58 protein-coding genes and 1 pseudogene (1 of these 59 running past the window's edge) are annotated in these 44,449 nt (G+C 41.1%); 21 read left to right on the top strand and 38 right to left on the bottom strand.

Annotated elements, in window-relative coordinates:
* The 35 genes and pseudogenes from PROVALCAL_RS18545 to PROVALCAL_RS18380 all read right to left on the bottom strand — a co-directional run.
* Nucleotides 1-2,400, bottom strand: a 2,400-nt coding sequence (locus PROVALCAL_RS18545) for a phage tail length tape measure family protein (RefSeq protein WP_006660892.1), incomplete at its 3' end; no start/stop codon positions are given.
* A gap of 61 nt (nt 2,401-2,461) precedes the next feature.
* Complete coding sequence (locus PROVALCAL_RS19125; RefSeq protein ID WP_226890355.1) at nt 2,462-3,043, bottom strand: zinc ribbon domain-containing protein; 582 nt, start codon at nt 3,041-3,043, stop codon at nt 2,462-2,464.
* A gap of 84 nt (nt 3,044-3,127) precedes the next feature.
* Nucleotides 3,128-3,412: a DUF1799 domain-containing protein gene (locus PROVALCAL_RS18535; RefSeq protein WP_006660890.1), complete on the bottom strand. Its 285-nt coding sequence runs from the start codon at nt 3,410-3,412 to the stop codon at nt 3,128-3,130.
* A 17-nt stretch (nt 3,413-3,429) separates the two neighbouring features.
* Entirely contained in the window at nt 3,430-3,732 is a 303-nt protein-coding gene (locus tag PROVALCAL_RS18530; RefSeq protein WP_080547049.1) for a phage tail assembly chaperone, read from the bottom strand.
* A 35-nt stretch (nt 3,733-3,767) separates the two neighbouring features.
* Complete coding sequence (locus PROVALCAL_RS18525; protein ID WP_039862430.1) at nt 3,768-4,421, bottom strand: phage tail tube protein; 654 nt, start codon at nt 4,419-4,421, stop codon at nt 3,768-3,770.
* 48 nt (nt 4,422-4,469) lie between these two features.
* A complete protein-coding gene (locus PROVALCAL_RS18520) occupies nt 4,470-4,871 on the bottom strand; it encodes a phage tail terminator-like protein (RefSeq protein ID WP_006660887.1) in 402 nt (133 codons plus the stop codon).
* Nucleotides 4,868-5,433, bottom strand: a pseudogene (locus PROVALCAL_RS18515) (hypothetical protein). Before PROVALCAL_RS18515 ends, PROVALCAL_RS18520 begins: the two are co-directional and overlap by 4 nt.
* 16 nt (nt 5,434-5,449) lie before the next feature.
* Complete coding sequence (locus PROVALCAL_RS18510) at nt 5,450-5,803, bottom strand: hypothetical protein (RefSeq protein WP_006660885.1); 354 nt, start codon at nt 5,801-5,803, stop codon at nt 5,450-5,452.
* A gap of 2 nt (nt 5,804-5,805) precedes the next feature.
* Nucleotides 5,806-6,288, bottom strand: a complete 483-nt coding sequence (locus tag PROVALCAL_RS18505) for a DnaT-like ssDNA-binding protein (protein ID WP_006660884.1) — start codon at nt 6,286-6,288, stop codon at nt 5,806-5,808.
* Between the two features lie 38 nt (nt 6,289-6,326).
* Nucleotides 6,327-7,286 (bottom strand): major capsid protein, encoded by a 960-nt coding sequence (locus PROVALCAL_RS18500; protein ID WP_006660883.1) that lies wholly within the window; start codon nt 7,284-7,286, stop codon nt 6,327-6,329.
* A 12-nt stretch (nt 7,287-7,298) separates the two neighbouring features.
* A complete protein-coding gene (locus PROVALCAL_RS18495; protein WP_006660882.1) occupies nt 7,299-8,075 on the bottom strand; it encodes a hypothetical protein in 777 nt (258 codons plus the stop codon).
* A 115-nt stretch (nt 8,076-8,190) separates the two neighbouring features.
* Nucleotides 8,191-9,312, bottom strand: a complete 1,122-nt coding sequence (locus PROVALCAL_RS18490; protein WP_006660881.1) for a hypothetical protein — start codon at nt 9,310-9,312, stop codon at nt 8,191-8,193.
* On the bottom strand, nt 9,309-10,679 hold the full coding sequence (locus PROVALCAL_RS18485) for a DUF4055 domain-containing protein (RefSeq protein ID WP_006660880.1): 1,371 nt from the start codon (nt 10,677-10,679) through the stop codon (nt 9,309-9,311). The genes PROVALCAL_RS18490 and PROVALCAL_RS18485 overlap by 4 nt, the downstream gene beginning before the upstream one ends.
* Nucleotides 10,679-11,989 (bottom strand): terminase large subunit domain-containing protein, encoded by a 1,311-nt coding sequence (locus PROVALCAL_RS18480; protein ID WP_006660879.1) that lies wholly within the window; start codon nt 11,987-11,989, stop codon nt 10,679-10,681. Before PROVALCAL_RS18480 ends, PROVALCAL_RS18485 begins: the two co-directional genes overlap by 1 nt.
* Nucleotides 11,967-12,953, bottom strand: a complete 987-nt coding sequence (locus PROVALCAL_RS18475) for a terminase small subunit (protein ID WP_006660878.1) — start codon at nt 12,951-12,953, stop codon at nt 11,967-11,969. Before PROVALCAL_RS18475 ends, PROVALCAL_RS18480 begins: the two co-directional genes overlap by 23 nt.
* 61 nt (nt 12,954-13,014) lie before the next feature.
* On the bottom strand, nt 13,015-13,554 hold the full coding sequence (locus tag PROVALCAL_RS18470; RefSeq protein ID WP_006660877.1) for a hypothetical protein: 540 nt from the start codon (nt 13,552-13,554) through the stop codon (nt 13,015-13,017).
* 1 nt (nt 13,555) lies between these two features.
* Nucleotides 13,556-14,038 carry a TIGR02594 family protein gene (locus tag PROVALCAL_RS18465; RefSeq protein ID WP_006660876.1) on the bottom strand — a complete coding sequence of 161 codons (483 nt, stop codon included), beginning with the start codon at nt 14,036-14,038 and terminating at the stop codon, nt 13,556-13,558.
* Complete coding sequence (locus PROVALCAL_RS18460; protein WP_006660875.1) at nt 14,035-14,403, bottom strand: hypothetical protein; 369 nt, start codon at nt 14,401-14,403, stop codon at nt 14,035-14,037. The genes PROVALCAL_RS18465 and PROVALCAL_RS18460 overlap by 4 nt, the downstream gene beginning before the upstream one ends.
* On the bottom strand, nt 14,403-14,816 hold the full coding sequence (locus PROVALCAL_RS18455; RefSeq protein WP_006660874.1) for a putative holin: 414 nt from the start codon (nt 14,814-14,816) through the stop codon (nt 14,403-14,405). The genes PROVALCAL_RS18460 and PROVALCAL_RS18455 overlap by 1 nt, the downstream gene beginning before the upstream one ends.
* 84 nt (nt 14,817-14,900) lie before the next feature.
* Nucleotides 14,901-15,131: a hypothetical protein gene (locus PROVALCAL_RS18450; protein WP_006660873.1), complete on the bottom strand. Its 231-nt coding sequence runs from the start codon at nt 15,129-15,131 to the stop codon at nt 14,901-14,903.
* 191 nt (nt 15,132-15,322) lie between these two features.
* Nucleotides 15,323-15,874 carry a DUF1133 family protein gene (locus tag PROVALCAL_RS18445; protein WP_006660872.1) on the bottom strand — a complete coding sequence of 184 codons (552 nt, stop codon included), beginning with the start codon at nt 15,872-15,874 and terminating at the stop codon, nt 15,323-15,325.
* A gap of 34 nt (nt 15,875-15,908) precedes the next feature.
* Complete coding sequence (locus tag PROVALCAL_RS18440; protein WP_006660871.1) at nt 15,909-16,223, bottom strand: Ref family recombination enhancement nuclease; 315 nt, start codon at nt 16,221-16,223, stop codon at nt 15,909-15,911.
* 11 nt (nt 16,224-16,234) lie between these two features.
* Nucleotides 16,235-17,098, bottom strand: a complete 864-nt coding sequence (locus tag PROVALCAL_RS18435) for a phosphoadenosine phosphosulfate reductase domain-containing protein (RefSeq protein ID WP_006660870.1) — start codon at nt 17,096-17,098, stop codon at nt 16,235-16,237.
* Between the two features lie 14 nt (nt 17,099-17,112).
* Nucleotides 17,113-17,706, bottom strand: a complete 594-nt coding sequence (locus PROVALCAL_RS18430) for a DUF1367 family protein (RefSeq protein WP_006660869.1) — start codon at nt 17,704-17,706, stop codon at nt 17,113-17,115.
* 225 nt (nt 17,707-17,931) lie between these two features.
* Nucleotides 17,932-18,582 carry a hypothetical protein gene (locus PROVALCAL_RS18425; protein ID WP_006660868.1) on the bottom strand — a complete coding sequence of 217 codons (651 nt, stop codon included), beginning with the start codon at nt 18,580-18,582 and terminating at the stop codon, nt 17,932-17,934.
* A gap of 27 nt (nt 18,583-18,609) precedes the next feature.
* The gene (locus PROVALCAL_RS18420) at nt 18,610-18,951 is read right to left on the bottom strand and encodes a hypothetical protein (protein WP_006660867.1); all 342 of its coding nucleotides are present in this window, start codon (nt 18,949-18,951) and stop codon (nt 18,610-18,612) included.
* Between the two features lie 27 nt (nt 18,952-18,978).
* Entirely contained in the window at nt 18,979-19,149 is a 171-nt protein-coding gene (locus PROVALCAL_RS19820) for a hypothetical protein (protein WP_006660866.1), read from the bottom strand.
* A 113-nt stretch (nt 19,150-19,262) separates the two neighbouring features.
* Nucleotides 19,263-19,499, bottom strand: a complete 237-nt coding sequence (locus PROVALCAL_RS20135) for a hypothetical protein (RefSeq protein WP_006660865.1) — start codon at nt 19,497-19,499, stop codon at nt 19,263-19,265.
* 2 nt (nt 19,500-19,501) lie between these two features.
* Nucleotides 19,502-19,675 carry a hypothetical protein gene (locus tag PROVALCAL_RS18410; protein ID WP_039862423.1) on the bottom strand — a complete coding sequence of 58 codons (174 nt, stop codon included), beginning with the start codon at nt 19,673-19,675 and terminating at the stop codon, nt 19,502-19,504.
* 20 nt (nt 19,676-19,695) lie between these two features.
* Nucleotides 19,696-21,066, bottom strand: a complete 1,371-nt coding sequence (locus PROVALCAL_RS18405; protein ID WP_006660864.1) for a replicative DNA helicase — start codon at nt 21,064-21,066, stop codon at nt 19,696-19,698.
* Nucleotides 21,063-21,653, bottom strand: a complete 591-nt coding sequence (locus tag PROVALCAL_RS18400) for an ATP-binding protein (RefSeq protein WP_006660863.1) — start codon at nt 21,651-21,653, stop codon at nt 21,063-21,065. Before PROVALCAL_RS18400 ends, PROVALCAL_RS18405 begins: the two co-directional genes overlap by 4 nt.
* Nucleotides 21,646-22,497, bottom strand: coding sequence for a helix-turn-helix domain-containing protein (locus tag PROVALCAL_RS18395; protein ID WP_006660862.1), 852 nt, complete (start codon nt 22,495-22,497; stop codon nt 21,646-21,648). The genes PROVALCAL_RS18400 and PROVALCAL_RS18395 overlap by 8 nt, the downstream gene beginning before the upstream one ends.
* Before the next feature lies 1 nt (nt 22,498).
* On the bottom strand, nt 22,499-22,723 hold the full coding sequence (locus PROVALCAL_RS18390; protein WP_006660861.1) for a hypothetical protein: 225 nt from the start codon (nt 22,721-22,723) through the stop codon (nt 22,499-22,501).
* A gap of 17 nt (nt 22,724-22,740) precedes the next feature.
* Nucleotides 22,741-23,196, bottom strand: coding sequence for a toxin YdaT family protein (locus tag PROVALCAL_RS18385; protein ID WP_006660860.1), 456 nt, complete (start codon nt 23,194-23,196; stop codon nt 22,741-22,743).
* A 47-nt stretch (nt 23,197-23,243) separates the two neighbouring features.
* Complete coding sequence (locus PROVALCAL_RS18380) at nt 23,244-23,492, bottom strand: helix-turn-helix domain-containing protein (protein ID WP_006660859.1); 249 nt, start codon at nt 23,490-23,492, stop codon at nt 23,244-23,246.
* A 103-nt stretch (nt 23,493-23,595) separates the two neighbouring features.
* On the opposite strand from PROVALCAL_RS18380, the gene PROVALCAL_RS18375 reads away from it, so the two are divergent.
* The 11 genes from PROVALCAL_RS18375 (at nt 23,596) to PROVALCAL_RS18330 (ending at nt 30,703) form a co-directional block, all read left to right on the top strand.
* Entirely contained in the window at nt 23,596-24,348 is a 753-nt protein-coding gene (locus tag PROVALCAL_RS18375; protein WP_039862436.1) for a LexA family transcriptional regulator, read from the top strand.
* Between the two features lie 464 nt (nt 24,349-24,812).
* Nucleotides 24,813-25,145 (top strand): hypothetical protein, encoded by a 333-nt coding sequence (locus PROVALCAL_RS18370; protein ID WP_006660857.1) that lies wholly within the window; start codon nt 24,813-24,815, stop codon nt 25,143-25,145.
* A 12-nt stretch (nt 25,146-25,157) separates the two neighbouring features.
* A complete protein-coding gene (locus tag PROVALCAL_RS18365) occupies nt 25,158-27,164 on the top strand; it encodes a hypothetical protein (protein WP_006660856.1) in 2,007 nt (668 codons plus the stop codon).
* Entirely contained in the window at nt 27,164-27,664 is a 501-nt protein-coding gene (locus PROVALCAL_RS18360) for a siphovirus Gp157 family protein (RefSeq protein ID WP_006660855.1), read from the top strand. The genes PROVALCAL_RS18365 and PROVALCAL_RS18360 overlap by 1 nt, the downstream gene beginning before the upstream one ends.
* 44 nt (nt 27,665-27,708) lie before the next feature.
* On the top strand, nt 27,709-27,888 hold the full coding sequence (locus PROVALCAL_RS18355; RefSeq protein ID WP_006660854.1) for a hypothetical protein: 180 nt from the start codon (nt 27,709-27,711) through the stop codon (nt 27,886-27,888).
* Between the two features lie 25 nt (nt 27,889-27,913).
* Nucleotides 27,914-28,144: a hypothetical protein gene (locus PROVALCAL_RS18350; protein ID WP_006660853.1), complete on the top strand. Its 231-nt coding sequence runs from the start codon at nt 27,914-27,916 to the stop codon at nt 28,142-28,144.
* Entirely contained in the window at nt 28,141-28,734 is a 594-nt protein-coding gene (locus PROVALCAL_RS18345; RefSeq protein ID WP_006660852.1) for an HNH endonuclease signature motif containing protein, read from the top strand. The genes PROVALCAL_RS18350 and PROVALCAL_RS18345 overlap by 4 nt, the downstream gene beginning before the upstream one ends.
* Nucleotides 28,728-28,895 (top strand): hypothetical protein, encoded by a 168-nt coding sequence (locus PROVALCAL_RS19815; protein ID WP_006660851.1) that lies wholly within the window; start codon nt 28,728-28,730, stop codon nt 28,893-28,895. The genes PROVALCAL_RS18345 and PROVALCAL_RS19815 overlap by 7 nt, the downstream gene beginning before the upstream one ends.
* 242 nt (nt 28,896-29,137) lie before the next feature.
* A complete protein-coding gene (locus PROVALCAL_RS18340; protein ID WP_006660849.1) occupies nt 29,138-29,344 on the top strand; it encodes a hypothetical protein in 207 nt (68 codons plus the stop codon).
* A complete protein-coding gene (locus tag PROVALCAL_RS18335) occupies nt 29,344-29,595 on the top strand; it encodes a hypothetical protein (protein ID WP_039862418.1) in 252 nt (83 codons plus the stop codon). Before PROVALCAL_RS18340 ends, PROVALCAL_RS18335 begins: the two co-directional genes overlap by 1 nt.
* On the top strand, nt 29,570-30,703 hold the full coding sequence (locus tag PROVALCAL_RS18330) for a site-specific integrase (protein ID WP_006660847.1): 1,134 nt from the start codon (nt 29,570-29,572) through the stop codon (nt 30,701-30,703). The genes PROVALCAL_RS18335 and PROVALCAL_RS18330 overlap by 26 nt, the downstream gene beginning before the upstream one ends.
* 123 nt (nt 30,704-30,826) lie before the next feature.
* On the opposite strand, the gene icd is transcribed toward PROVALCAL_RS18330, so the two are convergent.
* Nucleotides 30,827-32,080 (bottom strand): NADP-dependent isocitrate dehydrogenase, encoded by a 1,254-nt coding sequence (gene icd / locus PROVALCAL_RS18325; RefSeq protein WP_039862415.1) that lies wholly within the window; start codon nt 32,078-32,080, stop codon nt 30,827-30,829.
* A gap of 647 nt (nt 32,081-32,727) precedes the next feature.
* On the opposite strand from icd, the gene rluE reads away from it, so the two are divergent.
* The 8 genes from rluE to PROVALCAL_RS18285 all read left to right on the top strand — a co-directional run bounded on the left by rluE (nt 32,728) and on the right by PROVALCAL_RS18285 (nt 40,566).
* Entirely contained in the window at nt 32,728-33,369 is a 642-nt protein-coding gene (gene rluE / locus PROVALCAL_RS18320; protein ID WP_050788092.1) for a 23S rRNA pseudouridine(2457) synthase RluE, read from the top strand.
* Nucleotides 33,362-33,811: an NUDIX domain-containing protein gene (locus tag PROVALCAL_RS18315; protein ID WP_006660843.1), complete on the top strand. Its 450-nt coding sequence runs from the start codon at nt 33,362-33,364 to the stop codon at nt 33,809-33,811. The genes rluE and PROVALCAL_RS18315 overlap by 8 nt, the downstream gene beginning before the upstream one ends.
* Before the next feature lie 83 nt (nt 33,812-33,894).
* Nucleotides 33,895-35,016, top strand: coding sequence for a tRNA 2-thiouridine(34) synthase MnmA (gene mnmA, locus PROVALCAL_RS18310; RefSeq protein WP_039862435.1), 1,122 nt, complete (start codon nt 33,895-33,897; stop codon nt 35,014-35,016).
* A gap of 2 nt (nt 35,017-35,018) precedes the next feature.
* Nucleotides 35,019-35,645, top strand: a complete 627-nt coding sequence (gene hflD, locus PROVALCAL_RS18305) for a high frequency lysogenization protein HflD (protein WP_006660841.1) — start codon at nt 35,019-35,021, stop codon at nt 35,643-35,645.
* Between the two features lie 18 nt (nt 35,646-35,663).
* Complete coding sequence (gene purB / locus PROVALCAL_RS18300; protein ID WP_006660840.1) at nt 35,664-37,034, top strand: adenylosuccinate lyase; 1,371 nt, start codon at nt 35,664-35,666, stop codon at nt 37,032-37,034.
* 184 nt (nt 37,035-37,218) lie between these two features.
* On the top strand, nt 37,219-37,893 hold the full coding sequence (gene phoP, locus PROVALCAL_RS18295; protein WP_006660839.1) for a two-component system response regulator PhoP: 675 nt from the start codon (nt 37,219-37,221) through the stop codon (nt 37,891-37,893).
* A 1-nt stretch (nt 37,894) separates the two neighbouring features.
* Entirely contained in the window at nt 37,895-39,352 is a 1,458-nt protein-coding gene (phoQ, locus tag PROVALCAL_RS18290) for a two-component system sensor histidine kinase PhoQ (RefSeq protein ID WP_006660838.1), read from the top strand.
* Between the two features lie 89 nt (nt 39,353-39,441).
* The gene (locus tag PROVALCAL_RS18285; RefSeq protein WP_006660837.1) at nt 39,442-40,566 is read left to right on the top strand and encodes a ribosomal protein uL16 3-hydroxylase; all 1,125 of its coding nucleotides are present in this window, start codon (nt 39,442-39,444) and stop codon (nt 40,564-40,566) included.
* Between the two features lie 105 nt (nt 40,567-40,671).
* Here PROVALCAL_RS18285 and pepT read toward each other — a convergent pair whose 3' ends face one another.
* Nucleotides 40,672-41,916 carry a peptidase T gene (pepT, locus tag PROVALCAL_RS18280; RefSeq protein ID WP_006660836.1) on the bottom strand — a complete coding sequence of 415 codons (1,245 nt, stop codon included), beginning with the start codon at nt 41,914-41,916 and terminating at the stop codon, nt 40,672-40,674.
* Nucleotides 41,917-42,147: 231 nt separating this feature from the next.
* Here pepT and PROVALCAL_RS18275 point away from each other — a divergent pair, with 231 nt between their 5' ends.
* Nucleotides 42,148-42,858: an SDR family oxidoreductase gene (locus tag PROVALCAL_RS18275; RefSeq protein WP_006660835.1), complete on the top strand. Its 711-nt coding sequence runs from the start codon at nt 42,148-42,150 to the stop codon at nt 42,856-42,858.
* A gap of 41 nt (nt 42,859-42,899) precedes the next feature.
* Here PROVALCAL_RS18275 and cobB read toward each other — a convergent pair whose 3' ends face one another.
* Nucleotides 42,900-43,727 (bottom strand): Sir2 family NAD+-dependent deacetylase, encoded by an 828-nt coding sequence (gene cobB, locus PROVALCAL_RS18270; RefSeq protein ID WP_006661451.1) that lies wholly within the window; start codon nt 43,725-43,727, stop codon nt 42,900-42,902.
* 292 nt (nt 43,728-44,019) lie between these two features.
* On the opposite strand from cobB, the gene PROVALCAL_RS18265 reads away from it, so the two are divergent.
* A protein-coding gene (locus PROVALCAL_RS18265; protein ID WP_006660833.1) for a TIGR00645 family protein crosses the window boundary here: on the top strand, nt 44,020-44,449 show its 5' portion. The gene runs 68 nt beyond the window's last position; the window shows 430 of its 498 coding nt (coding positions 1-430); its start codon is at nt 44,020-44,022; its stop codon lies beyond the right edge, outside the window.

The raw sequence follows: 44,449 nt of genomic DNA, 5'->3' as shown, positions 1-44,449 counted from the left end.
AGCTTTACCCGTGATGACAAAATCTGAAAGGCTATTGCTCATGCCTTGAAAGAAAGATTGGCTGATTTGAGAAACGTTACCATATACATCAGTGGCTTGATCTTGGAACTCTGCGAAACCACGCTTAACGCCAAGCTCCCAATTAGCTCTAATTGAGTCTTCTTTAGCGTAGTAATCTTCTAAAGCTTTCTTCTTCTCTTCGGTGTCAGCTTGATTTAAGGCACTTTTTCTTTGCTGCAATCTGCTAGATAACCCAGCACCTTCCTCTAAGGCATTGCCCTTAGCAACTAGATCAGCTATGTATTTATTTTGCTTATCCAACTCATTGTTTTTTTGCTTCTGAAGCTCTACTTCATCACCAACTACCGCTAAAGAGCGCTGAGAGGCTAAGACATATTCTTTTTTAGCCAATAATGCTTGCTCATCATTAGTGAGTTTACGGGTTGCCTTTGCTTCTTCTAGCACAGAGATTTTGGCTTCTATATCCCAAAGCTTTTTACGCTCTGAACTAATTACATCAGCAACTGTTTTATGCTCTTTTAATACCTTAAGTTGAGCTTGTAGAGATACAAGCGCCTCATTGGCTGACTCATCAGCACGAGTCCCATAGTCTGGTCGATATGCTGTTGCTTTTGGGGTTTTGGTTTCATACCGTTTATTAATTGCTGATACAGCCTTCTCTCTTTCAGACTGTGACCATTTGTCCGGAGCCTTTGATATCTCTCTCCATAATTGAGCCAAATCCCTAGCTCGTTTTGTTTCTTTTGATAAACCTTCTTCAATTATTTTGTTTTTATACTCTAGACTTAAAATGCTATCCTGTTCAGCTGCATTTTCAGCCTGCTTCCCGGCAACAATAGCATTGTGTAGACCTAAAATGTTTTCTATGACCGCTTTTTGTGCTAGCGACTTTTTCAACCCCGACTCAAATAGGTCTGAAACACCTGATTTTTCTCTATCCTTATAAATGTTGTCTATAGTTTTATTTATTTGTTCAAGGTCATATGCATACTTCTCATCGAATCCTTTTTCTCTTCCCATTCCAGCTATTGCATCGCCCAAACCAAGGATTAAATCCTTTGTTTCTTTGGCTGCTTGTCCTATCCAATTTAAATGACTAACAACCTCTGAAGCTGATTTTTGCGATGCTTTTCCATATAGTTCCGTCGCCACTCTGGCGGCTTCTTCTTTGTTTCCCTTTCTTTCAAGTGATGAAATGTATTCATATTGAGCAGCAGTCAGATAGTGCATCTGCTTATTTAACTCTTCTGATGCTCTTGTTGGAGATTCCTTTAATTTCTGGAAGTTTTTAATTGTTTCATCAATAGAAACCCCCACTTTTTCCTGCATTTCAACCGCTGTTTTAGCTACAAGCTCTAATTCCCCCCCTCTGAATGATCCTGTAGCTACAACCTGCGATAAAGCCTTCGATGACGAAAATTGAGTAATCCCATTGATAGCCAACTTTTTAGCAAGTATGTCCAGTTGAGAGGCTGTTTTTCCAGCATACCCTCCTGTTAGCACTAACTGCTTATTGTACTCGCTAAACTCTGTAGATCCCTTATAAGCAGCAACAGCCACCGCAGTTAATGCGCCGATAGTTCCAATCATTGCTATTTTTGCTGGGGTAAAGAATGACGCAAGTGCTTTTAGTGAATTTCCAATTCCTCCGAACGAGTCCTTTATCTGTCCACCTTGCTGAACCATAACCATCCATACCGGCATCCCAGATGCAAGTGATGTCACGATATCAGTCATTTGCATTGGTAGTTGTCGCATGGCGTTACGGTACTGACCAATAGTAATTGAGCCATTTAAAAACGCTTTTTCCTGCTCCTTCAGCTTAGCAATCATCGGTGCAGCTTGTTGCGACACTCCCATTTGCGCCGCTTTCAATTCTAAAACTTCGGTTTTCGTTTTACCTAGAATTTCAGTTTGACTTCTCAATGATTGTAAAAACTCATCTGAAGCTAGTTTAGCTCTGTTAGTTGCCGCTTCTTGAGCTAACAACGCTTGCCCTTCAACAGTTAAAGACATATGCATCTTCTGCAACTTGTCTCTGGTTTGTTCCAAAATACTGTTGTAATCGTTGAATTGATCTGTTGACAGCATTCCTTTTTTACTGGCTGATGACAATTTTTCTTGCCATTCATCTAATCGTTCAAACGCTTTATTGGTGGGGTTGAGTTGATTCAATAATTCATGAAGCTCCTTACGCTGTTTCTCCGCAGCTTGAGTAGCTTTTTTCTGGTTATCAACGCCGCGTTTAAATTGTTCATTTAAATCTTCTGCTGAATTATTGACCTTTTCAGCTGTAGCGCCGAACTCTTTAAGCTTCTGTGTTCCTCGCTCCAAATCAGATGTATCAGCTTTTAGCGAAATGGTTGCAATATCAGTCATTGGTTTTCTCCAGGCACAAAAAAACCACCATAAGGTGGTCAGTTTGTTAATAAAAACATGATTAGCTTAAAATCAACTTCTCAACCTTATCTTTAAACTCTTTCTTAATTTCTTTCGGTAAAAACGATTCGATAGTTGATATGTTGAATTTCTGCATTTTTAATAAGGCATCTCCTGTTACTTCAGGATTCTCATTCTTAATCCTATCAATAAGTTCAAGTAATTTATCATCACATATTGATGCCTTACCATCACATATTACAAATAATTCTCTTTGATCGTAGTTAATAGCACTAAACTTATTTTTTGCATTTGCATCTCTAACAGCTTTATTGGCTTTATATTCCGACAAGTCACTTCCGCAATGTTTACACTTGATGGCTTCATTGCTAATAAATTCAGCACAGTATGGGCATTTTACAGAATTAGAATTACTAGACTTTCTGCTACCAAAGATTACCATTAGCAAACCGCAAAGCATGATAAAGCAGCTTATCAATACAAAATTTTGTCTTTGCGCCATCAAGCCAATGTTATTAACACGATTTCCGTAACTTGTAGATACGCTTACATCCATATTAAAAGCAGCAAACGCAGCTATAATGCCAACAACTAGCAATATCCACCCAAAACCTTTCATCATCACCTCACGCACCATTAGTTTTTCTTAATGATAGCCCGAAGGTAACGCAAAACAAAGCAAAAGGCGATTTGAAGCAGGTGGCGATTATTTGCTATTCATTAACTCTAAAGCCTTTAACTCCATAACTCTAATATCACTAAAAACGGTCGCTTTATCTTCAATGTTGAGCAATTTCATAACTTCATTTAGCGATTGATAGTCTAGTCCAGTAGCTCCATTCATGCCAACTCGCCACTGAGTTCCCATTGCCGAAAATACCTGAAATGAATCCCAAACATCTGGAAGTACCTCAACATCATCAATATCTGGAGGAAAACCAAAAGCCCGCTTAAACTCAGTAGCTTCTTTTACTGACATTCCCCCATACATTGCCTCAGCGACCGATATTAGTTTTTTTCGCGATTACCTAACAACTCATTGTAATAAGCAGTAGTAATGGCACCCGCAGCAGAAGGATAGTTGTCGAATAGAAGCTTTAAGTTATCACCATTATAAGGTTGCTCGATCGCCCAGTCGAAAATGATTTGAGTAAAGAATTCATCTACTGACTTCTCTTTTAGTTCTTCCAATTTACTCATTGGCATGTGATTAAACGTAAAAGTAACAACTTCAGGATCACTTTTCCCAGCGACTAGGATTCTTACATCTGCCTTAAACGTTGGATTCGGTTTCAGTGTAAACTTAGCCATCATATCTCCTTAAAAAGCCCCATAAGGGGCTGTAATTATGCGGTGGTGTAAATCTGCATATCAGATTTCAGTGAGAAACGAGCTGAAACATTTTCAACCTCGTTAATAGCGGTATTCGGTACGCGCTGAAATGACACACTTGCGGAGTAATAACGATCTTCGCTTGCCCGTTTATTATGGAAGCGGATAGCAGTTAATTGCTTATTGTCATCCAATTTCATTAGCAATGGTCGGATGGGTAGCGTAGCATCGTGAGCGAACGTATAAACCTGCACGATCCCGGATTTATAAGTATCGACGGTTTCAGCTTGCTCATCTTCTAAAAACTGAATCTCTTGCGTTTGCTGCTCACCGCCTTCTGTGGATAAAGTCATGACTTGAGGCATAACCTCCCATTCTTGGATGGTTTTCAATGTACCTTTACCACCGCCAATAGGAAAACGATCAATATCTGATGTATCAACACTATCCAGTGTAACGCTGGTATCATCAGCCGCTTTTACTTTGAATACACCAGACATGCGTTTCCACCCAGAAACCACCTGAATAACATCACCCGCTTTAATGCCGCTTGATGCATCTACTGTTAATACAGCTTCGGTGGCATTACTAGCTGCAGAGAATTCAATTTCATTGCCGTATTTGCTCGCAACATATACGCGCGAGCCATTAGGAATGTTATAAGCCATATGGACCTCTTTATTTATGCATAAAAAAACCGCCATTTAGGCGGTCGATTATCGAACAGAATCACATCGATAAGATGTGCGTATAGGGATGATGTAGTTAGCATCGTTCGTGATAGGGGGGAATTGGCTTGGTTCTCCGTTGAGATAAAGTGTGTTCGTCAAAGACAATCCATTTTCTAGCTGATCTTTGATGTTGTCAGCAATGAGCGTCAATTGCTCATCACCGGTTCCCACCTTACCGACAATATTAATTTGAATAACACCCTTTAAGATAGGCATATCCAAACTAAGACCTATGTTTTCAGTCTGCGCAGGCATAATGTGCATCTGTAAATAGGGGGAATTAATATCATCAAACGTAATATTAGACCACGCAACCTTTAGTCCTTCTTGCTTAGCAATTTTAGCCACCAACGCACGAATAGACTGATTGATTTCAGATTGCTTCATGATTTTACCTCAGCGATAGACTCCCTGAAAAATTTACCAACATCAGCAGCGGTTACCGCTATCATACCGTTTGGTGCTTGCTTAGAGTGTCCCATTTCTAATGGGTAGGCATAAGGAACGTTATTCGTAAAATAAATAGCATTCATCCCCACCTTAAACTGCTCAAGCACATAGTTACCAACCGCTTTTGTCATGTTACCTGATTTATCGACTCGCCCTGTTTCGCCATCTCCTGGCACATCAAAGGTGACTTGCCAATTACCACGGAATCGCCCTCCTGTATAACCGGGAGGTGCTTTGATCTCCATAGAATCATTAACGCGAGCACGTTTCTTTAATTGGCGCTTCTTCGGCGTGAGATTATTAGGGTCTTTCCTGAGTTCTTCATTGTGTTCAAATACCGCCTGGTTATAGCCCACAGCTGTCTGGTTGATTTCCCATAGTTCAGGATTACCCACCGGTGACATTTGAACAAGTTGAGCCAGAATCTTAAACCCCGTTTTTTTACTACCGCCTCCATATCCGCTTGAGCGTGTTCAACAAAAAGGTTAACCGACTTCATGAAAGCCTGTGACACGTTATGCCCTCAGTTGTGATTGATAGCAAATAACAAGTTCGGCGGGTTTTATGGGGTTGGGCTCATGCACTCGTAACCAAACATCATCAACCAAGACGTGATCGCCTTTATGAATAGCGACCTCTGGTGAAAAAACCATTTTAATATCCGTAGAAAGGATGAGCGTCCCGTCGATATCTCTGGGTTTATACTGCACCTTAACGCCAATAGCTGTAAAACGGTTTTCCGGTTCATGGTGCTCTTTGCCAGTTTCATCATCAACCCAATGTTTGCCATCGCGTTTAACTTGATATGAAGCGCCATACTTTTTCAGCATTCGCAATGCTGTTTGGTAGCCACGCTGATAAATATTCATGGCTACCTCATTGCAAACGTATTAATGGCAAACCCATCAGAAATGTCAATCAAGCCGGATAGCAGACCTTTCAACCATACAAAGTTAGGAGCCCCTGTATTGGTACCTTCTGCATACTTCAAGTCAATTGCACCCTCAATACGCTCAGCGATAACTTCAGCGCCTAATGTTGGCTGTAACTCACTCTCTTGTGATTCAATCGCCAAGCGACATTGAGCCTGTATCAACTGGGGAGGGATGATGTCACTGGCAATAGCAACACCATCATGCAATAAGCCTGTGCGCGGAAAAGATAAGGGTTGCGTGCTATCGGAACGCTTACCCAGCCACTTTTGGGATTCTAAATAATCCATCGCAGTGATGAGTGATGATTCAAGTAGCTCACTATCTGGCAATGTTAATTTTCTGGATTCTGAGTACGCCTTTAAATCATCAATGCTGGCATAACTATTAAAAGTCGGTGAGTCTTTATCAGTATCAATCATAAATACCTCGACAATATAGGGGCTTTCGCCCCTTGTTGTTATTCTCCAGCTGGTGGGGTTGTGACAAGCTTAATCATCACTCCCGCTGTCATTTTGTCGCTAGTGAAGTGCTTCTTCCAGTTACCAGCAGTGCCAAGCTTGGTGAGATCAGGGTTAGTTCCTTTTTTCTCATCCCAGCTATAGCCCAGCACACCCACGTTAACCACACCTTCGCCACGATACCCAATTGCCAAGTTTTCTTGGTCATTAATAGGGTACGAGCGGAATGTCGGCTCTTGAGATTCAGTGATAGTGACTGCCCCCGGCACCAAACCAAAAATAGCATCTACTGGCGCAGTGTCGGTGACTAACACTGGCTTACCGAGTGTCCCCGGCTGACCGCCATAAATGACCACACCGGCTTCTTCATACACTTTGTTATCAATTGCCTGATCCACAATGTCAAAATACGTTGCAGAGTGCATAACAAAGAGCGCTACGCGGTTGAACTTATCACCATAGGTACGTAGACCTTTAGTGAGCGTTTTCTTACCGTCAGTTTCAATATTGGCACTCACCACCATATTGCTGTTATTACCGATGGCTGCACCCAATGCCGCTAACGAGTATTTAATATACCCTTCGAGGGATGCATCTGCCGCGTCTGTACCCACAAGCTCAGAGAACTCTGATACATCACGACCGCGACGCTTAAAGGATTCTTCTGTTGTTTCGAATGGACCATATTTCCACGGCGCTTTTACATCAACAGATTCACCGGCAGCAATTTTTTTGCCTGTTACTGCTGATGTTGAATTCACGTCACGATGCTCAATTGAGCCGCCGATTTGATAAAAGGCGCGTTTACGTAAATCGCCTTCAATAAACAGGTTATCTAATACAATCGCACCATTAGAGGCTTGGTTGAAAACCTCTAGATTATCTTGGCGACGCTCTAAGAACGCGGTTTGTGCCAAGTCGTTATAAATTACTAAATCACTGTTTACAGTTGTAGCCATTGTTTTCGTTCCTTACTCTTTAGGAAGTTTTAAATAAGAATCACGTCCGTATCGGCGAATATAGTCCGCTTTTTCAGACGATGACATTTGAGAGCGTTTGAAATGCACAGAGCCTGACTTACTGTTCCCTGCACCGGTACCGGATGCGGATGGAAATAAGTGTGGCGCGCTTTCTTTGAGTGACTCAATCCACTCAATAGCTGTTAGAGGTGTTTTTCCATCTTTACCCATTACTGGGCTACCATTGGAATCAACAGCGACCGCCTTGCCTTCGTCATCGATTTTGAATACCCCTTTAGCGCGTAGGATTAAGTCATCATGCGCACTGGCTAAAGCTTCCGCCTTACCTGCCGCTGAGCGAATTTCATCACTCAACACGCGGTCACGAAATTTATTGGCAAAAGCTTCAGCTCTTTCAACGCGACTATTCGCTTCTGAAACCTGTTTTTGAGTATCGCCACGTAAACGCTCAGTGCGCTTGTTGAGCACCTCATCGATTTTTCCCTCAGCGATTAACTTGGCTTCTTCGTCATTATCAAAACGCTTGAGAATATCTCTCACTTTATCGGGGTCGATCCCTTCATAACGCTTTAAGTTATCGCCTTGCTCTTTGAGTTTGCCGAGTAACTCATCGCGTTTAGCTTTTAGACCGGATACCTGATCATTCACAGCCTTATCGATGATGGATTGAATTTCTGGGGTGATTTCAGGTGCGCCGCCCGCCCCGCCGCCTTTATCTTCACCACCAGCCTGTGAGTAATATTTGTGTTCGATATTCATAAATAACATGTTGTTCCCCTTGGGATTGAATGCGCCTAGCGCGTTGGGATAATCCAGCTCTTAGCCGAATTTAGGTAATAAAAAAGACCCCGTAAGGAGTCTTTATTTTGTTACGAGATACCGGTTACGAATAACCAGCGTCTATAAATGCTTGCTCATCTAATTGCTTAAGCTGATCCAGTGAAATAAACTCCCCTTTATCAGTATAAAAATCAGTGGGGTTCATCCCACCCTCTTTAATGAGTCTAAACCGCACCTCACCAAATACTTGCCTTTGTCGCCATTCAGGCTGTCGCTGAATCCAGTCAAGAAATGTCGTATTCACCGGAACTTGACCATTCATTGATGCCCGTGTCCCTTCATCCATTTCATTAATATCAATTCCTAGCTCTCGCCAAGATTTAAGTATGAATGTTTCTGTCGAACGGCATCCCCAATGAATTTTTCCGGGTCCTTGTTTGTACGGTATTTTGTGACCAATTGGCTTACCCTCAAGCGAGTATTTCAATCTATCTCTCACAATACAGTCGTTTGAAGTTTTACTATCTAAAGTAGACAGCCATTGCCGGCAATCAATAAGCTCGTCATTGGCTTCTATGAATTGATTTCTCGCGGTAGCCTGTAAGTGGTTGATGGCTGTTTTAGCGATGCTAGTTGCGTTTGCACGGCTAATCTGTAAGGCACCATCTTTATAACCTTGCTTACTGTGCCCGCGAATCTGCCGTCCGATATCTACCGCACTATCACCATTCAAATAACCTGTTCTGACGACATTATTAATGCGAGTCATACGATCTTTTTCTAATCCATCAAACCACTCAGACAATAATTTCCCTTGAAATGGCTTGGCAATAACTGATGCATACAACATTTGTTCAGTAATGCCTATAAGCGGATATTTACGCAAGACCGCATCAGGAAGTAAGGCTTCAAACAGTGATGGGTAATAGCCTAACTCATAGACTGCATAGGATTTCAATTCATCCAATAAAAGAAGCTGCGCACTTTCTACAGCCTTTTTGTTGATGCTGCGAACGCTAGAAAGAAGAGACTCTAACCGCCTAGCGGTAAAGCTATCTGGGTTAATTTTGGCGTCATCCAGCGAGATAACGAGAGCGGCGGTGAGCTCAGCATCAAAACTATTTAGCGCATTGAACATACGCTTAGCGACACCTGTAGAATAACGACCAGAAAACAAAGAGTGAGCTATCAACTCATCGGCTAATAGCTCATTGATGGTGCTCATACTCCACCCGCCATCGATGGTGCTTGATTGTTTAGCTCATCCACAACCACATCAACATCATCAGCAGGATTAATAACATCATACTTCTGCAGGTTACGTACCAGATCAGACTTACGCGTTGCCCCTGATTGCCATGCTGCGACAATTTCACGGATCATCGAACTATCAGCGATGTGATTAACGAGGTCTTTATTAATCTCAAACGAGGTATCTTTCGTGTCTAAACCAAGATATTCAGCACACCACGTTAGCGCTTTGCTGAACGCATCAGAGACATTCGAACAACAAATACTAAGGATAGAAGTTTGGGCGTTCTGCTCACCGACAGACTGAATAACCGTTTTGACTTTACTGTCAGCGGAAACCAATTGAGCACCCAGTGCCACCATATAATCGCGCTTACTGTCCATTGCCTCTTTTGCTAGCATATTAGGCTGGGCTTGCTCGTAACCAAAGAAACCTTTCTCTGGCAGCAATAAAGGTGAACGAGACCCGACCATGATGCCTGTTTTTTCTAAGTGGTCTCGCCACTCTATATCTAACCCGCCTAGATATGGCTGAACTTGCCCACAGAAAAACACGGAATCTTCATAATCAGCAGAATTTCGATAATGCCCTAGATTGATTTTTGCCAAACCTAACAATGGCGCCTCATCTATCGTGTGGTCATTGTTTTGAGCACCAATAAACGTAAATGGGATCTCATTCCAAGCCCCTTTACCTGCACGCTCTGGAATATATTCAGAATCAATCTGAAACACACCACTCCCGCTTGGCTTACGATAGACCCGACAAATAAACTTGCCATCTTCTATCACGAGTACGCGGTATTGAATGGCATCTTTAAATCCAAAACCGTCCGCCTCTTCAACCGTCTCTCGCAATACCACCAGCGTTAGCATCGTTCTGCCATTAATACGATCAGTCCGCCAGTTAATAATATCTTCAGCTTGATATTGAAATATGTATGGGAGTTTAGAGCCGCTGTTGTAATCAACATATAATCCGTGTCGCCCTACTTCCAATACCGATTCGAGAGAGGATTGAGCTAATTGGTAAATACTTGAACCTGCGCCATCTGCATCATCTTTTAAACAAGACAGCTTTTCAGCAACAGCAACCAATGGATCTTTCTTGAACGCCATTCCTATCATGCCGTTACGGGTGTTACCTGTTATTGGGTAAAACACCGCACGGTCTTGATAGTCTTTATTGCGCTTTTTCTTACGTTCACTTTCCTTTTCTTCCAACTCAGGAAGATAACTCTTTACTTCCTCGCCACCTCGACATACTGAGCGTACTAACTCCCACTGAGGAGCAGCCGTTTTATACTCCGGTCGAGTAAAATCAACATTATTTATACTCATCAGAAGGTTGTTCCTAAATTAATATCAAAGGCTGGTTTAACAATAGGGAATTGCTTAATGATGTAATAACCGGCGCCATCATTAGGATGGTCATTACCTGATTTTTTATCTGGCTCACCACTAGTAGGATCCCACACCTGCTGTTCTAACGATTCCGTGTAGACCGGACAGCGTTTAACATTGACCTTATAACGCCGCTCCCCTTTCGCATTACAAAACATTGCATTCATAGAGTTAATGCGATCTTTTACGGGAGGGTTAGAGTCATTAACAATGACATGAAAGCCAGCCTGTCTTAACTGCGCGATATCCGTTGAACTAGCATTATTTGATTTACGCGAGTCACCAGAAGCATCTGGGTAAATATATATTTCACGAACTTTTTTATAGTCTGAACCGTCATAAAGCCAAAAGCGCTCTTTAATGATCCTCACCATATCTGGCGTATCATAGGCGTTAATGATTTCGGTAACTGCATGAGGTAAGCCTAAACGAAGAACGTGAACAATCCCCGCCATTTTTCCAACGTTAAAGTCCATGCCTATATAAAGTGTCTCACCCGGCTGTTCCTCCTCCTCTGAATTATTCAGCTTTCTATCGAAGGTGTGGTAAATGGTACCGCTTGTTAAGTTGGTGAATTGCCCTTTTAAATAAGCTTTAATTAACTCCGGAGGATAGGAGCTCATTAGCGAAGGTATATAATCAGCCGGTAGATTCTTTTCATTGTCAAAGGTTGATGCTTGTACAATTCCATATAATGTACTTAGCTCAGGTTTGTCTCTTACTGCCTTGACGAATTGCTGATAAACAAACTTAAAGCCCTCGGGGGTTGTCGTGACATCAATACCATTACGCAAGCCGGCAACGTTATAACGCATACGAGCAATGATTTTTCGCCAAGCCTTCTGCGCCTTGTCAGACTTCATTACATCAAGTTCATCGATAAGCGCATTACCTATCTTGAAGCCTACTATTGTCTCCGGCTTTTCCATTGACCGGCAAATAACCGTTCCTCTGTATCGTCGCCCCTCGTAAAAATGAACCTCTTTATTACTTTCAACGATATTAACTTTCAATCCCCAATCAAGAGCTACTTCTTCAATGGTTGGGTAGAAAATATCTCTTATCTGCGGATAGGTAGGTGCAAAGTAACCCTGATTAATTTTAGGGAATTCCCACATCCCCTTGCATATACCACCACAACCGACCCAAGTCTTACCAGAGCCAAACCCAGCCACGTACGCTTTAAACTTATGAGGCATTGCCAAGAATCGCGCCTGAGGGATATTAAGTGTCGGTGCTATCATCATCCGCCCTCGCATCGACAACGTTGATATTAATCGCTACTGGAGTTGGGTTATCATCGTCAGCATTATCAGCAAGCTCTTTGCGTAGCTTCTCAACTTCTAATTGCCTGCGCTCAAGTTCTATTTCTAGAATGCGCTGAGCTGCCTCACTATCAGCAAGACCTAGACGTTTCATTATCGCTTCAAACATTCGCTCTCTATTTATTGAGAGTATCTCAACACCGTTTTTACCCAACTTAACACCCGAGTAGGCTAATGCCGCATCAGAATTAAGTTTACGGGTATCAGGAAAGAATGGCTGTCCAATGCCTTCGCCATTGCATCGTGGACATAGAGGATTGGGTTCCTTTGTGTGGTTATAACCATATCCACCGGTATCTTCAGGAGCCCTTTTTTTTCTTTCGACTGCCTCTAGTCGCTTTTCTTCGAATTCAACGGCGTCCCGCCACTGGTACTGATAACCGAATCCCCAACAATGACGACAACAACCACGTCGATATTGAGACAGTTCATTGGCATCAAATGTTGCAAGACTCCATGCCTTAGCAAGTACCTCATCAGCTTTAATTAATGTGCGTGATAAAGACTGTTGCTGCTGGTGCGCAATTTCATTTGCAACGTGAGGAATCGTGAGGAGTTGTCTACCGTAGCTTTCATCACTATAACCAGCTCTTATCGCTGCTTGTGTTGCGTTACCATCTATCAGATATTCAACAACAAACCGCTTTTGCTGTGGGGTAAGCTCTTTGTCTTTCGATAACGACTTTGCGCTATCTTCAGTCTGCGCAGTGCGCAATTTTTTGTGCGCAGTTTTTTGCGCAGATTGCGCAGCCGGCTTTTTTATATATCGCCTTGCTGTTGAGTAATTGAGTCCCTGGTCTTCACACCACTCTTTAGGGGATATTCCTGATATAGCATGTTCGGCGAGGAACTGTTGCTGTAGCGTCCCCCAATCCGGTTTAGCCATCGTGTTTATCTCCTGTATAAATCTCTATCAACGCCACTCTATGAATGACGTTTGTAGATGTTTATTTGGAAGCTCGCTGTTGCTCAATATCCCTAATGGCTTTAAATCGTGCATTGCCACCATCAATGGTTGATATTAATGGGTCTATCCAGTAAACAGCTTGGCAATACGTTATCTTGCTGGAGGTAATGGCACTATCATCGGCTCGGTTAACGACTCCGGTATCGGTGTGCATTGCGCTGGAACGTAAACCTTTTGTGTAGTTGTACAACCTGTTACCAATATCATCAGGAATGTACAAATCACAGGTAGGCTCTTTTTGAAGTATTTTCCTGTACTCAATAACTCTATTTTCTGAGTTCGCATCAGTGGAAATCCCATAACGATAAGCGGTGGTGGCTATTTGGTTAAAACGATTAAACTCAAATGACTGGGTGGCAATAACTTTAGCTTGCTGCGTGTTATCCCCTTTTAGCTGAGTATTATCTTTTTCCAGTGCGGTGTAATCGCCCTTCAAATCACCATAGTCACGAATCACCCAACCCAACCACACCGCGAGGATCACACAAACACCAGCTAATACTTTAGTCAGCGTACTCATATCAAGATTCTTTAACTGACAGCGCAGCATCACCGATTGGCAGCGGTCGGGTATCGATTTCCACGCCTTCTGGATAACAGTAACCAGTTACACGGTCCGTCTTAAACGCTTTGATGTTAACAGCATCGGATTGATTACCGCCCAATACCATTAATGAGCCTGATTCTGTTTTGCCAACAACGAAACCGACATGACCACCACCATCACGAGAGAAAGTTACAATGCACCCATATTTAGGTTCGGATAATTTAACACCGTAATTCAGGTATGAACGTGATGAGTCTGAACGAGTCGAACGAACACCAGCACGCTCTAACATGGCATTGACGAAGCCAGCACACCAAGGAACTTTACGAGCCGTGCCAACTAAGCCGCGCAACTTACTATCAATCCACATCTGGTCGACTGCTTTTGAGCCTGAATCGGTATGTTCAGATACACCAATTTCTTTTCTGGCTTCAAGGAGCCATTTAGGTTCTGTCATTTCTTCACCTTAAACGTAAACGGTCGCATCATCAGCAACCAGATTGATTTAACTTTTTCTATAAGTTTGCTGATAACAACAATGGACATAATGTTGCCACCGGCAGAGAAAATAACGAGGAAGATAACGCCATCAAAAAGCACATCTGATGGCGCTGAAATACGCTCACCAACTAAAGTTTCGTATATTTGATAAACCCAGCAAATAAACAGAGCGGTACCAACAATAGAGTCACGATGTTTTGCATACCGACAAAGAAATACCGTTACCGCAGACGCTAGCAAAAGAAAAATATCGACTGTTTCAAGTGGGTGACTGTCTACCCAGAGCGAAATGCTATTTAAGTAATTAAGGACGGTATTCATTAGCTACCTCCTTTATTTCGCCAATCTTTGATGGCTTGCGTAATACTGCTGAAGTTTTTATCTATCGAGGTAAAGATCCGGCTAAATAGTTTTTTGAGGTTATCTCTATTTGCTGCAAGAACGAGGACCGGGATAAGCAATGCCGAAATAACAATTGCCATTATTTTGGGGCTAATATCCCAACTCCATATCTGCGAAATAACATCGGAAGCCTCTTTAGCAATAAGGATCCCCGCACCAAGAGCTAAAATGAAATGAAGTATCTTTCGTCGGTTATTATCTCTGGATGCAATGACTGAGGCTGATGCTCCGATAATAGCTCCCAGCACGACGCCATAGTCGGCACCAATAAGGAACCCACCCATAGCACCGCCACCAGCAGCACCGAGGGTTATCCCTATTGATGTGCTCATAAATAATTTGTTCTCTATGGAATTTAGATAATAAAAAAGGTCACCGAAGTGACCCTTGAGGTGATTTAAATAAATGCAGTTTTATTAATTACAAATGTTTTTAACAGACTCTGAAGTTGGTCCTACATTTTTTACATATATATCTGACCCAACTCCATTATCTGCATGGGCAACCATAACAACCTCAAACATAGTGCCCACCCCAAGAACTTCCATTTCAATCCACTCACCAATTCTTGGATGCGTTTTGTACGTCTTAACCCCAAGACCTTTTGGTGGATATGATGAAACATCTATCGTTATTAACTCGTACATAATACCTCTCTGGCAATTACATTAACCAATATTGGTATTGCTATCTTAATAACTAATTTAAATAAAATCATTTGTATAAAGCAAAAAACCCCGCACAATGGCGAGGTTTTCAATTCCTTTACTGCTTTGCGTGTATAGCTTCGCGCAGCGTATACCAAAATACTAACTTCATTGTTCAAAAAGTCAATGATTTATTCTGAATAATGATAACCCCGGTCAAATTCATCGCACATTGGTCGATAAAGCATAAATTCAGCAATAGATAACCAAGCCTTAATTCGCCTTCTACACGTTGATAATGATATAGATGGCTTACTCTCATGTAATTCAAGAGCTAGTGCATAATAGGATTTTTTGTATATATAATGCTGCTTCAAGACATTTAACAATCCTTGATCATGTGCAAAAACAGCGCTTATTACCTTATCCATTTTCCCACCTTCGGTATCACTGCAGAACCACATATTGCTAAGTGTTTTTTTATCCTGGTACTCTTCCAAAAAAAGCTGCAAGGTTTCCTCTGATAGTCCTTCTTTTTTCATTCTTTGCATTGCATCTTTAAGGGCTTTCTTTGTAATTTTCGGTTCTGTTAATAATCGCTGAAAAATACCTGCAGCTTTAGGGGATTTGCTAAACGCAGACCAACAACCCCACATTGTTAATCTCCCACGGATCCACGTACTCTCTAATGTGCGCAATCTTAAATGTTCACCACTCTTGCCGCTTGTCTCTGGATATATCATGTTAATACCTCAACTTCTTTATTTATCAATATTGCTAGACGCGACAAGCGCGTAATGCCATTACTTCAATTTTGGTTTGCTCGAGCAACTCTACTTCCGTACCGTGAATTTCTTGCCATGATTTAGGCGCTGCATGAAATCCAGTGTCATAGCTGGCGCGGTGGTGAGGTGGACATAACGGTAAAACATCTTTGTGGCTAGCTCGTTGAGCCATGCCCTGCCCCGTTCTCACGTGATGAATTTCCGCGAGACTTGCCCCATATCCCATATTGCGACAGCAAATACAGCCGAGTTCCGCTACATCTGATAGCCACTGTTTATCTTCTTTGGTCTTTGATTTTTTGGTCATTGGTCTTGCCTCTAATTCATTAACTCTGATATTTCGCACGATTCCGAGCATGATCCTGATTCATATCCTTTCATTCCTCTTATAGTTGCAGCAATCTCCTCATATTCTTGTGCTGAATACATCTCAATGATGTTTTCTAAAGAAAGGTTTCCTCTGTACATGATTTTATTTTCTTGCTTCCGGCGTTCTACAGTCCTTACAGATTTACTAGTGATAACATCTAAGAATTGCTTAGCTAAATTCGGTTCATCACGAGTTGCCAGTGCGATCTTATTCACGCCTTTCTTAATGCAAAAAACGCAATTACCAAGATGCTCTGGAATATCAAGATCAAATGATTGGTTCTTCCACCAGTTCAGTACATCTTGTTTATCAAAGTTACTGATGTCAGCTAGGTAAGAAATGTTATCTCTATGTTTTAAACGTTTGGGTTCATCGGCTCTTATACCTATCCATGTGTGATAATCATCACCAAAGGTTTCTCTGCAATATCGTTCAAAGGTTTCTAGCTTCATTGTTCTAGTGCAAAATGGACCATGAATGTACGGCGTACCATATTTGCTGCAAGCATCCACCCAAGGCTGTAGGTCATGACATATTTCATTAATGCTAATAACTTTATATGTATTCGCCTTCCCCAGTTGCGGATCAATAACAAGTCGCAAACACACAAGATCAATGTTCCAATTCTTAGCTACGTTACGAATAAACTCATATGTTTTAGGATGCTCAGCTCCCGTATCCATAAATAAAAATTTCACATTAAGACTTTCTTTTTCCCCTATTTGTTTTAACAAGTGAGTGAGATAGGCTGACGTTCTACCACCTGAAAAACTCACAACGTGATACTTCTTATCTTTGAAAATTTCTAACATATTCCTTGCTCCAATTAGGTGAAATCGAGCAACTGAGCTGCAGCATTTTCAGCGGCTTCTTGGGTTGGGAATTTACGGAATAGAATGAAGTTCCAAAGCACATCAAGCGTGGCTTTGTAGAGTTCGCCAAAGGCTAGGTCATCCATTTTGGCAAAGCTGATTGATTTAGCGACGCGGCGAATACTGCCGTCTGGCATCTCAAATGTTTCGTAGTGACCAGATTGCTCTACTACCCAATAACGGAAAGCATCAAAGGATTTAGCCGCTGATATATTATGGGCGCGTTTCTGTGCTATATCATCGAGATAAACATCTGCGGCAGATTGGAGGGCATCATCATTATCGGTGTAATAAGCGAGGAATTTAACGTAACCACGCACCAGTTCTTTTTCTTCGGGCGAAATGGTACCGCCGGTTGGTTCCCAGTATTCATACCCTAGATTGAGTAAAGCGAAGTATTTACGGTGGAATCGTGGGTTTCGTGCTTTCTTAAAATCAGCATAAAGCACATCACCACATTTAATTTTTGAATGCAGAAAATCTCTCGCAGCTGGATTAGCAGGTACAAGAGTATCGTTAGACATTTTGATAAAGCCATGCTGTGCCATACTTTTTCTCTCAGTAGACACAGCAAGTGTTAGGATTGGGTGTTCATACCAATGACTCTATTCTACTTTTTACTTATCCAAAAATCCATTATCTAATGATATTTACGACCTTATTGTTTCTATCTTTCTCCTAAAAATAACATGTATCCGTGATATGAATGGCAATGCCTTTTGTGTCTACAATTGCCTTCACCATTTCTTTTACCACAAAAGATGTGTTTTAAATCACAATGAAGATAACATATTTATGTAATCAGATAAATGTCTTGTATCTTTATCTGAGCACATTTCGTAAAGTAATTCCATTTCGTATTTATAGTTCTCAATTAATGGTAAATAATTACGAATAATATTATCGCTAACTGCATTATCTTCTATCATCACTATAATCGTTGGAATTAAATTATCATAAACCGAACCACTAATTTTCATTTCTAAAAAAACCTTTGAAATATCAAAGTCTAACTGTATAAGTTCAAATAAATACTTTTGCGAATCTGAATAGTTGGACTTTTTATAAACAGCTTGGTGTATATTACCGCTATCAATTAAATTCATATTAATAAGCTGATATTCGCTAAATTTGCAACTTGATAACTTAACGTCAATACCATCTGAAATGGTTTTTATAATCTTTAAAATATTTATAAATAAAAAATAATTACTCTTAATATCCTCCATAATAATTATTTTTATAGCATCTAATTTACGTTTATTTTCTTCTTCTTGTTTTTTTTCATAATCTTTTTTTTGCTTTTCATATAAAGAAATTGATGTATCAATAGCTCTTTTAGCTGATGTTGTTGATTTATAGGTTAAGCATAATGACCCAATACCAACAACTAAAGCGGTTGCAGAGATCCAATCGAAATCCATATAAACCTCAAATAAAGTAAATTTATACTATTCTACCGCTAATTTAAGTTCATGCCATCCATTGGTTACCCAGCACTTAGAATCACCATCAAGGCAACACTCCATCACTGGTAACCATTCACCACATTTACCACAACAACGGTTAAATAATTCCTCAATCTTGTGCTTAAGTCTTGCATCATCATTTCGTATGAGCATTTGAATATACTCATTCTCATCATATGGCTCACGTCCTGGTTTACGCAATGCACAATTACGCTTAATCATTTCATGTTCTTCAGATTCAACTTGCCACTGCGGGATAACAAAGCCAGCTTCACGCTGGCGTTTGCGTTGGGCAGCCTTGCGTTCTGCTGCTGACTTAGCCATTGGTCTTGCCTCTTCATATCAATCTGGTTAATGCACTGAGCAATAACGCTCAATAGATAACTCATCTACTCTAGCGCCATTTAGATTTGCCCAAAATGCTATTGTTGAAAGTACATCTTTTTCGCTTGAAGCGACAAAAAGAGTTATGAAAGATTGTTCGTCCCATAAACCACTTGCTTTATAAACCGATTTTTTCATTTTCACTCCAACTAACTACATCTAATAACTTTATGACAAGACGGTCTTATATCCGCTATAAAATGTTTAGTTATATGATGGGAGTAATTTTAGTTTTTCCAAGTGTGTATACTTCATATCTGCATTAATTGACGCCAATAGTTCAACCTATATCTAAAAAACTCTCGATGTACCTCTGGCGCCTTTTCGATTTCCACCAGCACTCGCTCTCTGTTTATTTTTCGATTTTTCAGTTGCCGAATTAGCCGGCTAGCGAATAAATCAAGTTGCTCCAGTTCGCGATATTCTTCTGACCACAAAGCACGATTGTGAGGCAGTCCATCAGGCAAGTAACTTGATTGCCCAGACATAACTACCTCGGCTTTTGTGGTTTCAAAATTTGCTGATATGGCGCCTTAGTTCTTGCTCGCGCAGCTGATTGAATACGCTCAATGTGGCATGGTGTATGATCCAAACCATCATCAGGTAATATGGGGTGGTTACACCGAACGAGTGATTCGCCGGTGATTGGGTCTTTAATTGTCATGGTCTTGCCTCAATAAGTTTTTAAAATGCCTTTTCTGCGTATTTGCGTGGTTTAGCACTCTGTGATTGCTGTTGCATTCTGGACACTTCCGTTGCCGTAATTTGGTCGGTTGGCATGTAATGTCCGTGTTTAAACTCTTGGTAGATGGTACCCGTTTCACCGTGTCGGTTTTTATCCACAATAACTTCAGCATAGTTTTTAGCTGGGCTGTTCGGGTTATAAACCACATCGCGGTAAGTGAATAAGATGTAGTCTGCATCCTGCTCTAAACTACCGGAATCACGTAAATCAGCAGCAACGGGGCGGCGTTGATTTAATGGGCGTTTATCAACGTCACGCGATAACTGGCTTAGGGCGATTGTCGGTGTATGAAGTCGTTTTGCCAACCCTTTCAATGCGGCTGAAATTGCTGCTATAGCCAAGTCGTTACGCTCTGCCTTCGGCTTTTTGATGAGACCTAAATAATCAACGAAGATCCCTTTTAAGTTTGGATACTGCCGCTTATGGTTCTCACTAATTGCGCATATTTGCTCTACTGTTAAGTTACTAGCATCGATGATGTGAATATCTCGATCCATTAAATGCGCTAAGCCTGAACTCAATCTTGCCCAGTCTTCATCATGTAATTGCCCTTTTCTTAGTGTTGATACAGGTAACTGTGATGAACCTGCGATCATGCGTTCCGCTATTTGTTGATTCGCCATTTCCATGGAAAATAGTAAGGCTCCACCGCCATCACGGGTCATACCCTCAATCATGGTTAAAGCAAGTTCCGTTTTCCCCATCCCCGGACGACCACCAATGAAAACTAAATCAGTCGGGTTAAACCCTCCGATTTTGTCATCTAATGCTTCAATGCCCGTCTTAATCATTCCACTAATATCTTCACCTAAGTTTCTACGCTCGAGGACTTCAACATATCCTTCAATCAGAGTATTTAGATGAACGGGTAACAAGTTTTGGTTACCGGCAGTGAGCTGACCAATCTGATTTGCGAACTGGTTAATCAACTCTTCTGCTTGCTCATGGTTACCTGCTTCAGTGATAACGGTCTGATATTTAGCCATCAGTTGAATGACTTGGCGAACACGGAAGTAACTATGAACTTTGGATGCGTACCCTTTCAGATTCGCTTTCCATACCGGCGATTTGGCAAGCTCCAGTAAATTGGCTAAACCGCCCTTATCACCTAAAGCATCCGCAATAAAAAACGGGTCAATTAACGAACTCGTTAGTGCTTGTTTTTTTATCTCTCGATAAACACGCTGGTAATAACTTGAGCTAAATGCCTCTTCAGGTAATGTGGCTAATACTTCATAAGCATCTTGAGAAGCACCACCAGCAAGAAAACCGCTAATCACAGCCCCCTCTAAATCGCGCTCATCCATCATAAGTGATTACCTCTGCGGTATGTTGCCCAATTGAATGTAAGCACGGTACCACCCTGTAATAATCGGTCTACTACACGTTCACCAAGCATTTCTTCCAACTCATTCAAAGGTAAATTGCTAACTAAAATAGTCGGCAATAAACTTTCGTAACGATCATTAATCACTTCGAACAAAATATTTCGTTCAGAATCAGTACCGTACTGGACACCGATTTCATCAATTATCAACAGGTCGGGATCACAATATTTTGCTAGCACATCCAGTTCACTAAATTCTGAATTTCCTGACCACGTTCTACGAAATGCGCGAATGATACGCGCCGCTGTGGTGATAAATACCGATTCCTGTAGACCTCCTGCAATCTCACGAGCGATCGATACTGCAAGGTGGGTTTTACCTGTTCCGGGCATTCCGCAAAGTACAAGCCCCTCTCCTGCATTTTTCCTGTCATTCCATGTTGTTACGTACTGTTTGCAGATCATGAGATTATGTTTAGCCGGTTGCGTAGTTGCTTTGAATGTTTCAAAGGTTGAACTAGCAAAACGCGGAGGAATATTCACACTAACCAATAAATCTTGTTCAGGCATTTTTACCTCCCACAAACCAGTGTGGATCCTGAGATTCATAGTGCTTGTCACCAAACCCAGTATGAGAATTAGGTTTGTTAAACTTGGTTATGGATTTCTCTGGAAATATTCCCTGCCAACCATTGGCAATCGAATTACAAATCACAGCATCCGCATCAGAACATCCCGCTAATTTTTTTGCTTGCTGCTTGCACATGGTTTCTGTTAGTGGTTTTTTAATCTCCTTGCGAAAATTAATCCAATCTGACCAAACTTCGTCACTCACGTTTTTTGGTTTCGCCAATTTTGCATCGAATGATTTTTTCGATTTTTTCGGCTCAACCTGAACTGATGGATCCTCTTTTGAATTTACTGATGGATCATGTTTTGAATTTACTGATGGATCGCCTCCAGATTCTGGAGGGTGAAAACCACCTTGAACGCCAGAAACTGGAGGGTCAAACCTCACTTTTTCATTGTTTTCTGTACGGTCAGAATCTGAACGTTCAGATTCTGGATGGTGAGATTTAGAAGCTTTTTCGCGCAATTTCCTTAATTTTGCATTTTCCTCAAGTGCTATTTTTTCTAACTTATCAACATTCAAAAAATACAAATTTGATGCATTTCTATTTCCATTTCTACGCATCTTTTTAACTAACCAGCCATCTTGTTCAAGCTCGTTACAAGCACTGCGAATAGTGCTGACACCAGCCCCAATTTGTCGGCTAATCGTTTCTACGCTAGGGTAACTAACCCCTTCATCACTCGAGTAGTCTGCCAAGCGAACCATGATCATTAATTTGGTACCTTTAACGCCAGAAACTGCGCAAGCATCCCAAACATAACCTTGAATTTTATTACTCACTTCACACCCCCAGCGCTTTAGCTATATCACGGCAGGCGTTCTGGTACTGTTCCGGCGTGAGTTTCTTTGAAAGCAGCTTTTGTTTTTGTTGTTCATACTGTTCCCAAACGCTTAGCGCAGCCGCTCTTCTTCCTTCGAAAATATCTTCAATTTGTTTTCTGTCCGCTGGCTTTCCATTCAATAGAAAACCATTGCAGTAGGTAATCATTTCTGTCGTTCTTAGCATTGGTCTTGCCTCTTGAATTAGTGCACGCTGGTCTGGCGTGGTATCGCATTAAGCGCATTAACTGCATTATTAATCTGGCGTGACATGTCACGACCCTCTAATAAAATTTCTGTCATTGCTTCAGCAAAGCGCTGTATCGCAATTGACGTTAGATAATTCATCGTGTCGCCACGAATCCTAGCCAACCTTGTGGCTGGTAATGCAATTTCAATCGCCGGCATCAACTCTGCAAACTTTCTGATTGATGCGTTGGAATCACCACGCAGCCAACGAAATATCTGCTGTCGATTGTTATTAATCGCTTTCCAATCTGCATGACCGTACTCATCTTCAATCATATGTAGGCGCACGTTAGTTCTATCTCTAACTAATCGCATATATGCACGACTGATTTCTATTGCTACATGTTCCTGACCTGTTTCTGCTGCCCAGTCCTCAACCTCGGTGCGGACAATGTTGATATCAAAGTTCATATGCTGCGTCTCCTGTCGCTAAAAATTGATTATGAATAATCAGTTTTTTAACTTGATACCTGAAATACTTGAGTTTCATTTGGCAACCCATCGTATGGGTTAGGGTAATCAATTGGATTTAACTCATGGGGAGTGACTAACCAATTTGTCTTGGATGCCCATTCAATGGCTTTTCTCCCTCTTGGGACATAATTTCCAGCGATTACTTGACTAACAAAACCCTGAGTAACGCCAACCATTCGAGCAAACTCGGATTGGCTAATCTTCTGATTTTTTAAATATAAACTTAGATTCATCTGCTATCTCCTTTTGAATAACAACAATATTAGCAATGCTAATTTAATAAATCAATAGCAATGCTATTAGAAAAATATTAGCAATACAAATAAACTAATGCTTATGACTAGAAAAATATCTGATGTCGACAAGAATGCCGCTCATAATCTAAAAACGATTTGGGAGGCAAAAAGGGATACTCTCGGTTTAACACAAGAGAAAGCCGCGGAGGCTTTAGGCTTTTCCACGCAAGGTGCTGTAAGTCAATATCTTAACGGAAGAACTGCATTGAATACCGATACAACCCTAAAGTTTGCGGCTCTTCTGCAAGTACAACCAGAAGATATAAACCCTGAGTTAAAGGCGCTTTTAGACTATGTTCGTTCTAATAAACAAGCTAGTGTTGCTGAGCATTCCCCTTTAATTACCCGCAATGAGCACAATACGCTAAGGTTACTTGATATCTACGCAAAAGCTGGACCTAGTGGGTTTATGAATAATGAGTTTCCAGACACCATAAGATCAATTGAATTTTCGTCAGAGAAGGTATTTGAATTGTTTGGTCGTAAAAGTCTCAAGGGTATAGAAATGATTAATATCACTGGTGATAGTATGTCCCCCGCAATTAATCCTAGAGATGTTGTTTTTGTTGATACTCATAATGAATACTTTGATGGTGACGGTGTTTATGTGTTTAGCTTTGAAAATGCCTTATTTATAAAAAGATTACAAAGGGTTAAAGGGAAAAAATTAGCTGTTAAATCTGATAATTCTGCATATGAAACCTTTTATATTGAAGAGTCAGAAATGCATGACCTTAAAATTATTGGTAAAGTCATAAAATCTCTCCCGATCAAAATGATTGACTTTGCTTAGTAAAATCAAGTAATTAAATAAAGCCGCATATATATGCGGTTTTTTTTCGTCTAATATAATTAGCAATGCTATTGACATTAAAAATAGCATTGCTAATATTTATTCCATCAAGACAAACAACACAGCAAGTGTTTAGTCAGGTGTTCAAACCAAATTTAGTTTTGATGTTATGTCGGAGGAGAACCAAAGCTCTCATCGCGACCTTTCAAGATTACCACGACATAACAGTGAATTTTTGCAATACCAGGGAGTTTAATTAGTTACCGACCAAATCTACAAGGCAAGACCTGACAGCTCGGAAAGACGGGCATTGATTTACAGACGTAAAAAAACCCACCGAAGTGGGTTCCTTTACCTCGGGTCGCCGACCAAAGCTAACCGAGAATTCTACTAGCGCGACCAAACGCTAGAAGAGGCAAGACCAATGATAAATCACTGATCACAGTTATTTTAAAGGAGCTGCTATGAAAGCACAACCTAAAACCCTAAGTGTCACCCTTTACATTCATGCACAAAAGCAATTCGACGGTTCATATCGATACCGACCACTCCCATTCAAATACGATATGGAGTCAGGTTTAGGTTTCGTTGTATCTGAGCATACCGTTGAAATTCCATTTCAAGAGCTAAGTACTGAACAGTTAGTGAATGCTGAAATTGAGTCCTTACGCGCAGAACAAAACAAAATACTTACTGATGCGCAAGTGAAGTCCAGCTTACTGGAAGACCAGATCCAGATGCTGCTTTGTTTAGAAGGCAAGCCCATTTCTAAAATTGACGAAGAAATCCCTTATTAAGAGGCAAGACCAATGAAAACTTTTATCTGTGTATTTGAGCCAACGTCTGAGGCTCGTACAAATGGCGCGGTACCATTAACTATCGCTTTAAATGCAACTAACGAAAAGCTAGCTAGCGCATCAGCAATGATCAAACTGTCAGAAGCTTATCCAGAATCTATGGATAGCTTCAATACTGACGAGCCGTTGATCTGTGAAGATACTCTGGGGTCTCCTCGTCCTGCCATCGGTGAATTTGATGAAGCCTTTGCTTCTCAAAATGAATTTAACGGCACTAGCTGGCAGCCTATCGTTTATAAAGACTTTAATAAATTAGCGCCAATGGTTCGTATTGCTGCAACCCTGCTATATGGCAAGACTCAGTTTACAGATGCGGAATATAGCCAAGCCATCAAATTCGTGCACGAAGGTAGCGATCAGCCAAAAATCCGTAATATCGGTAAAGGGCTGGCTAAAATCAGTGCTGTATGCACGATGGATGCAGAACAAACTATCGAAATTGCACAAGCCGTTTCTGAGTTCGCTGATGATGAAATCACCATTGAAGATGCTACCGCCCTAGGTAAAAGTTATTTGAAAGAAGAACCTAAGCCGGAAGTGATCTCCGCAACAAAAAGTGAAAACGATGAGTCAATTCTTAAACGTGACTACGCCACGATTGATATGGAGGTTGCCCTTGCATTAATTGGTGATGTTGATTTTGACGCTATCCGTAGTGCTGATATCCGTAAAGCTAAAGAATTAATGGCAGCTGAAGATAAAGCATGGAAACGTTTATCAATGGACTTGCGCACACTCCCTAGCGTTCTCGATATACCGCGCGAAAACATCTTTGCATTAGTGACTGAGGCACGAGAGAAGCCTGAATTATTTGATGATGCCAATGCCCGTAAAGCGTTTATCGATGCAAAACTTGGTACCGAAAATCCAAAAGTAACATCCTTAGGTAATGGTCGTTTTTCAGTTGATAACTTAGGTACTAAACCGGCTAATGATGAAGATCCCAAAGAGCCCGTTACCAAAGAAAAAACTAGACGCAGCAACAAGAAAAAAGAAACACCGGCTAAAGAAGAAAAAGAACCGGAGAGCGTTGCTATTGAAACTAAAGAAACACCAGCGGTTACTAAACCAATTTCCACTGTCATTGCTGAGCAAGATGATTTTGAACATCGTGCAACAGTTATCGCTGAAGTACTCGAAGGCAATAACGACCACCTCAGCATTTGGAAGCGCGTACAGCGCACTGACGCACGATTTACCAAGCCTTTAGAGGGGATGGGATTTACTGGTACCAGCATTAACAGCACTTACATGTTTATGCGTGCGACTGAAATCTTTGGTCCTATCGGTGAAGGATGGGGATATGAAGTTATTGAAGAAAAGTTCATTGATGGAAAGCCACTCGTAGAACCTGTTCTCGATGAACGTAATAAACAAGTGGCAACTAAATTTTTACGTGATAGTGATGGTTCATTATTTTGTGAACAGAACCATTCACTCAAAATTAAGTTCTGGTACAACACTGAACGTGGATTACGCGGTGAATTCGAAAGTTACGGCGCCACACCTTATCGATACCAAACTAATTACGGTATCAAAGTCGACAGTGAAGTAATTAAAAAATCACTCACCGATGCAATTAAGAAAGCATTATCGATGCTTGGATTCAGTTCTGATGTGTTTATGGGAATGCACGATAACCCTGAATATGTTGCAAGCAATAAACTCGAGTATGAAATCAAAGCAGCGACAGACAATGCCGAAGATACAACTCGCGTTCGTAAAGAGTTAGACGAGAAATTCACTCGACACACTGAGACTATGCGCAGTGCTGTCACCGCAAACGAATTACGTGGTATTACTTCAACCCTTACCCGTGAAATCTCAACCCACGCTAAATTAGCTAAACAACGTGGTGATACTGAATATGAAAAATATTTAAACGGTCGTCTTCGCAGATTAAAAGAAATTGAAGATGAGTGTTTAGACCAACTGAAACAAAAAGAAGAGGCAATCTAATGACCAAAACAACTGCTATTGCAATGGCTGCTGACTACAGCAAATTACAACAACTCGTCGAAACTGGTGAATTTACCGCGGAAGATATCGCCGATACGTTGGTTGGTATCGAAGGTGAACTAGGCGATAAGCTCGATGCAATTATGCTTCATGCCCGTAATTTAGAAGGGCAAGCCAAGACACTGGATGAAGAATCCAAACGTCTGGCAGACCGTAAAAAGTCATTCGAAAATCAGGTTAAGAGCCTGAAAAAATATGCCTTGGATTGCTTGTTAACTTCAGGCTTGGACAAGTTAAAAACAACTAAAAACACATTCACGGCTCGCGCTGGTGTTGTTCGAGTCATCATTGATAATGAAGATGCACTGCCTAATGAGCTAGTCGATGTTCAAACCATTACGGCACCCGACAAAAAAGCCATTAAAGAGGCTATCGAAAACGGCATCGACGTTCCCGGTGCTCACTTGGAAACTGGTGACCGTTCATTGATGGTTCGTTAATACCTATAGCGCCCATTACTGGGCGCATTATCAGGAGAGACATTATGGCTATGAAACTTGAAGTGATTATTACTCACGATGAAGCAAGCAATAAGTGCAGCGTAGAGTGGTCTACAGATACAACTGAGCATGTGACAACCCAAGAAGAACATACGCTATCAATGGTAAAAAAAGCCGTATTACTTCAGCTTGGTTACCCAACATCAACGGCAGTTATTCACTAACGTGACATGTCACGGTGTATTTATTATGAAAAATAACCTAGAAGATTTACATAACTACTTGTTCATGCAATTGGAAAGGCTGTCTGATGAAGATCTTAAAGGGGAAGAACTTAAAGAGGAAATTGGACGCGCAAAGGCTTTATCCGCAGTTGCATCACAAATTGTAAATAATGGGCAGTTGGCGATTAGTGTTAAGCGTATGGCTAGTGAAGGACGTATTAAAGACGCCCCTAATTATCTGGAAGTTAAAAAATGAGCCGATTTTCTTATAACGAAGAAATGCGTGATTGGATGCGTAAAAACTACCTATTATCGCTCCCTCAACTCACCATTAACTTTAATAGCCAGTTTGGTACCACTCGCTCAAAAGACATGATCAATGGGTTACGTAAAAGCCTTAAATTGAAAACTGGTAGGTCTGGAGTGTTTATTAAAGGTCATATACCCGCCAATAAAGGTATTAAGGGTTTAAAGGGGGCAAATTCAGGATCTTTTAAAAAGAATCATATTCCTCATAACCGCCATGAAATTGGCGCAGAAGTCATAGCTACAACTGGATATATCAAAGTAAAAATAGGCTTACCGAGCAAGTGGAAATTTAAACATATTTTGCTATGGGAAAAGAGTAACGGAAAGATACCCAAAGGTCATGTTATCAAATTCATAGATGGCAACCCATTAAACTGTACCATTGAGAATTTAATGATGATCACTAAACCAGAGCATGGAGTAATGAACCGCTTCTTTTCTGGTGTATCAGCTGAATATAAACCGGCTATCTTGCAATTGGCTAAAATTAAAATTGCAATTAGAAGCATAGAAAATAAGGGGCAAGACCAATGCTAAGACATGTACATCAAAAAGACCAGGAAGTGAAAATTATCTTACCTGATGGATCGTACGGTTTTATTTCAACTGATCGCCGTTGCAAAGTCTCCTACGATTTGCCGGCAAATATCAAAATTGAAATACAGCCACCGGTATCGAAACAACAAGGTGGGAAATAATGTTTGGTTTATTTTTACTAATATGTAGTGCAATGAATTGTCAGTTTGAGCCATATGGCTATATCTATCCTAATGAAATTAATTGTTTAATCGATAGGGAAATTGAAGCTGGCAAAGGAAAAATCGCAGAGTGTTACCCGGTAGACTCGGTTATACCTGATAAAAATTGATTAAGCTTAATCAGTTTTGTTTTTTAGTAATAATTAACATGGTGGTTTATTCAAAACCAATGAGTAACCACCATGAAAGAACCACAATTAATTTCTTGGGTATCCGGGGAACAATTATTAACTGAATTTGATATTAAATTAGGTAAGTTAGCTGCAAGTGTAAAAAATAGACCATGCACTGAGGCTGAAATAAGAAATGCATGTAAAACTGCAGATAAAGCTATTTTATCAATGATGAGGCAAGACCAAAATGAAAAGAAATATCACAGGAGGCTATGATGTCTAGAATGATTAACCTAGCGACATGGGCTCAACTAGAATTTGGTGATAACGCTCCTAGCCAGCAAGTTTTAATTAAGTATGCCAAAGCAAATATGATGGTTCCACCGGCATTAAAAGTAGGTAAACGGTGGATGATAGATCGTGATTCAAGGTATGTAGGGGTTATTTCAACACCTCAATTACCAAACCACTCAAATGAAAAATTGCTAAGGATCTTATCAGATGGCAGCAAGACCTCGTTCTCATAATATCACTGTTCCAAATTTATATTGCAAACTAGATAAAAGAAATGGAAAAGTTTATTGGCAATATAAGCACCCATTAACAGGCACATTTCATAGCCTTGGCACTGATGCTGAAGAAGCTGCGCAGGTTGCGTCTCAAGCTAACACCATTATTGCAGAGCAACAAACAAAGCAAATTTTAAGTATTAATGACCGCCTTTCTGGTATTAAAAATAAAAAGCTTGGTATCAGCGTAACTAATTGGATAGATAAGTATCTCGAAGTGCAAAAAGATAGACTTGATGCTCAAGAACTTAAGTTCAACTCATATAAACAAAAAATTAAACCCTTAAATTTATTTAGACAGCATTGTGGAACTCTATCTCTTAAGGATATTACCGCATTAGAGATATCGAGAATTATCGATGAAGTTAAAATGCTTGGACACGACAGAATGGCTCAAGTGGTTCGTATGGTTTTAATTGATGTATTTAAAGAAGCCCAACATTTTGGTCATGTACCTCCTGGTTATAACCCTGCTCTTGCAACCAAACAACCTAGAAATAGAATTAAAAGGGAGCGCTTAAATTTTGATGAGTGGAAGGTCATTTATGCACAAGCAGAAAATCATCCACCTTATTTGCAATGCGGTATGCTTCTAGCGATTGTAACCGGTCAACGGATTGGTGATATCGTGAAAATGAAATTTTCAGATATTTGGGATGATATGTTACACATTGAACAAGAGAAAACTGGATCTAAATTAGCAATACCTCTCTCAATTCGATGCGACGCAATTAACATGACGCTTAAACAAGTTATTTCTCAATGTCGAGATTCTGTTGTTAGCCCATACCTAATACATTATCGTCATACAACCTCACAAGCCAAGCGAGGTGAGCAAGTTACAGCAAACACATTAACAACAACATTCAAGAAGGCTAGAGATAAATGTGGGTTAACTTGGGCTGAAAAATCAGCACCATCTTTTCATGAGCAACGTTCTTTATCTGAAAGACTATATCGAGAACAAGGGATTAATACTCAGAAACTACTTGGGCATAAGTCTCAAAAAATGACGGATAAATATAACGATGATCGAGGAAAGGAATGGCAAATTGTTGCCATTTGAATAGCCTGCTTTTTGAGCTATTTTGGGGAGGAGTTTTGGGGGGAGTTTTGGGGAGCAGTTCATTTAAACAAAAAGAAAACGGGAGTTTTTAGGCTCCCGTTATTAATCACACTACGTAATAAATTACATGTGTTTGATGATTGCGTCGCCGAATTCGCTACATTTCAGTAATTTAGCGCCTTCTAATTGACGTTCGAAATCGTAAGTTACAGTCTTAGCCGCGATTGCGCCTTCCATACCTTTAACGATTAAGTCTGCCGCTTCAACCCAACCCATATGGCGCAGCATCATCTCTGCAGACAGGATGATAGAACCTGGGTTCACTTTGTCTTGGCCTGCATATTTAGGTGCAGTACCGTGAGTTGCTTCGAATAGTGCGCATTCAGAACCGATGTTTGCACCTGGTGCAATACCGATACCGCCAACTTGTGCGGCTAATGCATCAGAAATATAGTCACCGTTCAGGTTCATACACGCAATAACATCATACTCTGCTGGACGTAACAGGATCTGCTGTAAGAATGCATCTGCGATAACATCTTTAACAATGATATCTTTGCCTGTTTTTGGATTTTTAATTTTAACCCATGGACCGCCATCGATTAATTCACCGCCAAATTCTTCTTGTGCTAACTGGTAACCCCAATCTTTAAATGCACCTTCAGTGAATTTCATAATGTTGCCTTTATGAACTAAAGTCACTGAGTCACGGCTATTATCAATAGCATATTCAATCGCAGCGCGAACTAAACGTTTAGTCCCTTCTTCAGAACATGGCTTAATACCGATACCGCAATTTTGAGGGAAACGAATTTTCGTTACACCCATTTCATTTTGCAGGAATTTAATCACTTTATCTGCTTCTGCACTACCAGCTTTCCACTCAATACCAGCATAAATATCTTCCGAGTTTTCGCGGAAAATAACCATGTCAGTGAGTTCAGGTTGTTTAACTGGGCTTGGCGTGCCTTTGTAGTAACGTACAGGACGTAAGCAGATATATAAATCAAGCTGTTGACGAAGAGCAACGTTGAGGGAACGAATACCGCCACCAACTGGTGTGGTTAATGGACCTTTAATAGAAACGCGATAGTCGCGGATTAAATCGAGAGTTTCTTGTGGTAACCAGACGTCTTTACCATATAACTGTGTGGATTTTTCACCCGTATAAATTTCCATCCAAGAAATTTTACGCTCGCCGTTATAGGCTTTTTTTACTGCTGCATCAACAACTTTCAGCATTGCAGGAGTAACATCAACCCCAATACCGTCACCTTCGATGAAAGGGATAATTGGGTTATTCGGAACGTGTAATTTGCCTTTTGCATCAATGGTAATTTTAGCGCCTTCTGCCGGAACTACTACTTTGCTATCCATTAACCTCTCCTTCACTTGCGTATTTTGCTTGTTAATTTTTTGTAAGAGACCTGTCAATACTACTGCAATCTGCGTCGAACGCCAATGATTACTAAACTAAGCTTTTATACAGATCGCATTTAACGCATTTTTTATGTGCCCAGACACTCGACACAATCAAAATAAACTTAACAAAATCAATCCATTGAAAAAGATTATTAATTCTTGAAAAAGTTAAAAACTCAGTCAAATCCCTCCGTAAGCGTTTAATCGCTATATTCCGTAGTGTATCTAAAATATCTCATTTAAACATTCGTACTGCTCACAGAAATTAATATATTTCCATATTATCTCTATGATTTAATAGGTTTAATTAAATTATTAGCATTTAATGGTTTTAATGAAGTAAAGTCAGCATCACAATGATTTCGAATGAATTTTTAATAACCTAAATTTAATCAAAATTGATTAAAATAAATAATCAAATGCTACGGTAACTTAAGATTTACAAACTGTTTATTAATGAAATAAATGAATCATTGAAATGTTAAAAAACGGATCAACCTCATTACACTGCTTGATTCACTCTTCAAAGGTGCAGCCTTACTTTATTATCAAAATATCGTTATCCTATTGCACATGACATGAATGACTCTCAATACAGTACGATGAATACACCTAATCGCAGCCGCACCAAACACTTAACTTCGCATTCCAAACGACGTCGTTCACTTGCAACGAATACATCTGCACGCGCCTCTCAGCCGCGGAAAGTGATTATTTTTAATAAGCCTTTTGATGTGCTGCCTCAGTTTACTGATGAGCAAGGTCGTGAAACGTTAAAAAATTATATTCCTGTGTCTGATGTTTATGCTGCCGGACGCCTAGATAGGGATAGTGAGGGTCTGTTAGTGCTTACGAATGATGGAAAATTACAAGCAGAACTTACCCAACCACAGAAAAAAACAGGGAAAGTCTACTATGCTCAAGTAGAAGGCGTTCCCGATGAAACCGCTCTCGCAAAATTCCGTCAAGGATTGACACTCAATGATGGTCCCACCTTACCAGCTGGGATTGAGCGAGTCGATGAACCGGAGTGGCTGTGGGTCAGAAATCCTCCGATTCGGGAGCGTAAAAACATTCCAACGAGTTGGTTAAAGATCACGCTTTATGAAGGACGGAATCGGCAAGTTCGCCGGATGACTGCCAATATTGGCTTTCCTACACTACGATTAATACGTTATTCCATGGGAAGTTTTACACTCAATAACTTATCTTCCGGCGAATGGAAGGAGGTCACTGTTGTTTAAACCAAATGTTACTGTTGCTACCCTTGTTCATGCCCAAGATCGTTTTTTAGTGGTAGAAGAATGGGTCAATAATAAGCCAACCTGGAACCAACCCGCAGGGCACCTTGAGGCTAATGAAACACTACTGCAAGCGGCTGCGCGTGAACTTTATGAAGAGACAGGTATCGTAGGCGAACCTCAAAATTTAATCAAAATTCATCAGTGGATTGCCCCCGACAATACGCAATTTATTCGTTTCTTATTTTCTCTCGAACTCGATGCCCCTTGTGAAACTCATCCTCATGATGACGATATTAGCGCTTGTCACTGGGTCACTGCCGATGAAATTCTAACCAGCAAATGTCTTCGCTCACCGTTAGTTGCCCAAAGTTTGCGCTGTTTCCAAGAAGGCATCAGTCACCCTGTAAGCGTTTTAGCCGCCTTTGGTCATCATTACGAGTAACATTATTTTCCTAACGCTGGTGCAATAAGGGGGCAACGTGCTAAAGTATGGGGCTTGATTTTTCCGCATTGAGACTATTTCCCATGTCAGATAACAGTACCAAATCAGATAACAGCCAAATTAAAGTCATCGTCGGTATGTCCGGTGGTGTTGATTCCTCCGTTTCCGCCTACTTGCTCCAGCAGCAAGGGTATCAGGTTATCGGGCTGTTTATGAAGAACTGGGAAGAAGATGATGATGAGGAATATTGCTCTGCGGCAACAGACCTCGCCGATGCTCAAGCTGTCTGTGACAAACTAGGTATTGAGCTTCGCACCATCAACTTTGCCGCCGAGTATTGGGATAACGTATTCGAACATTTCTTAGAAGAATACAAAGCAGGACGCACCCCAAATCCGGATATCTTGTGTAACAAAGAGATCAAATTTAAAGCTTTCTTAGAATTTGCCGCAGAAGATCTTGGTGCAGATTACATTGCAACAGGTCACTACGTTCGTCGCCGTGATGTTGATGGCAAAAGCCAGTTATTACGCGGATTAGACAACAATAAAGACCAAAGCTACTTCTTATACACGCTCAGCCACGAACAGGTTGCAAAAAGTTTATTCCCTGTTGGGGAATTAGAAAAACCAGAAGTTCGCCGTATTGCGGAAGAAATCGGTCTCGTCACCGCAAAGAAAAAAGATTCTACGGGGATTTGTTTTATTGGCGAGCGTAAATTCCGTGATTTCCTTGGTCGCTACCTCCCTGCTCAACCCGGTCCGATTGTTACCGTTGATGGTGAAATTATTGGTCAGCACGAAGGATTGATGTATCACACATTAGGTCAGCGCAAAGGTTTAGGTATCGGCGGAACAAAGGAAGGTTCTGAGGAACCTTGGTATGTGGTGGATAAAGACGTTGAAAACAATCAATTGATTGTTGCACAAGGTCATGAACATCCACGCTTAATGTCCGTGGGCTTAATTGCTCAGCAATTAGATTGGGTCGATAGACAACCTCTGACTGAGCCATTACGCTGTGTGGTGAAAACCCGCTATCGCCAAGCGGATATCCCTTGCACAATAACCCCATTGAGTGCCGAAAAAATCCAAGTGATTTTTGATTATCCGGTTGCTGCTGTTACACCGGGACAATCTGCGGTATTTTATATCGACGAAGTCTGCCTTGGTGGCGGCGTTATTGAAGCCCGTATTCAGGAGTAAATGTGGCTAAAAACTATTACGATATCACGCTTGCGTTAGCGGGTATCTGTCAAGCAAGTCTAATGGTACAAAAGCTAGCCCATGAGGGCTCATATAATGAGCAAGATGGTAAAACCATGGTAGATTGCCTGACTAACATGAATCCATCCACCACGTTGGATGTATTTGGTAATGATGAAGCGAATTTAAAAACTGGTTTAACCGCCCTAATGGGAATGTTAACGGGTGGTAATAGCGGGATCTCTGCGGAGATGACCCGCTATATGCTCAGCATCATGGCGCTAGAGCGCCGCTTAAGTAAAGATGACAAGGCAATGGAACAACTTGGTCAGCGAATTGAGCAGCTTGAACGTCAAGCCAGCTATTTTGAGCCAATGTCTGAAGGTGTTTTCAACGCATTAGCGGGTATTTATGTGGATGTTGTCAGTCCAGCAGGTCCGCGAATTCAAGTGACGGGTTCCCCTGACATCCTGAAAAATACCCTTGTCCAAGCCAAAGTTAGAGCCACATTACTCGCAGGTATTCGCTGTGCAGTTCTTTGGCAACAGGTTGGTGGCAGCCGCCTCCAACTCATGTTTTCTCGAAGCCGTCTGTCTAATCAGGCGAAACAAATTTTGTCTCACCTATAAAATCTGGAGTTGCTACCAATGGAATTATCCTCACTGACCGCTGTATCCCCGATTGACGGCCGTTACGGTGATAAAGTCAGCGCTTTACGCACTATTTTTAGTGAGTTTGGCTTACTGAAATTTCGTGTGCAAGTTGAAGTTCGCTGGCTGCAAAAACTGGCGGCAACCGCTCAAATCAAAGAGGTCACTTCATTTGATGCTGACGCAATCGCTTACTTAGACGAAATCGTCGCGAATTTCAGCGAAAATGATGCAATGCGTATCAAAGAAATTGAGCGTACAACCAACCACGACGTTAAAGCAGTCGAGTATTTCCTGAAAGAAAAAGTAGCCCATATTCCTGCTCTGCATGCCGTTTCTGAGTTCATTCACTTTGCTTGTACTTCAGAAGACATCAACAATCTGTCCCATGCATTAATGCTGAAAACCGCTCGTGAAGACGTTTTACTGCCACAATGGCGTCAAATCATCGATAAAGTTAAAGCAATGGCTCACGAATATCGTGAGTTACCGTTACTCTCTCGCACACACGGACAACCAGCAACACCATCAACTATTGGTAAAGAATTTGCAAACGTCGCTTACCGTTTAGAGCGCCAATATCGCCAGTTAGAGCAAGTCGAAATTTTAGGTAAAATCAATGGTGCCGTTGGTAACTACAACGCACACATTGCCGCTTACCCAGAAGTTAACTGGCACGAGTTTAGTGAAACTTTCGTGACCTCACTAGGCATTAAATGGAATCCATTCACAACCCAAATCGAACCACACGACTATATCGCTGAACTGTTTGATTGTGTTGCGCGTTTCAATACGATCGTTCTGGATTTTGACCGTGATATCTGGGGCTACGTTGCGTTAAACCACTTCAAGCAAAAAACCATTGCTGGTGAAATTGGTTCATCCACCATGCCACATAAAGTGAATCCTATCGACTTCGAAAACTCAGAAGGTAATTTAGGTTTATCCAATGCGGTATTAGGTCATTTAGCAAGCAAACTCCCTGTTTCCCGTTGGCAACGCGACCTGACTGACTCGACAGTTCTCCGTAACTTAGGTGTCGGTTTGGGCTATGCACTGATCGCTTACCAATCCACGATGAAAGGGTTGAACAAATTAGAAGTTAACGAACAACACTTGCTGGATGAGTTAGATCAAAACTGGGAAGTGTTAGCAGAACCAATTCAAACTGTTATGCGTCGTTATGGCATTGAAAAACCATATGAAAAATTAAAAGAGCTCACTCGAGGTAAACGCGTAACCGCCGAAGGCATGAAGCAATTTATCGATGGTTTAGCACTGCCAGAAAGTGAAAAAGAGCGCCTAAAAGCCATGACACCGGCAAACTATATTGGTTATGCAGTAAGCTTTATTGATGAAATTAAGTAATTAATCATATTAAGAACAGATGGCTTATTGCCATCTGTTCTTTTTATTTTCAAATATTTTCAGATTCGACTATTTTTCCGATCTGTTTGCCTTATATTTACTTAAGATCTTGTCCCTTGTCCCATCTCTTTTTACCATACCAATTATAATATTATTATTTACATGCTTTATATGAGGTTCTCAGATGCGCATTCTTATCGTAGAAGATAACGCCCTACTTCGTCATCATTTAACCGTTCAACTCAAAGAATTAGGTCATCAAGTGGATTCAGCTGAAGGCGCAAAAGAAGCTGATTACTTTTTGAATGAAAGCCATCCTGATATTGCTGTTGTCGATTTAGGTCTTCCTGATGAAGATGGGCTTTCCATGATCAAACGCTGGCGCAGTAACCATGTCAGTATTCCGCTTTTAGTGTTAACGGCGCGAGAAAGTTGGCAAGAAAAAGTGCAAGCGCTTAATAGCGGAGCAGATGACTATGTCACTAAGCCATTCCAATTAGAAGAGTTAGTTGCCCGTATGCAAGCGCTCATGCGCCGTAATAGCGGATTGGCATCCCAAGTGTTAGAACTTGAAAATTTTGTCATCGACCTCTCTCGTAAAGAATTTACCGTCAACGGCGAATCCGTCAAACTGACCGCCTTCGAATACACCATCATTGAAACACTACTGCGTAATAATGGTAAAGTGGTCAGTAAAGACTCTTTAATGCGTCAACTTTACCCAGATGCTGAGCTACGTGAAAGTCATACTATCGACGTTCTCATGGGGCGTTTACGTAAAAAAATCCAGCAGTTCCATGCTCAAGAGGTTATTGTGACTGTCCGGGGTCAAGGCTACCGTTTCGATGTGAATAACTAATATGCGATTTCGTAAATTTAGGTTCAAACCACTTTCTTTACAGGCCCGTTTTATTTGCGCGACCTCAGCCGTGATCCTCGCCTTAACCTTAGCCTATGGAATTGTGGCCGTCGTCGGGTATTTGGTAAGTTTTGACCGCACAACCTATACCCTATTACGCAGCCAAAGTAACCTAATTTACAGCCTTGCCCAGTGGCAAGATAGTAAAATTGATATCCGAGTTCCGCCTAACTTTACGCTGAATAACCCCTCTTTGATTATCATTTATGATAAAAATGGGCAGGTTTTATGGCGTCAACGGGAAGTTCCCAGCATCGAGCGCCTCATTCAACTCGATTGGCTCAAAAAAAATGGGTTGTATGAAATCGACACTGATATCGATGAAACTCGTCAATTACTGAATAATAATCCTGACTACAGTAGCCGACTTAACGATATCGATAATGTCGATGAACCATTAACTCACTCTGTTTCGGTCAATCAATATTTAGAAACCGAAACCATGCCACCGCTCACCATTGTTGTTGTGGATACCTTACCGCAAGATTTGCAAAATACTGGGGTTGTCTGGGATTGGTTTGGTTATGTGATACTCGCCAACTTCCTGCTGGTCATTCCACTGTTGTGGCTTGCCGCATACTGGAGTGTCCGCCCCATTAAGTCATTAATTTCACAAATTAGTAGCCTTGAAAAAGGTGAGCGAGAAACGCTGGATGAAAATCCACCAGCAGAACTCAGAGGATTAGTCCGCAATTTAAATATTTTGTTGAGTAACGAACGAAAACGTTATAGCAAATATCGCACAACCTTGTCAGACCTGACTCACAGTTTGAAAACACCGTTAGCGGTTCTGCAATCGACATTAAGGCTGCTACGATCCGGCAAAGAGATGACTATCGAGCAAGCTGAACCCATCATGCTGGAGCAAATAGGACGAATCTCCCAACAAGTGGGTTACTATCTACACCGCGCTTCAAGCCAAGGTGATGAGAACCTCATGTTACGGGAAATTGCGTCCGTCCCCTCTATCTTAGATAGCCTATCCAGTGCGCTACATAAAGTATATCAAAACAAAGGTGTCTCGATCACCGTAGACATTTCCCCTGAAATCACATGGTTAGGTCAACCGAATGATTTTATGGAGGTGATGGGCAACATTATGGAAAATGCCTGTAAATATTGCCTTGAGTTTGTGGAAGTCACCGCCCTTGCGGGTCACGATAGTCTAACAATTTTTGTGGATGATGATGGTCCAGGTGTTCCTGAAAGCAAGCGTAGCCTGATATTTATGCGTGGACAACGCGCCGACACACTACGACCGGGGCAAGGTCTAGGGTTATCTATTGCGGTCGATATCATCGATCAATACGATGGTGAAATCATCATTTCGGATAGCCCACTAGGCGGTGCTAGGGTCGCCGTCACATTTAGACAACAAGCCGTCATTGAAGATAGTTAATCTGTGAACTGACGCCCTCTAACCCCTGTTTTACAATCCATTTCCGGTATACTATTTAGGAAGATTTGTCATAACTAGGGAACAATAAGATGGATTATAAACTGAATCTTGACTGGCAGAGTTTTCTGGACAGTCATTGGCAGAAACGACCTCTGCTTATCAAACAGGGTTTTACGCGTTTTATTGATCCTATCTCGCCTGATGAGCTCGCGGGATTAGCGATGGAAGATGAAGTGGATAGCCGTTTAGTCAGCCATAAAGATGGCATCTGGCAGGTAGCTCACGGACCTTTCGAAAGCTACGATCATTTAGGTGAAGAAAACTGGTCGATTTTGGTCCAAGCGGTTGACCACTGGCACCACCCAAGCGCCCAACTTATGAAACCTTTCCGCGTTCTTTCTGACTGGCGTATGGACGATTTAATGATTTCCTACTCAGTGCCGGGAGGCGGCGTGGGTCCTCATTTAGACCAATACGATGTGTTTATTATTCAAGGTGAAGGCCGTCGCCATTGGCGTGTTGGGGAAAAAATCCCAATGAAACAACACAGTCCACATCCAGACTTGCTCCAAGTACAACCTTTCGATGCCATTATTGATGAAGAAATGGAACCCGGTGATATTCTGTATATCCCACCAGGATTCCCACATGAAGGTTACGCTATTGAGCCATCCCTAAACTTTTCTGTCGGCTTTCGTGCACCCAATGCGCGTGAACTCATGAGCAGCTTTGCTGACCATTTAATTTCTAATGATTTAGGCAGTTATCGCTACAGTGATCCTGACCTCTCTTTCCGTGATAACCCGGCTGAAATTCTGCAAGGCGAACAAATTAAATTACGTGAAATGATGGAGTCTCTGATTAACGACCCTGAATTATTCCGTAAATGGTTAGGTGAATTTATTTCTCAGTCGCGCCACGAATTAGACTTAGCGCCGCCAGAGCCGCCTTATGAACAAAATGAAATCTATAACCTACTGAAAGATGAGCAAGAAACCTTATATAAACTCAATGGGTTACGAGCACTTCGCGTGGGTGACCAGTTCTTTGTTAATGGTGAGTCTTTAGAGACTAAATGCTATGAAGCCGCAGACAGCCTGTGTCGTTTCGATGCGGTCAGCTATACAAATCTTGGGGATGCCCTTGACGATGTGAATTTTATCGCATTAATTACCGCACTGATTAATAGTGGATATTGGTATTTTGACGACTAATTATTTCTATAATTAACCGTTAATAATAGCAAAATGCCCCGAATGTCATCACCTCACATCGGGGCATTTTTATTGTCACTTTTTATATTAAGAACGTATCAAAAACTATTTCTCGGTATTACGCTTTGCATGAATAGCCGTTAATTCCGCAATTCGCATAATCACACTCACCGCCTGCTCCATACCTTCTTGAGTAATAAACTCATGTTTACTATGGAAGTTATAGCCACCCGTGAAAATATTCGGGCATGGTAAGCCTCGGTATGATAGCTGCGCGCCGTCCGTTCCCCCACGGATCGGCTTGATGACAGGTTCAATATTACAGTCCAACATCGCTTGTTTAGCTAATTCAACAACATGTGGATATTTCATCACTTCTTTATGCATATTGTAGTAACTATCATCCAATGTCAGCTCGATATAACAGCTTGGGTGCAGGCCTTCACCCACTTTTTCTGCGATACGGATAATATTTTTCTTTCTCGCTTCAAAATTGGCTAAGTCAAAATCGCGGATAATGTAGTTCATTTCGGCTTTTTCTACATTCCCCTTAATCGATGTTAGGTGGTAAAAACCTTCATAACCTTCTGTATTTTCAGGCGTCTCTTCAACAGGTAGCATAGCGTGAATACGGGTCGCCAAACCCAATGCATTCACCATCACACCTTTCGCATTACCGGGATGGGTATTATTTCCCACGATTTTGATAGAGACGTTAGCTGCATTGAAGTTTTCAAATTCAAGCTCACCGACACCACCACCATCGACGGTATATGCCCAACGAGCATCAAACTCTTTGAAATCGATATGTTGTGCGCCGCGACCAATTTCTTCATCTGGCGTAAAGGCGACACAAATTTTTCCATGAGGAATATTTTGCCCTTCTAAACGTACTATCGCGGTAATAATTTCCGCGATACCGGCTTTATCATCCGCGCCTAATAATGTTTTACCGTCTGTCATGATCAACGTTTTGCCAATCATTTCGTGCAATACAGGGAACATGACAGGTGATAAAACTTCATCACCAATACCTAACGCTATATCCCCGCCTCGATAATTTTCAAGAACTTGCGGACACACATTTTTACCTGAATAATCAGGGGCGGTGTCCAAATGTGAAATGAACCCAATTGCCGGTACATCCCAATCCACATTGGATGGCATCATTGCCGTTAAGCAACCATGCTCGGTTAGCGTCACTTTTTCAAAGCCAAGTAAATTAAGTTCTTTGGCTAAAGCGCGGGCAAATTTTAGTTGACCTGTACTACTAGGTACTGTTTTTGCATTCAGTTTTGATTGTGTATCAAAAGCAGTATATTCAAAAAACCGCTCCAAGAGTTTGTCCATGCTACCTCCCCCTAAATATCAATGGGGATATTATGGGAAAGATCACAGAAACAATTATTGTCTCAAATCAGATTTGCAGCTAAAGAGTGAGCAAGATAACTAATTAATTTAATTTTATAGTTCATTTCCTACTGCATTTTTGGATAACTCATTGCGTTAAGTACTATGTTATATAATGGATATCTTATATAACTAAATCCACTATAAAATAATTTATTGGATGGAGGCACAATGACAAAAACATTTTTAATTTATGGTGTAAGCAAAGGATTAGGCAAAGCATTCGTTGAAGCTCTACCTGATTACACTGATACCGTTTATGGTGTTTCCCGCTCTGAGCCGCCCTTTAAAAACCCACGATTTCATTGGCTTCCCGCGGATCTGAGTGACTCTCAATCCGCATTGACTATCAAAAACCATATAGGGGAACAGCCCATTGATGTGCTTATTTATAATGTGGGTATATGGGAAAAATTAGCCTTTACCGCTGAATATGATTTTGAATCCACCAGCGATATTGAATTACTGACCATGATTCAGACCAATATCAGCGCCTGCCTATTAAATATAAAGGCGCTATTGCCTAACTTACGTTTGGGGAGCAATAGTAAAATTATTTTAATTGGCTCAACATGGGGGCTCGATAATCATAATGGTAAAGAGGTGACATTTAGTGCAACAAAATATGCACTGCGAGGGATTGTACAATCGTTAAGGGAAACCTTACGCCAAGATAAAATCGGTATTTCAATTTTGAACTTAGGCTATCTAGCCACAGAATTCCCGCTATCGATGCCTATTGATGAAGTCATTGCGAATAGTGAAGGAACGTTAATCCCATTACAAGATGTGCTGAATGCCGTACGTTTTATTCTGAGTACAAGCAACGCAACTTGTGTAAAAGAGATAACGATGCCAGCTATGCTGGATGAAAACGTTTGATCGTCATGATAATAGTAGGGAGCTATCGCTCCCTACTATTATCATGATTTGTGATTGAGTTTTGCAAGTAAGTCATCCACATAGTCACTCACAACTTTACTCGCTAAGCCATAATGGCGCTCTTCAAATTCACTTTCTACTTGGCTAGGTTCTAAGTTTAGCTGCACCGTATGAGCCCCTTGCAAACGCGCTTCATGCACAAAGCCCGCTGCTGGATAAACGTGTCCTGATGTGCCTATCGAAATAAACAGGGTCGCTTCCCCTAATGCTTGGTAGATCCTATCCATTTCAAATGGCATCTCCCCAAACCACACGATGTGCGGGCGTAAAGGTTGTGGAAATTGGCAACAGTGACAACGTTCCTCAACCGATAAATCCCCTTTCCACTCCAGAACTTGGTTCGACCAATTACAACGCACTTTGAGTAATTCTCCATGCATATGCACAACACGCTTGCTACCCGCACGCTCATGTAAATTATCAATATTCTGAGTAACAAGCAGAAATCTATCCCCAAGAGCGTGTTCTAATTTTGCTAATGCATAGTGCGCTGCGTTTGGCTGAATATCCTCTTGCTGTAACTGACGACGACGTTCATTATAAAAACGCTGAACTAATTGGGGGTCACGCGCAAAACCTTCGGGTGTCGCAACATCTTCTACGCGATGCTCTTCCCACAAACCATCTGCTGAACGAAACGTTTGAATTCCTGACTCCGCAGAAATACCCGCACCCGTTAATACAACCACGTTAATATTTTGCATACTCAACAGTTTATTATCAATGTAGTAAGAACGATTACGAAGTCGCTGACGGCGTTTGCATTTGTTTTTACTTGCTTTTTTCATTCTACGGCGAAATCGCAACATCGGAAATTTCCTTTCATCCTTGCAATGAATTTGTCGAAATACAACTCTAGTAAAAAAATCTAATGACAATAATTATGTCATTTATACATAATTTGAATAGTAACATACTAGCATCCATCATCCTCAGCAAAGTAAAACAATTATCCCAATAATCTCGAGTTAATAACTTTTTTATTATCAAAAGGACATTTTTTTCACTTTTTGATGACAAAAAACTTTATCCTCATCACACCTAACCGCTAAAATACCCATCATCTCTCTATTTTTGATTTTTATAATTTGAAGGATTGGCATGGAAAAGTTTTTTGAAAGAATGATGTACGCATCACGTTGGATCCTCGCACCCATCTATTTAGGGCTATCGCTGACATTGCTCGCGTTAACCATTAAATTTTTCCAAGAAGTTTTTCATATCCTGCCAAATATTTTTGCCATTCCAGAGTCAGATTTAATCCTAACTCTGCTCTCACTGATTGATATGGCGCTGGTTGGTGGTTTACTGGTGATGGTCATGTTTTCAGGCTACGAAAACTTCGTCTCGCAGTTAAACTTGTCAGATCATCATGAAAAACTCAATTGGATTGGCACGATGGATGCCACCTCATTGAAAAATAAAGTGGCAGCCTCCATTGTCGCCATTTCATCCATCCACTTATTGAAGATTTTCATGAACCTCAAAAACGTCGAAAACGATAAGTTGATGTGGTATGTGATCCTTCATT

Origin of the sequence: Providencia alcalifaciens DSM 30120, assembly GCF_000173415.1 — a bacterium.
GTDB lineage: Bacteria > Pseudomonadota > Gammaproteobacteria > Enterobacterales > Enterobacteriaceae > Providencia > Providencia alcalifaciens.
Note: the sequence above shows the minus strand (reverse complement) of the source record. Positions and strands in the feature narration are given on the sequence as shown.

Excerpts from the sequence above, each read along its gene's own strand:
- PROVALCAL_RS18490 (WP_006660881.1), bottom strand. The coding sequence starts at position 9,312 with ATGAGCACCATCAATGAGCTATTAGCCGATGAGTTGATAGCTCACTCT.
- PROVALCAL_RS18450 (WP_006660873.1), bottom strand. The coding sequence starts at position 15,131 with ATGTACGAGTTAATAACGATAGATGTTTCATCATATCCACCAAAAGGT.
- phoP (WP_006660839.1), top strand. The coding sequence starts at position 37,219 with ATGCGCATTCTTATCGTAGAAGATAACGCCCTACTTCGTCATCATTTA.
- mnmA (WP_039862435.1), top strand. The coding sequence starts at position 33,895 with ATGTCAGATAACAGTACCAAATCAGATAACAGCCAAATTAAAGTCATC.
- PROVALCAL_RS18430 (WP_006660869.1), bottom strand. The coding sequence starts at position 17,706 with ATGGCACAGCATGGCTTTATCAAAATGTCTAACGATACTCTTGTACCT.
- PROVALCAL_RS19125 (WP_226890355.1), bottom strand. The coding sequence starts at position 3,043 with ATGATGAAAGGTTTTGGGTGGATATTGCTAGTTGTTGGCATTATAGCT.
- PROVALCAL_RS18410 (WP_039862423.1), bottom strand. The coding sequence starts at position 19,675 with ATGACAATTAAAGACCCAATCACCGGCGAATCACTCGTTCGGTGTAAC.
- PROVALCAL_RS19815 (WP_006660851.1), top strand. The coding sequence starts at position 28,728 with ATGCTAAGACATGTACATCAAAAAGACCAGGAAGTGAAAATTATCTTA.
- PROVALCAL_RS18330 (WP_006660847.1), top strand. The coding sequence starts at position 29,570 with ATGGCAGCAAGACCTCGTTCTCATAATATCACTGTTCCAAATTTATAT.
- PROVALCAL_RS18530 (WP_080547049.1), bottom strand. The coding sequence starts at position 3,732 with ATGGCTAAGTTTACACTGAAACCGAATCCAACGTTTAAGGCAGATGTA.
- PROVALCAL_RS18435 (WP_006660870.1), bottom strand. The coding sequence starts at position 17,098 with ATGTTAGAAATTTTCAAAGATAAGAAGTATCACGTTGTGAGTTTTTCA.
- PROVALCAL_RS18470 (WP_006660877.1), bottom strand. The coding sequence starts at position 13,554 with ATGAGTACGCTGACTAAAGTATTAGCTGGTGTTTGTGTGATCCTCGCG.
- PROVALCAL_RS18535 (WP_006660890.1), bottom strand. The coding sequence starts at position 3,412 with ATGTATGGGGGAATGTCAGTAAAAGAAGCTACTGAGTTTAAGCGGGCT.
- PROVALCAL_RS18460 (WP_006660875.1), bottom strand. The coding sequence starts at position 14,403 with ATGAATACCGTCCTTAATTACTTAAATAGCATTTCGCTCTGGGTAGAC.
- pepT (WP_006660836.1), bottom strand. The coding sequence starts at position 41,916 with ATGGACAAACTCTTGGAGCGGTTTTTTGAATATACTGCTTTTGATACA.
- PROVALCAL_RS18400 (WP_006660863.1), bottom strand. The coding sequence starts at position 21,653 with ATGCCTGAACAAGATTTATTGGTTAGTGTGAATATTCCTCCGCGTTTT.
- PROVALCAL_RS18485 (WP_006660880.1), bottom strand. The coding sequence starts at position 10,679 with ATGAGTATAAATAATGTTGATTTTACTCGACCGGAGTATAAAACGGCT.
- PROVALCAL_RS18475 (WP_006660878.1), bottom strand. The coding sequence starts at position 12,953 with ATGGCTAAACCGGATTGGGGGACGCTACAGCAACAGTTCCTCGCCGAA.
- PROVALCAL_RS18375 (WP_039862436.1), top strand. The coding sequence starts at position 23,596 with ATGACTAGAAAAATATCTGATGTCGACAAGAATGCCGCTCATAATCTA.
- PROVALCAL_RS18335 (WP_039862418.1), top strand. The coding sequence starts at position 29,344 with ATGTCTAGAATGATTAACCTAGCGACATGGGCTCAACTAGAATTTGGT.
- PROVALCAL_RS18275 (WP_006660835.1), top strand. The coding sequence starts at position 42,148 with ATGACAAAAACATTTTTAATTTATGGTGTAAGCAAAGGATTAGGCAAA.
- PROVALCAL_RS18340 (WP_006660849.1), top strand. The coding sequence starts at position 29,138 with ATGAAAGAACCACAATTAATTTCTTGGGTATCCGGGGAACAATTATTA.
- PROVALCAL_RS18365 (WP_006660856.1), top strand. The coding sequence starts at position 25,158 with ATGAAAACTTTTATCTGTGTATTTGAGCCAACGTCTGAGGCTCGTACA.
- rluE (WP_050788092.1), top strand. The coding sequence starts at position 32,728 with ATGAATACACCTAATCGCAGCCGCACCAAACACTTAACTTCGCATTCC.
- PROVALCAL_RS18495 (WP_006660882.1), bottom strand. The coding sequence starts at position 8,075 with ATGTTATTTATGAATATCGAACACAAATATTACTCACAGGCTGGTGGT.
- PROVALCAL_RS18445 (WP_006660872.1), bottom strand. The coding sequence starts at position 15,874 with ATGATATATCCAGAGACAAGCGGCAAGAGTGGTGAACATTTAAGATTG.
- PROVALCAL_RS19820 (WP_006660866.1), bottom strand. The coding sequence starts at position 19,149 with ATGAAAAAATCGGTTTATAAAGCAAGTGGTTTATGGGACGAACAATCT.
- PROVALCAL_RS18455 (WP_006660874.1), bottom strand. The coding sequence starts at position 14,816 with ATGAGCACATCAATAGGGATAACCCTCGGTGCTGCTGGTGGCGGTGCT.
- PROVALCAL_RS18350 (WP_006660853.1), top strand. The coding sequence starts at position 27,914 with ATGAAAAATAACCTAGAAGATTTACATAACTACTTGTTCATGCAATTG.
- purB (WP_006660840.1), top strand. The coding sequence starts at position 35,664 with ATGGAATTATCCTCACTGACCGCTGTATCCCCGATTGACGGCCGTTAC.
- PROVALCAL_RS18425 (WP_006660868.1), bottom strand. The coding sequence starts at position 18,582 with ATGGATTTCGATTGGATCTCTGCAACCGCTTTAGTTGTTGGTATTGGG.
- PROVALCAL_RS18345 (WP_006660852.1), top strand. The coding sequence starts at position 28,141 with ATGAGCCGATTTTCTTATAACGAAGAAATGCGTGATTGGATGCGTAAA.
- PROVALCAL_RS18380 (WP_006660859.1), bottom strand. The coding sequence starts at position 23,492 with ATGAATCTAAGTTTATATTTAAAAAATCAGAAGATTAGCCAATCCGAG.
- PROVALCAL_RS18420 (WP_006660867.1), bottom strand. The coding sequence starts at position 18,951 with ATGGCTAAGTCAGCAGCAGAACGCAAGGCTGCCCAACGCAAACGCCAG.
- icd (WP_039862415.1), bottom strand. The coding sequence starts at position 32,080 with ATGGATAGCAAAGTAGTAGTTCCGGCAGAAGGCGCTAAAATTACCATT.
- PROVALCAL_RS18440 (WP_006660871.1), bottom strand. The coding sequence starts at position 16,223 with ATGACCAAAAAATCAAAGACCAAAGAAGATAAACAGTGGCTATCAGAT.
- PROVALCAL_RS18405 (WP_006660864.1), bottom strand. The coding sequence starts at position 21,066 with ATGATGGATGAGCGCGATTTAGAGGGGGCTGTGATTAGCGGTTTTCTT.
- PROVALCAL_RS18520 (WP_006660887.1), bottom strand. The coding sequence starts at position 4,871 with ATGAAGCAATCTGAAATCAATCAGTCTATTCGTGCGTTGGTGGCTAAA.
- PROVALCAL_RS18525 (WP_039862430.1), bottom strand. The coding sequence starts at position 4,421 with ATGGCTTATAACATTCCTAATGGCTCGCGCGTATATGTTGCGAGCAAA.
- PROVALCAL_RS20135 (WP_006660865.1), bottom strand. The coding sequence starts at position 19,499 with ATGTCTGGGCAATCAAGTTACTTGCCTGATGGACTGCCTCACAATCGT.
- PROVALCAL_RS18510 (WP_006660885.1), bottom strand. The coding sequence starts at position 5,803 with ATGAATATTTATCAGCGTGGCTACCAAACAGCATTGCGAATGCTGAAA.
- PROVALCAL_RS18355 (WP_006660854.1), top strand. The coding sequence starts at position 27,709 with ATGGCTATGAAACTTGAAGTGATTATTACTCACGATGAAGCAAGCAAT.
- phoQ (WP_006660838.1), top strand. The coding sequence starts at position 37,895 with ATGCGATTTCGTAAATTTAGGTTCAAACCACTTTCTTTACAGGCCCGT.
- PROVALCAL_RS18390 (WP_006660861.1), bottom strand. The coding sequence starts at position 22,723 with ATGCTAAGAACGACAGAAATGATTACCTACTGCAATGGTTTTCTATTG.
- cobB (WP_006661451.1), bottom strand. The coding sequence starts at position 43,727 with ATGTTGCGATTTCGCCGTAGAATGAAAAAAGCAAGTAAAAACAAATGC.
- PROVALCAL_RS18465 (WP_006660876.1), bottom strand. The coding sequence starts at position 14,038 with ATGACAGAACCTAAATGGCTCCTTGAAGCCAGAAAAGAAATTGGTGTA.
- PROVALCAL_RS18480 (WP_006660879.1), bottom strand. The coding sequence starts at position 11,989 with ATGATGATAGCACCGACACTTAATATCCCTCAGGCGCGATTCTTGGCA.
- PROVALCAL_RS18505 (WP_006660884.1), bottom strand. The coding sequence starts at position 6,288 with ATGATTGATACTGATAAAGACTCACCGACTTTTAATAGTTATGCCAGC.
- PROVALCAL_RS18360 (WP_006660855.1), top strand. The coding sequence starts at position 27,164 with ATGACCAAAACAACTGCTATTGCAATGGCTGCTGACTACAGCAAATTA.
- PROVALCAL_RS18370 (WP_006660857.1), top strand. The coding sequence starts at position 24,813 with ATGAAAGCACAACCTAAAACCCTAAGTGTCACCCTTTACATTCATGCA.
- PROVALCAL_RS18385 (WP_006660860.1), bottom strand. The coding sequence starts at position 23,196 with ATGAACTTTGATATCAACATTGTCCGCACCGAGGTTGAGGACTGGGCA.
- PROVALCAL_RS18500 (WP_006660883.1), bottom strand. The coding sequence starts at position 7,286 with ATGGCTACAACTGTAAACAGTGATTTAGTAATTTATAACGACTTGGCA.
- PROVALCAL_RS18285 (WP_006660837.1), top strand. The coding sequence starts at position 39,442 with ATGGATTATAAACTGAATCTTGACTGGCAGAGTTTTCTGGACAGTCAT.